The following is a 55,947-nucleotide window of genomic DNA, read 5'->3' as shown; positions in this document are numbered from 1 at the left end:
GCGTCGGGCCCAGGCACGGCGTCCAGCCGACGCCGAAGAGGACGCCGAGCACCGGCGCGCCGGCCAGACCCATGGCGGGCTTCTTGTGGAAGCGCAGCTCGCGCTGGCCGAAGTTCTTCAGGACACCGGCGAAGGCCAGGCCGAGCAGGATCAGCAGGACGCCCAGGATCTTGTTGAGCAGGCTCAGGTGTTCCTGGAGCCGGCCGCCGAAGTAGCCGAAGAGGGCGCCGGTGGAGACGAAGACGGCGGTGAAGCCGAGGATGAAGAGGGAGGCGCCGGCCAGCATCCGGCCGCGCTTGGCCTCGGCGAGGTCCGCTCCGGTCACGCCCGTGACGTAGGACATGTAGCCGGGTACGAGCGGCAGCACGCAGGGCGAGAAGAAGGAGACCAGGCCGCCGAGGAGGGCGACGGGCACGGCGAGCAGCAGCGCGCCCGAGGTGATGGTGGCGGCGGGGCCGGTGGCGGCGGCGAGGGAGATCACGTGATCACTTCTCGTCGATCAGCGGCTGGAGCATCTTGCGCAGCTCGTCCTCGCTGAGCGGGCCGATGGACCGCGCCGCGATCTTCCCCTGCCGGTCCACGGCGATGGTGGAGGGGATCGCCTGCGGGTTGAGGCTGCCCTTGGGGAAGCGCAGCATCAGCTTGCCGGTCGGGTCGAACAGGCTCGGGTACGGCACCTTGTGCTGTTCCTCGAAGCTGACCGCCTGGGACTTCTGCGAGTCACGGGTGTTGATGCCGACGAACTGGACGCCCTTGTCCTTGGTCTCGTTCGCGACCTTGGCGAAGTTGGGGGCCTCGGCGATGCAGGGGGCGCACCACGATCCCCAGACGTTGAGGACGACGACCTTGCCCTTGTAGTCCGCGATGTCCAGCTTCGCGCTCTGGGTGGTCTCGCCGGAGATCTCGGGTACGGGCTTGCGGTCCGCCTTCGCGACCCGCTCGACGCCGTCCTTGCCCTCGACGAACTGGGTCTGCTCGGAGCCGCCCGAGCGGCCTTCGCCGCAGGCGGCCAGCGTCAGCGCCGCGAGCGCGGCGCCTGTGGCGAACAGGGCGGTGCGGCGATGACTGGCGAGTCGTCGGGGGACGCGGCAGGCACTCATGTGAAAAGTTTCGCATGGGGCGGTTACGGATCTTCCGCACCCCCCTCGCCGGGTCCGTGTCCGCGGTGTCCGGGCACGTCAGGGGGTTGACGCCGGGCGAGTTCTACGGATCGGAGCGCGCATACGGGCCGGACGAGTCGTACGGGCCGGGCGGGCCCTGCGGGCCGAAGCGCGCGTACGGGCCGGGCGAGCCCTGCGGGCCGAAGCGCGCATACGGGCCGGAGCGCGCCGCCCCGGCCCGTATCCGCACACCTCTCAGGCCCCCGACAGGAACGCCTTCCAGCCGCCGGCCGGCTTCTGGCCCACGCCCAGGCCCTGGAGCTTGGCCACGACCTTGGGGTCCTGCGCGTCCAGCCAGTCGGTGAACTGGCGGAACGAGACCAGCCGCACGTCCTTGCGCTTCTCGTCGGCGATGTGCTTCAGCGCTTCTTCGACGGCGTCCATGTAGATGCCGCCGTTCCACTGCTCGAAGTGGTTGCCGACGAACAGCGGCGCGCGGTTGGTCTCGTAGGCCCGCTCGAAGCCCTTGATGTAGGCGCCGGTGGCCTCCTTGCGCCAGCCCGGGTAGTTGGCGGGCGGGCCCTTGGTGGAGTTCTTCGACTGGTTGGCGAGGATGTTGTAGTCCATCGAGAGGACCTCGAAGCGGTGCCCCGGGAAAGGTATCTGCTGGAGCGGGTAGTCCCAGATGCCCATCTTCTTCTTCGGCCAGCGCTGCACGCCGCCCGGCGAGCTGGCGTCGTAGCGCCAGCCCAGCTTCTTGGCGGTGGGCAGCAGGTTGTCCTGGCCGAGCAGGCACGGCGTACGGCCGCCGACCAGCTCCTTCTCGTAGTCGAACGGCAGCGGCTCCAGGTCGGTGAAGCCGGTGTTGGTGCGCCACTTCTTGACGAAGTCCTTGGCCTGGTCGATCTCGGACTGCCACTGGGCCGGGGTCCAGTGCTTGACCGAGGTGCGGGCCTCGCCGCAGAAGTGCCCGTTGAAGTGGGTGCCGATCTCGTGGCCCTCCAGCCACGCCTCCCGCACGTTCTTCAGCGTCGCCTTGATGTGCTCGTCGGAGAGGTAGCCGATGTCGGAGGCGCCGACCTTGTTGTTCGGCGGGCGGTAGAGGTGCTTCTTGGACTCCGGGAGGCAGTACAGCCCGGAGAGGAAGAAGGTCATCGCCGCGTTGTGGTCCTTGGCCAGCTTGCGGAAGCGCGGGAAGAGGCCGTTGCCGACCTCTCCCGCCCCGTCCCACGAGAAGATCACGAACTGCGGCGGGGTCTCGCCCGGCTCCAGCCGGCGCGGCTTGTCCGGCTGGTTGGGCTGCGGGCCGGCGTCGGCCGTCGAGCCGTCGCCGATCGGCTTGGCCTTCGCCTGGACGCCGTTCTTGCCGTTGCCGGACCCGGAACCCGAGCCGGAGTCGGAGGAGCAGCCCGCGACGCCGAGCGCCGCGGCCGCCCCCACTCCCATGCCCAGCAGGTTCCGCCGACTGATCGCGCGCATACCGTCGTCCCCATCCGTACTCGTCACACTCAATATCCGTATAAACGGACATCGGGTAAGAGGTTCTGGCGAACACGGAGGTTCCGGGCTATTAGTGCAATTTTATTATTTTACTTTTTGTCGACCCTGCGTCACATTGCCAACACTGGTAACACCGGACCCTCGCGTCCCTCACGCAACAGGATGCGAGAAACCGGCCGGAGGTTACGCTCCGAACGCCTTGGATTTGCCCGCCTGCGGCTTGGCGCCCGCCCGCAGGTGCGCCGGCACCAGATCGAGCGCCGGCTCGCTGTAACCCACTGAAATGATCTTGTCGCCGCGGAACGTGAACGAGGTCAGTGAGGCGAGCGTGCACTGCCGCTTGCGCGGGTCGTGCCACAGCCGCCGCCGCTCCGCGAAGCTGCGCACGACCCAGATCGGCAGCTGGTGGCTGACCGCGACCGCCTCGTGCCCGCGGGCCACGTCGCGCGCCGCGCCGAGCGCCGCCATCATCCGTACGACCTGCTCCAGATACGGCTCGCCCCACGACGGCCGGAACGGGTTGGTCAGGTACTTCCAGTTCCCCGGCTTCTTCAGCGCGCCGTCGCCGACCCCGAAGGTCTTGCCCTCGAAGACGTTGGCCGCCTCGATCAGCCGTTCGTCGGTGGCCAGGTCGAGGCCGTGCGCCTTGGCGATCGGCGTCGCGGTCTCCTGCGCCCGCTCCAGCGGGGACGCCACGACGTGCGTGACGTCCCGTCCCGCCAGGTGCTCGGCGACCCGGTCGGCCATGGCCCGGCCCAGCTCGGAGAGGTGGTAGCCGGGCCGCCGCCCGTACAGCACGCCGTCGGGGTTGTGCACCTCGCCGTGCCGCATCAGGTGGACGACGGTGATGTCTTCGCTGTTCATGTCACCCATCTTCCGGTCCGTCCCGCCGTGCGCCCCGCTCACGCGGTCGCTTCGGCGGCGGCCCGCGCGGCCGACGGCAGCGCGGCGGCGATGCGCTCGATCGCCCGCTCGTCGTGCGCGGTCGAGACGAACCAGGACTCGAACGCGGACGGCGGCAGGTACACGCCCTGGGAGAGCATCGAGTGGAAGAAGGCGGTGAAGCGGAACGCCTCCTGCGCCTTGGACCCGTCGTAGTCGGTCACGTCCCGGTCGGTGAAGAAGACCGAGAACATGTTGCCCGCGACCTGGAGGCGGTGCGCCACGCCCGCCTTGGTGAGGGCGTCGGCGACCAGCGCGCGCACCTCGGCCGAGACCGCGTCGACCTTGTCGTACGCCGCCTGGTCCAGCAGCTTGAGCTGGGCGACGCCGGCGGCCGTGGCGACCGGGTTACCGGACAGGGTGCCCGCCTGGTAGACCGGGCCGGCCGGGGCGAGGTGGGCCATCACGTCGGCGCGGCCGCCGAAGGCCGCGGCCGGGAAGCCGCCGCCCATGACCTTGCCGAAGGTCATCAGGTCGGGCCGGACGCCGTCGATGCCGTACCAGCCGGTGCGGCTGACCCGGAAGCCGGTCATGACCTCGTCGGAGATGTAGAGCGCGCCGTTCGCGGCGCACAGCTCCTTCAGGCCCTGGTTGAAGCCGGGCAGCGGCGGGACGACGCCCATGTTGCCGGGCGACGCCTCGGTGATCACACAGGCGATCTCGCCGGGGTGCGCGGCGAAGGCGGCCCGTACGGCCTCGATGTCGTTGTACGGCAGCACGATCGTGTCCCCGGCCTGCGCGCCCGTGACGCCGGGGGTGTCCGGCAGCCCGAAGGTCGCGACGCCGGAGCCGGCCGCGGCCAGCAGCGCGTCCACGTGCCCGTGGTAGCAGCCGGCGAACTTCACGACCTTGGCGCGGCCGGTGTAACCGCGCGCCAGGCGGATGGCGGACATGGTCGCCTCGGTGCCGGAGGAGACCAGCCGCACCTGCTCGACCGGGTCGATCCGGTCCACGATCTGCTCGGCCAGCTCGACCTCGCCCTCGCCGGGCGTGCCGAAGGAGGTGCCGCGGGCGACGGCCTCCTGGACGGCGGCGGTGACCTCGGGGTGGGCGTGTCCGAGGATCATCGGGCCCCACGAGCACACGAGGTCGACGTACTCCCGGCCGTCGGCGTCGGTGAGGTACGGACCGGTACCGGACACCATGAACCGGGGCGAACCGCCCACCGCGCGGAACGCGCGCACGGGGGAGTTCACCCCGCCCGGCGTCACAACGGCCGCGCGGTCGAAGAGCGTCTGCGAAACTGGGGCTTCATAGGGAAAAGGCACTGTGATCCTGACCTGCACAAACGTAGGAAGGGGCGACGGCTTGCGGCGGCACCCGGACTGACAACGAAGCGGGATTCCCCTCGCTCTCGACCAGGTGTCAGACCCCGCGAGTCTGCAAAACTGGGACAACGTACGAGTAAGTCACGCAAGCAATGGTCTCAGAGGCGCACGGGGGCGCGCGGCGGGGCGTTTCACGCGCCGGTGACGGGGGAGGTCTCTGAGACGATGATCGGGTTGCGCGGCTGGGGCTGCGAGTGGTCGGGTGGAGATATGCATCGCGGTGGCGGACTGGGCGAGGGCACCGATGACCGGGGGCCTGAGCGCGACCAGCGGGGCCGCCACCGGCGCGAGGAGACCAAGGGCGGGGGAAACAGAGGCGGCCGCATGGGGGTGACGTACAAGTACTTCGGCGCGCCGAACGGTGCCACGGCGGCGCGGGTGCCGATCTCGATGCGGCCCGAGGAGCTGGGCGGCGACGAGCTCGGCATGGGCGGCATGTTCACGAAGATCAAACCGGAGACGATGGCCGCGATGGTCCTCACCGGTATAGAAGGCATACCGCTGCACAAGGTCCCCCCGCTGGAACTGGTCGTCCTCCACCCCGACTACGCCGTCGTCAAGCTCCCCATGACCGTCGTCGACCCGCTGCGCGGCGTCGGCGAGGAGTCGGTCGGCGCCGCGGCCTTCATCTGGTCCACGGTCCCCGACCGCGGCGGCCCCCGCGACGCCTTCACCGTCTACCAGCTGCTCCACGAGTGGCAGGACTTCTCCCACCGGCTGCACGAGGCGGGGCACCAGGCGTACTGCCTGGTGTGGCCGTGACGGGGCACCAGGCGTGCTGCTTGGTGTGGCCCCTGACGCGCGAGCCGCTGCCGGGGCGGCCGTGACGCGCACGATCCGCCGACGGAGTGGCGTGACGCGCGCGAGCCGCTGACCGGGCGGCGGGGATTGCGGTGGTCCCGGCCGCGTACGGTGCGCCCATGGCCTTACGACAGCGCACCCGCACCGCGGTCCTGACCCCCGCGGCCCCGCCCCGTCTGACCGGCGGACACCGTACGGACGCGTACGTGGAGATCGGCTCGCTGACCAAGGTGCTCACCGGAACGGCGCTGGACCGGCTGGCCGCGGACGGCGTGCTGACGCCGGACGACCCGGTCGAGCGCTGGCTCGACGCACCGCACGGCACCGGCATCACCCTGCGCCACCTGGCGGAGCACACCTCCGGCCTGCCGCGGCTGCCCCCGCTGCGCCGGCCGCGCCGCGACCCGTACGTCCACTTCGACGCGGCCGCGCTGCGCTCCCTCGTCGGCCGCCTCGACACGCTGGCCACCACGGCACCCGGCGCGGCCGAGGAGTACTCCAACTTCGGGTACGCCGTGCTGGGCGCCGCGCTGGCCGCTGCCGCCGAGGAGCCGTACGAGCAGGTCGTACGGCGCTGTGTGCTCGACCCCCTGGGCATCGCGGAGATGACCGCCCGGCCGCCCGCCGGCCGGCGGCTGACCGGCACCAACCGGTGGGGCCGGCCGCGCGCCCCGTGGACGATGGACGGCGCGGTCCTGCCCGCCGGGGGCTATTGGGCCACGCTGCCGGCGGTCGCCGCGCTGGTGCGCGGGCTGCTGGTCGAGCAGGTGCTGGGGCCGCCCGCACTGACCTGGCGTCAGGACGGGCCGTTGACATGGCACAACGGGGGCACCCGTGACGCGCAGGTTTTCGCCGGGCTGCACCGGGAGACCCGTGCCTGGGTGGTCGTGCACTGCCTCGACGCGGGGCCGGACGCGGCCGGCCGTACCGGGGTGCGGCTGCTGACGGACGGGAAAGCGGACGGCGGGCGGTAGATGACGGGGCGGGGGTGCGGTGCCGTCGGCGCTGCCGCGGCTGACGGGGCGTCACGCCGGTTCCGCAGCCGGTCCGTCGGCCGTCCGTGTCTTCCGGATCTCTTCCGGATCGGTCACGCACGCTGTTCGGGCCACGCGCCCCGGACTACTCTTGAGGGGCAGCCCGAGTCCCCGGCAGCGTGGCAGTCCCGTCCGCACCGAGGAGGCGCGTGGTGATGGCAGACCCTGGAACATCCCTCGACTCCCCGCGCACCGGCGCGGTGGGCAGGCGGATGCCGCCACCCCGGTCCCACGCCCGGTGCGGACCGCAGCGGACGCCCGCGGCGGACGGACGGCCGGAGCGCCGGCCGGACGCGGCGCCCCCGGCCGAAGGCGCGGACCCGGACTTCGCGGTCCTCATCGTGCGCGGGCGGATGGACCTGGCCACCCTGCCCACCCTGCGCGAGAGACTGCGGCGCCTGCCCCGTGCCCCGGGCAGCCTGTTGATCGTCGACCTGTCCGAGGTCACCGTCTGCTGCCCGCTCGCCCTCGGCCCGCTCGTCGCGGCGGCCCGGCGGGCCCGCTCGCAGGGCGGTGATCTGCGTCTGGTCCTGCCGAGTCCCGCCGCCCGCGCGGCGTTGCAGGCCAGTGGGCTGAACCGGCTGCTGCCGGTCTTCCCCGGCCTGGACACCGCGACCGGGACCACCGCCGTCGGCCCGCCCGGCCCGCCCGAGGGGGCCGCAGCCTAGGAAGCGATCAGGGCGGAGCGCTTCCGACCACCGAGCCGTTCGTGGAGGTGTGCGGTGCTTCCGCTCCTTCTCGTCTCCATAGTGATCACAGCAGCCGCCGGCTGGCTCGCCAACCCGGTGTGGTGGGTGGCCACCGTCGTCCTGGGCTACCTCGCCGTGCGCTACCGCCAGGGCTACTTGGGTTATGACGCGGAGTACCGCGCCTACCGGGAGCGCCGTATCCGCCAGGACCGCTGGGACAAGCGCTACCGCAGGGAACGCGGCGGCGCGGCGAAGAGCAAATAGCGCGAGGGGCGAGCAGGCCGCGCTCACCAGGTCGGCCGGGCCGACACCCCGCCGTCCACCACCAGGTCGTGCCCGGTCACCCACGCGGCCATCGGCGAGGCGAGGAAGACGCACGCGTCGCCGACGTCCTCGGGGCGGCCCAGCCGTCCGGCCGGGGCGGCCTGCCGGTAGCGGGCCACGCCGTCGGGCCAGGCCTCCGCCAGCCCCGCGCGGTCGATCAGGCCCGGCGAGACGCTGTTGACGCGGATGCCGTCGGGCCCGTACTCCAGCGCGGCCGAGCGGGCGTGCATCACGACGGCCGCCTTCGACGCGCAGTAGTGGGCGTGCGCCGGGGCGGGCTGGTGCGCCTGGACGGAGGCGATGTGGGTGATCGAGCCGCCGTCGCCGTCCCGCATCACCGCGGCCGCGGCCTGCGTGCAGGCGAAGGCGCTCAGGACGTTGGTGTCGTTGACGGCGCGCCAGTCGTCCACGGTCATGCCCGCCAGGTCCTGGTCGGGCTGCACACCCGCGTTGTTGACCAGGGCGGTGAGCCGGCCGCGCCAGTCCGCCGCCGTACGCACCAGGCGGTGGCACTCCTCCTCCGCCGAGAGGTCGGCGCGCACCGCCAGCGCGCTGCCGCCCTGTTCCTCGATACGGGCAACGAGCGCTTGGGCGGCGGAGGCGTTCGTACGGTAGTGGGCGACGACGGCGGCGCCCGCGGCGGCGAAGCGCAGCGCGATGCCGGTGCCGAGGCAGCCGCCCGCGCCGGTCACCAGGACGACCTGGCCCGCGAGGGACGGCAGCGCGGGGTCGCCGTGCGGCGCGCTCACGGGCGGCTCAGCGCGGTGATCCGCGCCGCCTCCCGGGGGTAGCGGGCGGCCAGTTCGGCGGCATCCCCGTGCTCGTAGTCCTCGAAGGTGAAGCCCGGCGCCATGGTGCAGCCGAAGAGCGACCAGGCGCCGCCGTCGGCGACCTCGGCGGCCATCCAGGTGCCGGCCGGCACCGTGAACTGGATGTGCTGGCCGCCCAGGACGTCCGGGCCGAGGACGGCCGTACGGGTGCTGCCGGACGGCTCCAGGAGGAGCAGCGTGAGCGGGTCGCCGAGGTAGAAGTGCCAGACCTCGTCGGTGGGCAGGCGGTGCAGGGCGCTGTAGTCGCCGGGTTCCGAGGTGAGCAGGACGATGATCGCGGAGCCCTCGGGGCGGCCGTCGGGACGCGTGGGGCCCGCCCAGGTGCGCCGGTAGCGCCCGCCTTCCCTGGGCAGCGGCTCCAGCCCGTAGAACTCGGCGAGCTGCTGTGGTGACGGCGGTGACTCGGGCGTGTGCCGGGCCATGCGTCTCCTTCCCGGTTCCCTCGGGTACGGCGGTACGGCTCGGCCACCACCGTAGACATGGCGGGGGCGCCGCGTCCGGAGATCGCGTGAGCCGGGGCGGCGGGTGGGGTCCAAGTGGCGGGTCCGGCGCCGTGCCCTACGGGTGCTCGCCGTGCCCTACGGGTGCTCGGCGGTCAGATAGCGCTGGAGGGTGGGCGCCAGCCAGGCGACGATCTCCTCGCGGGTGAGGTGGACCGCGGGCGGCAGGAACAGCACGTAGCGCAGCATGCCGATGCCCACCAGCTGGGAGCCGACCAGGGCCGCGCGGGCCGGGACCTCGTCCGGGACCGGGCAGACGGCCGCGAGCATCGGTCTGATCTGTTCCGTGAAGACGCCGCGCAGCCGCTCGGCGCCCGCCTCGTTGGTGACCGCGACGCGCACCATCCCGGTCAGCGTCTCGTCGTTCTCCCAGCGGTCGAGGAAGTGCCGGACCATCCGGGCGCCGAGTTCGTCGCGCGGTACGGCCGTCAGGTCCGGCAGCCGCAGGTCGATCTCGGAGGCCGCCGCGAACAGGCCCGCCTTGTTGCCGTAGTAGCGCATCACCATCGACGGGTCGATGCCCGCGTCCTTGGCGATGGCGCGGATGGTGGCGCGTTCGTAGCCGTCGGCGGCGAAGCGGTCGCGGGCGGCGGCGAGGATCGCGGCGCGGGTGGCGTCGGAGCGGCGGGGGCGGTCCTGGGCGGTGCGCTCCGCCGCGCGGCCGGGGGCCGGTGCGGCGGCTGGGGCGCCGGACGGCGCGGCGTGCGTGTCGGTGTCCGGCGCTGAGGGGACGGTATCGGCCATGCCAACGACTGTAGGCCAACGACTGTTGACGCGCCAGCACGGCGGGTCTACCGTTGCCAACAAGCGTTGACCAACAAGTGTTGGCATTTGGAGGCGGCCATGCGGCACCGCACACCCGGAACCACCGACGACCTGACCCCCGTACCCGCCGACCGGACCGCCGACGTCATCGTCGTCGGCGCCGGACCCACCGGACTGCTGCTCGCCGGAGACCTCGCCGTCGCCGGCCTGCGCGTCACCCTCCTGGAGCGCCGCGCTCCCGGCATCAGCAACCTCACCCGCGCGCTGGCCGTGCACGCCCGCAGCCTCGAACAGCTCGACGCCCGCGGCCTCGCCGACGAACTCGTCGCGGGCGGCCACGCGCTCCCCCGCGTCCAGCTCTTCTCCGGCGCGGTCCTGGAACCGGCCCGGCTGCCCACCCGCTTCCCGTTCGTGCTGATCACCCCGCAGTACGAGGTCGAACGGCTGCTGGAGCGGCGCGCGCAGAAGGCCGGCGTCACCTTCCGGTACGGGGCCCGCGTGACCGGACTGGACCAGGACGCCGACGGCGTGGACGTCCACGTACAGGAGGAAGGCGGCGCCACGACGTACCGCGCGGCCTACCTCGTCGGCACGGACGGCGTGCACAGCACCGTGCGCGAGGCCCTCGGCCTGCCGTTCCCCGGCCGGTCCGTGGTGCGTTCCGTCGTCCTCGCCGACGTACGGCTGGACCAGCAGCCCGCCGTCCCGCTGGTCGCCAACGCCAACGGCGACGCCTTCGCGCTGATCGGCGACTTCGGCGACGGCTGGTACCGCGTCATCGGCTGGGACCGCCACCGCCAGATCCCCGAGGACACGCCCGTCGAGGAGGACGAGATCCGCGCGTACATGCGTCTCGCCCTCGGCAGCGACTACGGCATGCACGACGTGCGGTGGACCTCCCGCTTCCACAGCGACGAACGCCAGGTGCCCCGCTACCGCGTCGGCCGCGCCTTCGTCGCCGGCGACGCCGCGCACGTCCACTCCCCGGCCGGCGGCCAGGGCATGAACACCGGGCTCCAGGACGCCGCCAACCTCAGCTGGAAGCTCGCCGCCGTCCTGCGCGGCGACGCGCCCGACAGCCTGCTGGACAGCTACCACACCGAACGCCACCCGGTGGGCCGGACGGTGCTGCGCAGCAGCGGCGCGCTCGTCCGGTCTGCGCAGCTGCGCACCCCGCCGCTGCGGGCGCTGCGCGCGGTGTCCGCCCAGGTGCTCAACCACGTGCCGCCGCTGGCCGACCGCGTGCTGGCAATGATCAGCGGCATCGGCATCTCGTACGCGGCCGGGCGCGGCGCCCACCCGCTCGCGGGCAAGCGCGCCCCCGACCTCCGGCTGGCGGGCGGCACCCGGCTGCACGAGGCGCTGCGGGACGGGGCGTTCGTGCTGGTCACGCCGGAGGGCGAGAAGGTGCCGGGGGATGTGGGGGAAACCGTGCCGACGGGCCGTACGGATGCCGCCGGCGCACCGGCCGACGGGTCCGCGCCCGGCCCCCGTCTCGTACGGGCCGCCTGGGACAGCGACCGGCGCACCGCGCTGCTCGTGCGCCCCGACGGCTATATCGCCTGGGCCACCGACGCCGCCGACCCGGAGGTGCGCGCCGAGTCCCTGCGCGGTGCCCTCGTCCGCTGGACCGGCGCCGGCCGGGCCGCGGCCCGCACCGCCGCCCGGCCGTGACCACCACGTCCCCGCGCACCCGGTGCGGCCGGCCGCGCGACCCGTCCCCCGGCCATGAACGGGGGACGGGTCCGCGCCGTCCGCCGCGCCCGGCCGTCCCCGGGCCGGGCACGCCGGACACTTGCCGGGCCTGGCGGCCGGACCGGATCCCGCAGCTGCCCGGTCGCGCCGCCCGCCACCGAAGTCCGGTGCGGATACCACGTGATGGTGGGTGAAACCGTGCCCCGGGGAACCGCGGGATGCGCCGGTGTTCCGGATACACCGCGGAATTCGAGGTGGGCCACCTGTTGTGCACCGATCGACGAAAGCCGCGTTTTCCCGCTGTGCCCGCCGCTCGCCGACCGGCGTTGCGCCCCCCGGTAGAAGGGGAATCTAAGGAGCCACATGTCCCGTGACAAGGGGCTCCGCCAGGGGATGTGACGCACCGTACGGTTTTTGGCCAGTGGTTCGCCCTTCACGTAGCGCCGGCTCGCGGAGTGCTTTCCCTTCCCGTCAACGCCCGCTTCCGGACATTCACCGGCGGCCGGCTCCGGCCATTTCGGAAACGCCGCGCCCGAACAGGCGGCGCCGATCAGCCGACGATGTGCCGCAGATATGCGCGCGGGTCGGTGAGATAGCGGCGCCAGTGGTCGACGAGACCCAGCTCCTCCCAGGCCACCGAGCGCATGCCGTGCTCACCGACCTCGACTATCTCCGCGCCGGGCAGGGCCGTCAGCACCGGCGAATGGGTGGCACAGATGATCTGGGCGCCGCCGCGGCCCAGCTCCGCCAGCACGCCGACCAGCTCCAGGCAGGACGTGAACGACAGGGCTGCCTCGGGCTCGTCCAGCACATACAGCCCCGGCTGCCGGAACTTCTCCCGGAACGCCATCAGGAAGCCCTCGCCGTGGCTCATCGTCTCGGGCACGCCCGACAACCGCTCGCGGGCCAGCGCCTCCCACGCGGTCTCGGCCCGCAGGAAGAAGCCGCGCCGGCGGGTGCGCGGGCCGCGGACCATGCGGCGGCCCGCCGTCGTCGCGTCGAAGCGGATGGCGCAGCCCAGCTCGGACGGCACGCGGGAACTGGCGTACTTGTGACCGGCCGAGCCGCCGTACGAATCGAGGCCGAAGCCCTCCGCCAGGGCCTCGGCCAGCGTCGACTTGCCGGAGCCGTTCTCGCCCACGAGGAAGGTGACCGGCGCGCGGAATTTCAGCCCGTCCTCGGCCAACCGGCGCACGCACGGAACCGTCCAGGGCCAGCGGTCCCCGGTCTCCGCCACCGCTTCCTCGGAGCGATCCACGTATGCGCGTTCGATGAGCATGTCTCGAAGCTCTCACACGCCACTGACAACGGCCCCGCACCGGCCGCCCACCGCGCTCCCCGGAGCCGGACCGCCCCCTGCCTACCCTGTGCTCATGCTGTTCGCCCGCTCCGCCGCCCTCTTCGCCCTCGCCGCCCTGTTCGAGATCGGCGGCGCCTGGCTCGTCTGGCAGGGCGTGCGCGAACACCGCGGCTGGCTGTGGATCGGCGCGGGCGTGCTCGCCCTCGGCGCGTACGGCTTCGTCGCCACGCTCCAGCCGGACGCCGACTTCGGCCGCATCCTGGCCGCGTACGGGGGCGTCTTCGTCGCCGGCTCGCTGGCCTGGGGCATGGTCGCGGACGGCTACCGCCCGGACCGCTGGGACGTGACCGGCGCGCTGGTCTGCCTGGCCGGGATGGCTTTGATCATGTACGCGCCGCGGGGGCGCTGACCGCGCCTATTCTGCGTACGTAGCACGAACGCCGCCGCCGCGCCCGAGGAGCCGCCGCATGACCGCCGTACCCGACGTGCCGCCCGCCGCCCGTACCCGTACCGCCGTCGTCACCGGAGCCAGCAGCGGCATCGGCGCCGCGACCGCCCGCCGGCTGGCCGCGGACGGCTACCGCGTCGTCCTCGCCGCCCGCCGCAAGGACCGCGTCGAGGCGCTGGCCGCCGAACTGCCGGACGCCGAGGCGTACCAGCTCGATGTCACCGACCGCGCCGCGGTGGACGCCTTCGCCGCCGACCTCGGCGCGCGCCACGACTCGGTGGACGTCCTGGTCAACAACGCCGGCGGCGCGCTGGGCGCGGACCCCGTCGCCACCGGCGACCCGGCCGACTGGCGCACGATGTACGAGGTCAACGTCATCGGCGTGCTGAACGTGACGCAGGCCCTGCTGCCCGCCCTGACCGCCTCCGGCGACGGCACGGTGGTCGTCGTCTCCTCGACCGCGGGCCACGGCACCTACGAGGGCGGCGGTGGCTATGTCGCCGCCAAGCACGGCGCGCACGTCATCGCCGAGACGCTCCGGCTGGAGCTGTGCGGCGAGCCCGTGCGCGTCATCGAGATCGCCCCCGGCATGGTGAAGACGGACGAGTTCGCCACCACCCGCTTCCGCGGCGACACCGCCAAGGCGGCCAAGGTGTACGAGGGCGTGGCCGAGCCGCTGACCGCCGACGACGTCGCCGACACCATCGGCTGGGCCGTCACCCGCCCCGCCCACGTCAACATCGACCTCCTCGTCGTGCGCCCGCGCGCCCAGGCGGCCAACCACAAGGTGCACCGGACGGCCTGAGGCCGTCGCGGGCGGGGGCGGCCGGGGCGCCGGAAAACCGGTGGCGCCACGGCCGCGCCCGCCCGTACCGTTTCCTGCGTCACCGCACGTGCGGGCGCTGAGCCACACGTGTCCCCTCACTCGGGCCTCGCCCTGGAAAGCAGTGTCTATGCCCCGGCCGGCGCTGAGCGCGCCTCACCACCGCGCGGACGCATTCCGCCGCTGACGTTCGCCGTCTCCGGCCGTCGTCCGCCCTGCCGGCACGGCCCCGGCCGCACCCGCCTCCGGGCGGTGCCGCCCGCTGCCCGTACGACCGAGGCCGCTCGGCCTGCTCCCACTGCCTTTTCCAGACACGTTCCGGCAAGGAGTCCCCGAGTGCTGTCCAACAGCTCCCACGGTTCCAGCAGTTCCCACCCGTCCCACAGTTCGCACGGTTCCCGTAACCCGGGCGCCCGGCGCGACGAGCGCACCGCGTCCCGTCCGCTGCCGCGCACCGACACCTTCACCTGCGTACGGTGCGGCCTGACCGTCACCACGCTCGGCCCCGACGGCAACCGCCGCAACCACTGCCCCAGCTGTCTGCACTCCCAGCATGTGCACGACGCCGTCGAGGGCGGCCCGTCCACCTGCCTGGGCCGTATGTCGCCCATCGCCATCGCCGTGCTGCGCACCGGCGACTGGATGGTCGTCCACCGCTGCACCCGCTGCGACGAGCTGACCTCCAACCCGGTCTCGCCGGACGACAACCAGCTGATCCTCATGCGGATGGCGGTCCGGCCGCTGGCCTCGCCGCCGTTCCCGCTCGAAGCGTTCGGCGACCTGTAGGGCGGGGGCGACGACATGCCACGACGCAGCAACTCCGCACAGCGGCGCCGCGCCCAGCGGCCCAAGGACGTCCTGCACGGCCCCGGCGGCGCGCCCGGAGACGCGTTCCGCTGCCTGGGCTGCCGCCTGGAAGTGCCCCTGGCCGCACCGGGCACCGCCCACCGCAACCACTGCCCGCACTGCCTGACCAGCCGCCACGTGGACCGCCGCGTCCCGGGCGACCGGTCCGCGGAGTGCGGCGGCCGGATGCGGGCGCTGTGCCTGACCACCCGGCAGAACGGCGAATGGCTGCTGGTCCACCAGTGCCTGGCCTGCGGTGAGCTGAGCACCAACCGCACGGCGGGCGACGACAACGCGCTGGCCCTCGTACGCCTGGCCGTCCGTCCTCTGGCGGACACCAGCAGGCCCGTACGAGCGCTGCTCACCCTGTGAAACACCGGGGCCCGGACCGGCGGAAACCGGCCCGGGGCCCCGGCCCGGGAGTGCGCGCGGTCAGCCCTTCACACACACCACCTGCTTGAGCCTGGCCACCACCTCGACCAGGTCCCGCTGCTGGTCGATGACCTTCTCGATCGGCTTGTACGCGCCCGGGATCTCGTCCACGACGCCGGAGTCCTTGCGGCACTCCACGCCCCGCGTCTGCTCCTCCAGGTCCCGCGTGGAGAAACGCTTCTTCGCGGCGTTGCGGCTCATCTTCCGGCCGGCGCCGTGCGAGGCGGAGTTGAAGGACGCCGGGTTGCCGAGGCCCTTGACGATGTAGGAGCCGGTGCCCATCGAGCCGGGGATGATGCCGTACTCGCCGCTGCCGGCGCGGATCGCGCCCTTGCGGGTGACCAGCAGGTCCATGCCGTCGTAGCGCTCCTCCGCCACATAGTTGTGGTGGCAGGAGATCACCGGCTCGAACGTCGGCTTCGCCTTCCTGAACTCCTTGCGGACGACGTCCTGGAACAGCGCCATCATGATCGCGCGGTTGTGCTTGGCGTACTCCTGCGCCCAGAAGAGGTCGTTGCGGTAGTCCGCCATCTGCGGGGTGTCCGCGATGAAGACGGCGAGGTCGCGGTCGACCAGGCCCTGGTTGTGCGGCAGGTCCCGGGCCCGGCCGATGTGGAAGTCGGCCAGCTCCTTGCCGATGTTGCGGGAGCCGGAGTGCAGCATCAGCCACACCGAGCCGGACTCGTCGAGACAGAACTCGATGAAGTGGTTGCCGCCGCCGAGCGAACCCATCTGCTTGACCGCCCGGTCCTGCCGGAACCTGACCGCTTCCGCGACCCCGTCGAAACGGCGCCAGAAGTCGTCCCAGCCGCTCGTCGCCAGGCCGTGCAGCCGGCCCGGGTCCACCGGGTCGTCGTGCATGGCCCGCCCGACCGGGATGGCCTCCTCGATCTTCGAGCGCAGCCGGGAGAGGTCGCCGGGGAGGTCGTTCGCGGTGAGGGAGGTCTTCACGGCGCTCATGCCGCAGCCGATGTCGACGCCGACGGCGGCCGGGCAGACCGCTCCGTGCATGGCGATCACCGACCCGACCGTCGCACCCTTGCCGTAATGCACGTCCGGCATCACGGCCAGGCCCTTGATCCATGGCAGGGTGGCCACGTTGCGCAGCTGCTGCATGGCCACGCCCTCGACCGTGGACGGGTCCGTCCACATGCGGATCGGAACCTTCGCTCCGGGCACTTCGGTGTACGACATAACTTCCCCATTCCCCCGAAAAACAATAAATAGCAAAAGCCGGACAAACAGTCTGATGAAGGACAGGGAACCGGCGTATGCGGCAGAACGTGCGGTAGACATTGTGTCCATCTGCCGTCGGGCCGAGGCAACCAGATTTCCTACGGAAGGAGCCGGTCAGGTGCAGCGAAGGTCGTTCGTACCGGGTGCCGCACTGGCGACCGCGGCAGCGCTGGCCGCCACGCTCACCTCCTGCACCGGCGGCTCCGGTTCCGGCAACGGCGCCACCGACACCAAGGGCGGCGACACGGCCGCCACCACCCAGTCCGCCGAACCGGGCAAATACCGCACGCTCCCCGAGCCCTGCGGCCTGCCCTCCAGGAACACGCTGCGCCGGCTGCTGCCGCCCGGCGGCGAGGAGAGCCCGCAGGACGCCGAGAAGGTCTACGCGGGCACCGCCGACATCACGTACGACACGGACCGGCGCGTCGGCTGCCGCTGGAAGCGCGAGGCCCCGGACGGCACCCGCCACCTCAGCCTGGACTTCGAGCGGGTGGTCTCCTACGACCCCGCGGTCAGCGACGACGACAAGGCGCAGAACGTCTACGCGAAGAAGGAGCTCGCCGCCGAGCTGCCGGCCGCCACGGGCAGCGCCAAGCCCACCCCCAGCGCCGGGGACAAGGGCGGGGACGGCAAGCCCGGCGCCGGCGGGGACGGCGAGGACGCCGGCAAGACCGCCGCCGGCGGCAAGGCGTCCCCCGCCCCCACGGGCTCCCCGTCCGGCTCGCCGAGCACGGACCCGAGCACGGACCCGAGCGCGTCGCCCGGCTCCCCCACCGCCCCGCGCGTCCTGGACGGCCTCGCCGACGCCGCCTTCCTCAACGACAAGCTGATCACCGCGGACAGCGGAGTGCACCGCGACGTGTCGATCGTCTTCCGCTCCTCGAACGTGATCGTGACCATCACCTACGACCGGTGGTCGGCCGACAAGACGGCGCTGCCGGACAGCAAGGACCTCCAGGACAAGGCCCAGGCGCTGGCGCAGGAGCTGGCGGACCGCTTCAACGATTAGGGCGGACCGCCGCACCGGCCGGCGCGGACCGCTTCAGCGAATAGTCCGGTTTGTCCGGCGAGTAACGTCACGAATCGCCCTCCGGCCGTCCTGTGCCGCGTACCGTGTGCCCCCGAGCCCCCGCGCGGCAACGCCGCCGCGCGCCCCGCAGGACGCACCGCACGCGGGCCGCGCCCGGACCGCGAGCGGTGCCCGACGGCGTCCCACCGACGCGCCGAACGACGACGAACAGCGAAGGAACCATGCACCGTTCAGCCAAGCGACTCGCCAGCCTCCTCGCCTGCGCAGCCGTACCGGTGATGCTCGTCGCCGGCTGCTCCTCCGACGACTCCGGCAAGAAGAAGGACGAGGGCGGCAGCGCGGCGCCGAAGAGCGCCTCGCCGAGCAAGGGCGGCAGCGCCTCGCCCAGCGTCACGCCCGCCAAGATGAAGAAGCTGCCCAACCCCTGCCAGGCCGTGTCCAAGGACACGCTCAAGAAGCTGGTGCCCAAGACCAAGAACGAGGACGGCGAGCAGGGCAAGTCCTCCGACGCCATGGCCCGGGGCTACTGCGCCTGGAAGAGCTCCGACGAGCAGGGCGTGGACGGCACCCAGTACCGCTGGCTGGACGTCGGCTTCCAGCGCTACGACTCCGACCCGACCCTGGGCAGCGGCGAGAAGCGCGCCACCGACTTCTACAAGAAGCAGGTCGACACCTCCAAGGCCACCCAGGGCGCCAAGAACGTCAAGACCGGCGCGGTCGAGGGCACCGGCGACGAGTCGGCGTGGATCACGTACGACCTGAAGAAGGAGGACGACGACTTCAAGAACCAGACGGTGATCGCCCGCACCGCGAACGTCGTGGTCACCGTCAACTACAACGGCGCGGGCCTGGCCGGCGCCGACGCCCCCGACCCCAGCGACCTCCTCAAGCTCGCCGAGAGCGCCACCCAGGAGGCCGTCGCCTCGGTCGCCAAGGCCAACCAGTAACCCGACGGTCCCTCCCCGGCCCCGGCCGGACGGGTGTGCCAGGCTGAGCCGCCACAGTCAGCCGACCGACCGGGGAGGGATCGCGGGTGCCCGCGACACACGCGACACGCTTGAGCCGTACCCACCGCATCCTGATCGGCGTGGTCGTCGCCGGCGCGGCCCTGATCGCCGCGATCGGCTTCACCGGCTCCTACGCGGCCGTCCGCGACCTGGCCGAACGCAAGGGGTTCGGCGCCTTCTCCGCCGTCTTCCCCATCGGGATCGACGCGGGGATCGTGGTGCTGCTGGCCCTGGACCTCCTGCTGACCTGGACCCGCATCCCCTTCCCGCTGCTGCGCCAGACCGCCTGGCTGCTGACCGCCGCCACCATCGCCTTCAACGGCGCGGCGGCCTGGCCGGACCCGCTCGGCGTCGGCATGCACGCGGTGATCCCGGTGCTCTTCGTGGTCGCCGTCGAGGCCGCCCGGCACGCCGTCGGCCGGATCGCGGACCTCACCGCCGACAAGCACATGGAGGGCGTCCGGCTCGCCCGCTGGCTGCTGGCGTTCCCGTCCACCTTCCGGCTCTGGCGCCGGATGAAGCTGTGGGAACTGCGCTCGTACGACGAGGTGATCAAGCTGGAGCGGGACCGGCTGGTCTACCGGACGCAGTTGCGGGCCCGGTACGGGCGGGCCTGGCGGCGGCGGGCACCGGTCGAGGCGCTGATGCCGCTGCGGCTGGCGCGCTACGGGGTGCCGCTGGCGGAGACGGGCGCGGCGGGGCTGGCGGCGGCGGGGATATCCGTGCCGGAGCCCGCCGCCGTACGGGAAGGGCGCGAGACGGGTACGGCGGCTTCCGCTGCCGTTACGGAAGCGCCCGCGCCCGCCCCGGGAACCCCGGCCGCGCCCGAGCCGCCCGTACTCGATCGGCCGCCGGTTCCGGAGTCCGTACAGGAGTCCGTACAGGAGTCCGTACAGGAGTCCGTACAGGAGTCCGTACAGGAGCCCGCGCCGGAACCGGAACCCGTACGCGCACCCGCACCCGCACCCGCACCGGAAGCGGGAGCGGAACCGGAAGCGGTCGGCGCCTCGGAACCGAACCCCGTCCCCACCCCCGCCGACACCCCCACCGAGCACCCGCCCCACGATTCCCGCCTCACCGTCCCCGTCGGCCCCGGCCGCAAGCGGGCGCTCGGCGGGACCGCGGGGCCGCTGCCCGTCCCCGAGCCGCGCAGCGCCCCGGCGGAGCCCGAGCCGGAGCCGGAACCGGCGGAACCCGCGCCCGCCGACCTCGGCCCCGGCCTCACCGCCCTCCCCGACGACATCCCCCGCGAAGAGGCGTATTACGGCGCCTTTCGCCGGTTCATCGCCGAGAAGAACGACTTCCCCGACGCCCGGCAGTTCGCCCGATACCTCCAGAACGTCTACGGCGTCACCGGGCGCGAGGGCGGGCCGCTCAGTGAGAACTACCTGCGGTCGTTCGTGCGCGAGTTCCGGCAGCGGTTCCGGGAGGAGATGGAGACTGCCGAGCACATCCCGTAGGAGCCCCGGTACGGCACCGGTTCAGTGGCGCCTCATCGGGCGGCGTCCCGGCGGCTGGGTGGGTTCCGGGCGGGCCGCCAGTTCGGGGATGTCGCGTTTCTGGGGGCTCTTGTCGGAGACGGTGAGCGGTTCGCCGTAGTGCCGTATTTCCAGCGGGGCGCCTTCGGCCATCGTGTACGTCGCGACCGAGTCGGTGATCTCCACGCGCAGCCGCCGCCCCAGCACCTGCACCGAGAACGCCAACCGGCTGAGCCGCTCGGGGAGGCGGGGCGCGAAGGACAGCGACTGGCCGGTGTGCCGCATGCCGCCGAATCCGGCGACGAGGGCGATCCACGTGCCCGCGAGCGACGCGGTGTGCAGGCCGTCGCGGGTGTTGTTCTCCAGGTCCTGGAGGTCCATCAGCGCCGCTTCGCCCAAGTAGTCGTAGGCCAGGCGCAGATGGCCCACCTCGGCGGCCACGACGGCCTGGCAGCAGGCGGACAGGGACGAGTCGCGGACGGTCAGCGGCTCGTAGTACGCGAAGTTGCGCGCCTTGTGCTCCGCGTCGAAGCAGTCGTCGCGCTTGTACATGGCGAGGACCAGGTCCGCCTGCTTGACCACCTGTTTGCGGTAGAGGTCGAAGTAGGGGAAGTGCAGCATGAGGGGGTACTGGTCGGGGCGCGTGCCGGCGAAGTCCCAGACCTGGTGGGCGGTGAAACCGGCCGACTGCTCGTGCACCCGCAGCGTGTCGTTGTACGGCACGGCCACCGCCTCCGCCGCGTCCCGCCACGCCGCGCTCTCCTCGTCGTCGACGCCCAGCGCTCGGGCCTCCCGGGGGTGGCGTTCGACCACGTCGGCGGCGGCCCGCAGGTTCGCCTGGGCCATCAGGTTGGTGTAGACGTTGTCGTCCGCCACGGCGCTGTACTCGTCCGGCCCGGTGACACCGTCGATGTGGAACGTGCCGTGGTGGTCATGCTGGCCGAGCGAGTGCCACAGCCGGGCCGTCTCCACCAGGATCGGTACGGCGGTCTCCCGCTCGAACTCCTCGTCGCCGGTGGCGCACACGTAACGCACGACCGCGTCCGCGATATCGGCGTTGACGTGGAACGCGGCCGTACCGGCCGGCCAGTAGGCGGAGCACTCCGAGCCGTCGATCGTCCGCCAGGGGAACGCCGCGCCGCGCAGGCCGAGTTGGGCCGCCCGCTCGCAGGCGGCGGGCAGGGTGTCCTGCCGCCAGCGCAGCGCCTCGGCGACGGCGGCCGGCGAGGTGTAGGTGAGCATCGGCAGGACGAAGGTCTCGCTGTCCCAGAAGGTGTGGCCGTCGTACCCGGAGCCGGTCAGGCCCTTCGCCGGGATGGCGCGCTGCTCGGCCCGCGCGCCCGCCTGGAGGACGTGGAAGAGCGCGAAGCGCACCGCCTGCTGGATCTCCGCGTCGCCGTCGACCTCGACGTCCGCGCGGCTCCAGAAGTCGTCCAGGTACGCGCGCTGCTCGTCGACCAGCCCCTGCCAGCCGGTGCTGCGGGCCCCGGCGAGCGCCGCATCCACCTGGTCGCGTACGGCGGGCAGCGACCGGGCGCCGGACCAGCCGTACGCCACCGTCTTCTCCACGCGCAGCCGCTGGCCCTCCCGCAGCCGCGAGGTGACCGTGAAGCGGGCCACGTCGTCGCCGCTCTCACCGTCGGTACGGGTGGCGTCCTCCGGCCCGTCCACGACATGGTCGGCGGCGGCGGCGACCCGCAGGCCGCTGCGGCGGGTGCGGTGCACCAGCCGCAGGCGCGCGTCACGGGCGAAGTGCTCCTCCGGCACCAGCGGGTTGTGCAGCGCCGAGGAGACCCGGGGGTCGCCGCCGGCCTCGGGCAGCTGCTCGTTGGTGACGAGTTCGGACTGCACCACGACCCGGACCTCGGAGTCCAGCGGCTCGACCTCGTAGGCGACGGCGGCGATGGCCCGCTGCGTGAAGGAGACCAGGCGGGTGGAGGTCACCCGTACGGTGCAGCCCGCCGGCGAGGTCCATTCGCAGGTGCGGCGCAGCACCCCGGCGCGCAGGTCCAGCACCCGCTCGTGGGAGCGCAGCCGCCCGTAGCGCAGGTCGAACGGCTCGTCGTTGACCAGCAGCCGGATCAGCTTGCCGTTGGTGACGTTGATGACCGTCTGCCCGGATTCCGGATAGCCGTAGCCGGCCTCGGCGTACGGCAGCGGGCGCAGCTCGTGGACGCCGTTGAGGTAGGTGCCGGGCAGGCCGTGCGGCTCGCCCTCGTCGAGGTTGCCGCGCCAGCCGATGTGCCCGTTGGACAGCGCGAAGACGGACTCGCTCTGCGGCAGCACGTCCAGGTTGAGGTCGGTCTCGCGCAGCAGCCAGGGTTCGCAGGAGTACGAGCGGTGGGTGATCATGCCTGACCGTCCTCCTTCAGCAGCTCGGCGAGGTCCTCGACGACGACGTCGGCTCCGTGCCGCCGCAGCGCCTCGGCCTGGCCGGCCCGGTCGACGCCGATGACGTACCCGAAGCGGCCGGCCCGCCCGGCGTCCATACCGGCCAGGGCGTCCTCGTAGACGGCCGCCTGCGCGGCGGGGACGCCCAGCTCCTTGGCCGCCTCCAGGAAGGTGTCCGGGTGCGGTTTGCCCGGCAGCTTGCGCTCGGCGGCCACGTTCCCGTCGATCCGTACGTCGAAGAGGTCCGCCATGTGCACCGACTCCAGGACCTCGCGGCAGTTCGCGCTGGAGGAGACGACGGCGGTGGCCAGGCCCCGGTCGCGTACGGCGTCGACGTAGCGGCGGGAGCCCTCGTACGCCTCGGCGCCCACCTCGCGGAGCTTCTTCAGCAGCAGGTTGTTCTTGCGGTTGCCCAGCCCGTGCACGGTCTCGCGGTCCGGCGGATCGTCGGGCGCGCCGTCCGGCAGCTCGATGCCACGGGAGGCCAGGAAGGTGCGGACGCCGTCGGCGCGCGGGCGGCCGTCCACGTACTCGTCGTAGTCGGCGACCGGGTCGAAGGGGGTGAATCCGGGGCCGTCGCGGTGGCGCAGGAAGTCGTCGAAGGTCTCCTTCCAGGCGGCCGTGTGCACGACGGCCGTCTTGGTCAGGACGCCGTCGAGGTCGAACAGACAGGCCCGGACCGTTTCCGGCAGGCCGAGAGGGGTCAGCGAATCCGTCATGGGAGACGAGTCCCCGCCCGATGTTCTCCGTATGTCTGTTCCGGTCATTTCCCCCCGGAACCCAGCCGGGGGCAGCCGGGGGCAGCCGTGACGGCGACGGGTCGGAACACCTAGGCGCCGGAGCCGGTCCGCTTCCGCCGCTTCTTGTCCGCCTCCTCCCACCAGATCAACGCGAGCCCGGCCACTGCTATGGCGATGTAGAGGGGCGTGGGCAGATCGAACCAGTGCGGCAGGATGCCCCAGCCCTGGCCGTCGGTGAAGGTGCGGCCCAGCGCGCCCATGGCGCCCTGGATCACGATGATGATGCCGATGATTCCTCGCATGGAACCACCATCACGCGTGCGGCCCCGGGGATCGTCGTCCCCGGGGCCGAACCGGTCCTCGTTCGAAAGTGGCAGCCGCGCGGGCCGGGCCTCATACCCGTACGCGCGCGCCGCCCGGCACCCGGGCGCGCACCGCGCCGGATGCCCGTACGCGCCGCTGCCGGGCGGTCACGCCCCCAGCAGCTTGCGCACCCGGTCCGCGCCGACCGCCAGCAGCAGCGTGGGCAGGCGGGGACCCGTGTCGCGCCCGACGAGGAGGTTGTACAGCAGCGCGAAGAACGCGCGCTGGGCGACCTTCAGCTCCGGCGTCGGCTTGGCCTCCGGCGTCAGACCGGCCTGGATCTTCGGGACGCCGTAGACGAGCGTGGTCAGGCCGTCCAGCGACCAGTGCTCGTCCAGGCCGTCCAGCAGCAGGCGCAGCGACTCGCGGCCCTGCTCGTCCAGCGAGCCGAGCAGCTCGGTGTCGGGCTCCTCGCGCACGATCGTGCGCTGGTCGGCCGGGACCTGGGTGTTGATCCAGTACTCCGCGCGGTCCAGCCGGGGGCGGGTCTCGTCCAGGGACGTGACCGGGTTCGCCGGGTCCAGCTCGCCGAGGATGCGCAGGGTCTGCTCGTCGTGCCCGCCGGTGATGTCGACCACCGAGGCGAGGGTGCGGTACGGCAGCGGGCGCGGGGTGCGGGGCAGCTCACCGGCGGCCGTGCGGACCGCGCGGGAGTGCGCGGCCGCGTCGGCGGGCAGCGCCGAGCCGTCGGCGACCTTGGCCTCCAGCTTGTCCCACTCGTCGTACAGCCGCTGGATCTCCTGGTCGAAGGCGATCTTGAAGGCCTGGTTGGGCTTGCGGCGGGCGTACAGCCAGCGCAGCAGCGGGGCCTCCATGATCTTCAGCGCGTCGCCCGGGGTGGGCACGCCGCCCTTGGAGGAGGACATCTTGGCCATGCCGCTGATGCCCACGAAGGCGTACATCGGGCCGATCGGCTGCGCGCCGCCGAAGACCTCGCGCACGATCTGCCCGCCGACCACGAACGACGAGCCCGGCGAGGAGTGGTCCACACCGGACGGCTCGAAGATCACGCCTTCGTACGCCCAGCGCATCGGCCAGTCGACCTTCCAGACCAGCTTGCCGTGGTCGAACTCCTTCAGGAGCACGGTCTCGGCGTGGCCGCACGCGGTGCAGGTGTAGGCCAGCTCGGTGGTCTCGTCGTCGTACGACGTGACCTGGGTGAGGTCCTTGTCGCAGGCGGTGCAGTACGGCTTGTACGGGAAGTACTCGGCGCCGGCGGCGCTGCCGTCGTCCTCACCGGCCGCGCCGGAGCCCTCCGCCGCCGCCAGCTCGGCCTCGTCGACCGGCTTCTGCTGCTTCTGGGGCTGCTTCTTCTTCGGCTCGCCGGTCGCCTTGTCCTTGGTGCGGTAGCGGTCCAGGACGGCGTCGATCTCGGTGCGGTGCTTCATCGCGTGCAGGATCTGCTCGCGGTACGCGCCGGAGGTGTACTGCTCGGTCTGGCTGATGCCGCGGTACTCCACGCCCAGCTCGGTGAGCGCCTCCTCCATGGCGGCCTTGAAGTGCGCGGCCCAGTTCGGGTACGCGGAGCCTTCCGGGGCCGGGACCGAGGTCAGCGGCTTGCCGATGTGCTCGGCCCAGGACTCGTCGATGCCCGGGACACCGGCCGGAACCTTGCGGTACCGGTCGTAGTCGTCCCAGGAGATGATGTGCACGCATTCGTGGCCGCGGCGGCGGATCTCGTCGGCGACCAGGTGGGGGGTCATCACCTCGCGGAGGTTGCCGAGGTGGATCGGGCCGGAAGGGCTGAGGCCCGAGGCGCAGACGATCGGTTTGCCGGGGGCGCGGCGCTCCGCCTCGGCAATGACCTCGTCCGCGTACCTGGAGACCCAGTCGGTCTCGGTGCTCTGCTGAGCCACGATCGGCCCTTCCTCTTCTCACCACTCGACAGCCTGACGGCCCCATTCTCCCAGACGGAGCCGGAGCCGGATTTTCCCTGTGGAAAACCGATGGAACCGCCATGGGATACTCGGTGGCAAACCCTTTCCACTTCAACGGAACGGCCTTCATTCCATGACTTCGGTCCCTTCCCTCGCAGCCACGGTCAACCAGTGCGTCGCGGACGCCCTCTCGGCAGCCCTGCCGGAGGCCGGCGCCGCCGACCCGCTGCTGCGACGAAGCGACCGGGCCGACTTCCAGGCCAACGCCATGCTCGCGCTGGCCAAGAAGCTGGGGGGCAACCCGCGCGAGCTGGCCTCGAAGGTCGTCGGGCAGCTCCCCACCGGTGACGTGATCAAGGAGATCGAGGTCTCCGGCCCCGGCTTCCTGAACATCACCCTCTCCGACGAGGCGATCGTGCGGACGCTGGCCGCCCGCGCCGCCGACGACCGCCTGGGCGTGCCGTACGCCGAGCACGCCGGCACCACGGTCATCGACTACGCCCAGCCGAACGTCGCCAAGGAGATGCACGTCGGCCATCTGCGCTCCGCCGTGATCGGCGCCGCGATGGTCGAGATCCTGGAGTTCACCGGCGAGAAGGTGGTCCGCCGCCACCACATCGGCGACTGGGGCACCCAGTTCGGCATGCTCATCCAGTACCTGATCGAGCACCCGCACGAGCTGGACCACAAGAGCGACGCCCAGTCCTCGGAAGCCTCCGGTGAAGAGGCCATGTCCAACCTCAACCGCCTCTACAAGGCCTCCCGCGCGCTGTTCGACTCCGATCCGGAGTTCAAGGAGCGCGCGCGCCGCCGGGTGGTGGACCTCCAGGCCGGCGACGAGCAGACGCTCGCCCTGTGGCAGCGCTTCGTCGACGAGTCGAAGGTCTACTTCTACTCGGTCTTCGACAAGCTGGACATGGAGATCCGGGACGCGGACGTGGTCGGCGAGTCCGGCTACAACGCCATGCTGGCGGAGACCTGCCGCCTGCTGGAGGAGTCCGGCGTCGCGGTCCGCTCCGACGGCGCGCTCTGCGTCTTCTTCGACGACATCAAGGGCCCGGACGGCAACCCGACCCCGCTGATCGTCCAGAAGGCCGACGGCGGCTACGGCTACGCGACCACCGACCTGTCCGCCATCCGCGACCGGGTCGGCAACCTCGGCGCGTCCACCCTGCTGTACGTGGTCGACGCCCGCCAGTCGCTGCACTTCAAGATGGTCTTCGAGACCGCCCGCCGGGCCGGCTGGCTGGGCGAGGACGTCCAGGCCGTACAGCTCGCCTTCGGCACCGTGCTCGGCAAGGACGGCAAGCCGTTCAAGACCCGCGAGGGCGAGACGGTCCGCCTGGTGGACCTGCTCGACGAGGCGGTGGAGCGGGCGACCGCCGTGGTGCGGGAGAAGGGCGAGAACATCGGCCTGACCGAGCGGGAGATCGTCGAGAACGGTCAGCAGGTCGGCATCGGCGCGGTGAAGTACGCGGACCTGTCCACCTCGGCCGCCCGCGACTACAAGTTCGACCTGGACCAGATGGTCTCGCTCAACGGCGACACCAGCGTCTACATCCAGTACGCGTACGCCCGTATCCGCTCCATCTTCCGCAACGCCGGGACCGCCGCGCCCAAGGCCCACCCGGAGCTGGCGCTGGCCCCCGCCGAGCGCGCGCTGGGCCTGCACCTGGACCAGTTCGCGGAGACCGTGCACGAGGCCGCGGCCGGCCACGAGCCCCACAAGCTGGCCGCGTACCTGTACCACCTCGCCTCCCTCTACACGACCTTCTACGACCAGTGCCCGGTCCTGAAGGCCGAGGGCGGCAGCGAGCAGGTCGAGAACCGCCTGTTCCTGTGCGAGCTGACGGCGCGCACGCTGCACCGCGGCATGGCGCTGCTGGGCATCCGCACGCCCGAGCGGCTCTGACGCCCGCCTGACGCGTACGGGAAAGGCCCCGCCGGAACGATGGGTTCCGGCGGGGCCTTCCCTTTGTCATTTGCCCTTGTCCGTGTCCTTGCGTCTTCTTTTCCCCGCCCGTCCTCAGTACTCGGCGGGCTCCCATACGCCCTGGTCGTGCCGATAGTGGTAGGCCGCCCGCCCCTCCATCGCGCTCGTACGGAACGGCCTGCCGTGGTCGTCCAGGCGCAGCGTGCCGCGCCGGCCCCCGCTGCTCCACTCCAGCTCCAGGTACCAGCTCACGTCGTTCGCCTCGGTGTGCGCGTCGACGTAGAGCATCTGCGGGTCGGACGCCGACACCTTGAACGGGAAGTCGGTCGCCGGGATCTTCCGGTCCCCCTGCTCCCCGGCCACCGGCCGCATCAGCGGCTGCGGCGCGTCCAGTGCGACGTCGAACGACGCCGGGGTGAGCCCGCCGCCGCAGCCGTTGCCCATGGAGAACGCCGAACCCGCCGGCGCGGGCGTCCGCGCGGCGGTCCGTACGTTCAGCGAGTGGAGGACGACGGCCTCGTCCCCCGTGCCCTGCACGGCCACCGAGATCCGCAGGTGCCCGCCGGGCACCGCGCCCAGCGCGTTCGCCCAGCCGCGCGCGTCCGGGCCGGAGGGCGGCGGAGGCACCTTGGCCGGCGGCTTGTCGAGCAGATACCAGCGGTCACAGGGGTTGCCCCAGTTGTTCATCCGGACATCGGCGGTAAGCGGGGTGCCGCTGCTCCGCTTGCTCCCGGCGGCCATGCCCTCGTCGCCGCCCGCACCGCCGCCGGGGGTGGAGGCGTTCGGGCTCGGGGTGGGCGAAAGGCTGCCCCGCGTCGGCTCGTCGCTCGTACCGGAGGAGGCGGTGGCGGAGGGCGAACCGGACGTGCCACCGCCGGTGGCCGGGCCGCGCCCGCCCTGGCCGGGGCGCTCGGCCACGCGCGCGTCGGCCGTACCCGTACCCCCACCGTCCGCGCCGGAGGAGGTCACGGCGACGGCTACGGGGACGGCCAGGGCCACCACGGCTGCGGCGGCCAGGGCCAGGCGGAGTTTGGGGGTGGGTTTGGGGGTGGGGGCCGGGGTGGGTTTTGAGGTGGGTTCTCGGGTGGTGGGGACCGGTGCGGGCGTCGGCTCCACGGGGTCCGCATCAGCGGGCTCCGGAACGGCGGCCTCCGGTTCCGGAGCGGCCTCTGCCGCCGGGCCGGTCTCCGCTACGGTGCCGGCCTCCGCCGTCCGCCTCCCCCGCGCCGCGTCCGCCAGGATCCACTGGCGGTGCAGCTCGACCAGTTCCTCCGGCTTCGCGCCGCACACCCGGGCCAGCCGCTCCACGGGTGCGTAATCCGTCGGCACCGCGTCGCCGTTGCAGTAGCGGTGCAGCGTGGACGTACTCATGTGCAGGCGTTTGGCCAGGGCCCCGTAACTGAGCCCTGACCTCGTCTTCAACGTGCGCAGCAGCGCCGCGAAGCCGTCCGTGCCGGATGCCGTTCCCACTGCTTCCCCCTCGTGCCCCATCCCACGACCGCGTTCCAGGGAACCCCCATTCCCCCAGGTCAGCGTACGCGTATTCGTTCCAGCGTCCCGTATGTCGGGGCGGCTGTTGTGGCCGGGACGGACCGTCGCACAGGCTGTGACCACCGCAGACGCCCCGACCGGGGCCCTACCGGGGAGCAGCCGTGCGGACCCGTTCCCGCTGTCGTCCCGATCGCCGTCTCGACCTTGCCGACTTCGCGGCACTGAGCGTTCTCGCCCTCTGTGTCGTCGTCATCGCAGCGGTACTGAACGGCACCTGACCCACCGCCCTCGTCCACGCCCTTCCGTTCCACGGGGAGAACCACCCATGCCCTCGCGCCTCTTCACCACCCGCACCGCCCGCACCACCCGCACCACCCGGATCGCCGCCTCCGCCGCGGCCGTCGCCGCCGCCTTCTCGCTGACCGCGTGCGGCGGCGGTGAGGACGGCAAAAAAGCGGCCGGGGCGGAGCAGCCCGCGGTCTCCGCCGGGCCCCACGCCTCCGCCGGTTCCGCTCCTTCGGACGGCGCGGGTGGCTCCGGCGGTACGGGCCCGTCGGCCAAGTCCCCCACGGGCGCGGGCCCACAGGGCGGCCACGGCTCGAACGCGACTCCCACCAAGGCCGGCGGCGGAGGCAAGCACGGCACCGCGACCGGCGGGAAGTCCACGGCCTGCACCGCGGCCAACACCAAGGTGACCGTCTCCAAGCTCAGCCGCCCCATCAATCACCTGCTGCTCACCCTCACCAACACCGGTTCGACCCGCTGCGACGCCTACCACTACCCGGCCCTGCGCTTCGACGACGCCCAGGCGCCCACCGCGGTGCGGCAGGACAGCAAGCCGCAGGCCGTGGTGTCCGTCGAGCCGGGCCGGTCCGCGTACGCGGCCGTTCGCACGTCGGACGCCAGCGGTGAGGCCGAAGGCGGGAAGACGGTGCGCAGCCTGGAGGTGTTCTTCGCGAACCGGGACGGCGGCTACGGTGACCGCTCGGCCCGTCCCGCGCTGCCGAAGGGCACGTACATCGACGACTCCGCCCAGGTCACGTACTGGCAGAGCGCACTGGACGACGCGCTCTAGACGCGACGGCATCGGCTCCAGACGCCCTCCAACAGCAGCCACGGCGCCGCCGGGCTTGCCGCAACCAACCCCTCCGCCCCAACGTCCCCACCAGCAACAGCCAACCGGGGGACTGGGGAAAGGACACACCATGCGCAAGCCCACGACGTCACTCACCCGGCGGTCCGTGCTCGGCGTCGGCCTCGGCCTCGGCGGCGCGCTCGCCCTCGGCTCCACGACGGCGAGCGCGGCATCGGCCGGAGCGGTCCCGTCCGGAACCACCCGGCCCGGAACCACCTCGTCCGGAAACCTCGCCGCCGTCCGCCGACTGCGCGCCCTGGAGCGGGAACACCAGGCCAGAGTGGGCGTCTTCGCCCTCAACCTCGCCACCGGCGCGACCCTGCTCCACCGCGCCCACGAACTGTTCCCGATCTGCTCCGTCTTCAAGACGCTCGCCGCCGCGGCGGTGCTGCGCGACCTCGACCACGACGGCACCCAGCTGTCCCGCGTCGTCCACTACACCGCTGCCGACGTGACGAAGTCCGGCCACGCGCCCGTCACCAAGGACCACATCGACACCGGCATGACCATACGTGCGCTGTGCGACGCGACGATCCGCTACAGCGACAACTGCGCCGGCAACCTCCTCCTGCGCGAGCTGGGCGGCCCGACCGCCATCACCCGCTTCTGCCGCTCCCTCGGCGACCCGGTGACCCGCCTCGACCGCTGGGAGCCGGAGCTGAACTCCGCCGAGCCGGACCGCCGTACGGACACCACCGCCCCGTACGCCATCGCCCGCACCTACCAGCGGCTCGTCCTCGGCAACGCCCTGGACCGCCCGGACCGCGCGCTGCTGACCGACTGGCTGCTGCGCAACACCACCAGCGTGGAGAGGTTCCGCAAGGGCCTGCCGAAGGACTGGAAGGTGGCCGACAAGTCCGGCGGCGGCAGCACGTACGGTACGAGCAACGACGTGGCCATCGCCTGGACCCCCGACGGCGCCCCGGTCGTCCTCGCCCTCTTCACCCACAAGCCGACGCAGCCCACCGCCTCGGGCGACACTCCCCTGGTCGTCAAGGCGGCCACCGTCATGTCCGAAGCGGTCACCACGGCCTGAGCCGGTCGCCCCACACCTCTCCCCCTCGCTGCCCCGGCCGTCACCTCCGGCCGGGGCAGTTTGCAGAGGCACACACCATCCCGTAAATTCCTCTCCTTCCGCCCAAGGACGGGCATTTACTCGCGCAGGAGAGTTACCGCCCCATGTCCCACATACCCGTCCCCCCGTACGACGGATTCCCGCCCACCGGCGGCCCGGCACTCCGCCCGACCAAGGGCCTGGCGACCGCCGTCTCCGTCCTGCTGTACGCGGTCATCGCCACCGACCTCTTCGCACTCGGCGCCGACCTGAACATGCGGGCGCTGCTGGGCGATCTGGCTACCGTGTCCAAGCAGGAGGCCGACCGGGCCGATGCCCTGTACGCGCTGGCCGCCGTCCTCCAGAGCAGCGTCCTGCTCGCCACCGCCGTCGTCTTCATCGTCTGGTTCCACCGCTCCCGGGTGAACGCCGAGCACTACACCCGCGATGTGTGCACCCTGGGGCGCGGCTGGGCCATCGGCTCCTGGTTCGTCCCCATCGGCAACCTGTGGCTGCCGTACCGCGTCGCCAAGGAGACCTGGCAGGCCAGCGCCCAGTCGGCGCCCGACGGTTCCTGGCGTACGGTCTCGCTCGCGCCGGTACGGGCCTGGTGGACGCTGTGGGTCGTGTCGCTGGTCGTCGGCCGGATCGGCAACACCCTCTACGACAAGGCGCAACTGCCGGACACCATCCGCCTGGCCGTGTCGGTGGTCGCGCTGTCCGACCTCCTGGACATCGCCGCGGCCGCCCTCGCCATCCTGTTCATTCGCAAACTGACCCGAATGCAGCAGCTCCCCGCCGCACCGTACGCAGCGCCCTACCCCAGCCCCCAGCCCTGAGGCCGGGCGCTCCCCACGGCCGCCGGTACGGCAACGACCCACCTCACCCGAGCCCGCTCCCACCCTCACCACTCCGCAACGGACACCCTTCCCCCAACTCGAACCACATCACCTTCCCCCCACCCGACCCCAACGCCCCCGCCCCGTAAGCGAAGCCGCCGAAGTTCTCGGCACACAACCTGACCAGCCCCAGCCCCCGCCCGGCCTCGGCCGCCGGTCCGGCCACCGCGGCCGCGTCGAAGATCGGCAGCTCCGGATTCCCGTCCCACACGCTGACGCGCAGACGCGCCCCGATCCGCTTCACCCGCACGTTGGCGGGGCCCTCCGCGTACCGGTACGAGTTGGCGATCAACTCCGACGCCAACAGCTCCGCCCCGTCGACCAGTTCCGCCTCCCCGTGCTCTTCCAGCACCAGCCGCACCACCCGCCGCGCGACGCGCGGAGCGAGCGGATTGTCGGACATCTCGAACGCGTACTCCCAGCCACCGGACATGCGAAGCCTCCGTTGCGGATGCGCTGTTGACCCACGCGGAGCGTGAGTGATGCGCGACACACGGTAGCGCCACTGGGGGTCGTCATGCACCAACTTTCGGCACATACTTGCTCCTCTGGACCATGACTGGCTGCACCGGCAGACTGTGCGCGACATGAGAGTGAGGGTCGATGCCGCCCAGGACCACACCGACAGTGCGCCAGCAACGTCTGGGCGCCGAGCTGCGCAAACTCCGCGAGAGCGCTGGTATGACCGCTTCGGCCGCCGGTTCCCTGCTAGGTGTCGATCAAGCGCGCATCAGCAACATCGAGCGCGGTCGTGCCGGGATCAGTGCCACCCGCGTGCGCACGTTGGCGTGCAACTACGCTTGCGGGAACCAGGCCCTCATCGAGGCGCTCGCGGCCATGGCCGGAGATCGCACCCGTCACTGGTGGGAGGAATACCGCGGGACCCTGCCCGCCGGGCAACTCGACATCGCCGAGATGGAATTCCACGCCACCGAGATCCGAACGGCACAGACCTCCACACTGCCCGGCCTCCTGCAAACCATCGACCACGCGCGCGTCGTCTTCAACCAGGGTGTACCACCCTTGCCGCCGCACGAGGTCGAGCACCGCACCTCATTCCGCATCAAGCGTCAGGCCGCCATTTACCGGGACGGTGCGGCCCCCTATACCGCGGTCATTCACGAGGCGGCCCTACGGATGCAGTTCGGCGGCCCCTCGGTCGCACGCAAGCAGCTTGAGCACATCATCGCGGCGAGTGAACGTGACAACGTCACCGTTCTGGTCATCCCGTTCTCCGCAGGTGAGTTTCCTGGCTCCGGGCAGACGATCATGTATGCCGCCGGACCGACGCCGGAGCTCGACACGGTGCAGCTCGATCAAATGGGCGGGCCCGTGTTTCACGACGCAGCTGCCCAACTGTCGCGATATCGAGCCGTCGTGGAGCTGCTGACTCGAAAGGCCCTCACCGCTGCCGCTTCCCGGGACTTCATTCACAGCATCGCCCACGAACTCTGAAAGGCGTGATCGTGCCGTCCACCCACTGGCAGAAGTCGTCCTACTGCGCGGACTCCAGCAACTGCTTGAGCCTATCCGCATCCCCCGACCACACCATACGAATCCGGGAGAGCGAGGCCCCCCACACGGTGCTCACCACCACTAAATCCCAGCTCGGCTCCCTCATAGACGCCATCAAGAACAGCGCCCTCGCCCCTCACCCCACCTCCTTGTAAAAAAACGTGCAATCCCGCAACTCCCCGCCCGGGTCCGCCGCATAGGCCGGAACCGTCCCGTACGGCGTCCAGCCCGCGCGCCGGTAGAGACAATCCGCCGCGCTGTCCGTCTCCGTGTCGAGGAGCAGGAGGCGGAAGCCGGAGCGGGCAGCGGCCTGTTCGGCGGTGGTGAGGAGGGCGCGGCCCAGGCCCTGGCCTCGGGCAGCCGGGTGGACGAGGAGTTTGACGATTTCGGCGCGGTGGCGGGCGTTGGGTTTGTGGGGGTGGGCGAGGCTGATGGTGCCCATGACGCCTTCGGGGGTTTCGGCCGCCCAGATGTCCAGGGTGCCGGACGCCACGGCGGGGCGCTGGGTCCGCCACCAGGCCGCCGCCGCTTCACGGTCGAAGGGAGCCGTGAAGCCCAGGGAGGAGCCGCCCGCGACGGTGTCGGCGAGGAGGGCGGCCAGGCCCGGGACGCTGCGGTCGAAGGCGGCGGGGGTGAGGCGGGTGAGGGTGGACGTCGTGGCGCTGCTCATGGCAGGACCACCAGCAGGGCGTAGCGCGCCGCAGTCGCCCCCGTACACCGGAAGCGCGTCGGCCCCCAAAGGCGGAAGCGGAGGCAGTCGCCCGTGCGGAGGGTGTGTGCCGTGTCGCCTGTGGTGATTTCCAGTTCGCCGGCCAGCAGCCAGATGTGCTGTTCCAGGCCGGGTACGGGTGGCGGGCTGTCGTAGGCGATGTCCGCGCCGGGACGGAGCGTGCCTTCGACGACCTCGCCCCGTAGGCCGGGGTGGGGCGGTGAGACCGACCGGCGGGTGAAGCCGGAGGGGGCGTCGTGCCAGACGGACTGCTCGCCGGCGCGCACCAGTTGAGGAGGCTCCGCCTCGACTTCGGCCAGCAGGCGGGACATCGGACGCTCGTACGCGGCGCACAGCCGGTTCAGCAGGGCCGCCGTGGGGCTGATCTCGGCGCGTTCCAGGCGCGAGAGGGTCGAGCGGCTCACGTCCGTACGCCGGGCCAGTTCGTCGAGCGACCAGCCGCGCTCCGTACGCAACTCGGCCAGCCGGGCGGCGAGTCGGGGCTCGATCGCAGGGGGTGGAACGACGCCAGGGGCGCCGGACCGCGCTTCGCTTCCCATATCCGGGACGATATCCCGGATGCGGGAAGCGGGGAAGAGGCAACGGCACGGCACGGGTGCCCGTCGGCCGACGGGCACCCGGACGCGTCGCTCAGCCCGCCAGCTTGTTGGCGGCCTTCTCGATCTGCGCGGAGAAGGCGCTCACCTTCGTGTAGACGCCGGGCTTGCCGGGCCGCGCGCAGCCCTCGCCCCAACTGGTGATGCCGACCTGGACCCAGTCGCCGTCCTCGTCGCGGCGGAACATCGGGCCGCCGGAGTCACCCTGGCAGGTGTCCACGCCGCCCTCCGCCATGAAGCCGGCGCAGATCTCGTCGCTCGGGGTCAGCTGGTCGCCGTACGCCTGCTTGCAGGTGGCCGTGTTCACGAACGGGACCTTGGCCTTGCGCAGGTAGCGCTGCTGGGTGCCGCCCTCGCGGCTGGCGCCCCAGCCCGCGATCGTGAACGTACCGCGGTCGAAGTTGTCGTCCTCGGCGAGATGCAGCGTCTCCTGGCCCTTGATCGGCGTGGCCAGCTTGATCAGGGCCCAGTCCTTGCCCTTGCCGTTGTAGCCGGGGGCCTGGGCGACCTCCTTGGACTTCACCTTGATCGCCTTGGGATTCTGGAGGTCCACGACGCCCGCGGTGACGGTGATGGACGTGTTGGGGCCGCTGCCGTCCACGCAGTGCGCGGCGGTGAGCACGACGTCCTCACGGATGAGGGAGCCGCCGCAGCCCATGGACAGCCGCACCATGAACGGGAACTCGCCCTGCTTGGCGGGCGGCCCGCCGATGATCTGCTGGCCGGGCGTCGGCGTGGGGGCGGGCGCGGCGCTGGCGCCGCCGGTCGACTGGAGTGCGACGGCCGCCGCCACGGCGGCGCCGACGGCTATGGATCTCTTGATACATCTCGCGGAGCGCTTCAAGGACTTCCCTCTCGCGTCGGAGGCATCGGTGTCCAACTCGTGCGCACAGCACACCGGGACACCACCGCAGCGCAGTACTGCGCCGGAAGTGCCACGACGTTGCTGGAGCGTTGTGATTATGTGGACGCGCACCAAAGACGCACAAGGTTCTGAAACCGGCCAACTTCCCGAGTACGGCGACGTATCCGCATTCGCGTGGTTCGGACCAATCGGACGTCCGTTGCGGGCGGGTGGCGGCGACACGGCCCGTCGGCCGGCCCGCCGCGGACACCCGCCCGCCCGGACGTCAGCGCGTCACAGCTGGTCCGCCGCCTTCGCGATGGCCTGCGAGAAGGCGCTCACCCGCGTGTAGACGCCCGGCTTGCCGGGCCGCGCGCAGCCCTCGCCCCAGCTCGTGATGCCGACCTGCACCCACGCGCCCGCGTCGTCCTTGCGGAACATCGGGCCACCGGAATCGCCCTGGCAGGTGTCCACGCCGCCGGTCCGCATGATCCCGGCGCAGATCTCCTCGCCGGGTATGTAGGCGCTGCCGTACGCCTGCTGACAGGTCGGGGTGTCGACGAACGGCACCGTCGCCTTGCGCAGGTACCGCTGCTGGCCGCCGCCCTCCCGGGTCGCGCCCCACCCGGCGACGGTGAACTCGCCCTGGTCGTAACGGCCGTCCGTGGCCGTACGCAGCGTGGGCAGGTTGATCGGACGGGCGAGCTTGATCAGTGCCCAGTCCTTGCCGGAGCCGTCGTAGCCGGGCGCCTGGAGCACCTTGGTGGACCTGACCTTGATCGCGCTGGAGCTCTGGAGGTCGACGACACCGGCCGTGGCGGTGATGGAGGTGTTGTTGCCGCTGCCGCTCACGCAGTGCGCGGCGGTGAGCACGACGTCCTGTCGGTAGAGCGCGCCGCCGCAGCCCATGGACAGCCGCACCATGAACGGGAACTCGCCCTGCGCGGCGGGCACACCGCCGACGATCCGCGTACCGGGGGTGCCGCCCGACGGTGTCGGTTCGGTGGCGGCGCTCGCGGCGCCGGGTTGCAGCGACAGGGCCGCCAGGGCGATGGCGCCGAGTGCGACGGATCTCTTCAGGAATCTCGCGGAACGGGTCAACGGACTTCCTCTCCGAGGGGGTGGTTCGGGCCCGGCCGGCGCCGGACCCCGCGTGACCTGCTCATGCCAAACGCATGCGTACGAGGTGCCATCGGAACGGGACGTGCGTGGGGGAAGCGGCGCCACGACGCGGCAGAGCGTTGCGATTATGTGGACACCACGAAGGGGGCACAAGTCACGGAACCGGCCAATCGCCTCGCGTGGTACGGGAGTTGGCGCCCGTATCGGCGGCCGTAGGCAGCACGACGGCGGCGCTCCGTGCGGAGCGCCGCCGTCCGGGCCGCGCGGAAACTACAGCTTCCGCGCGACCTCCGTCGCCCAGTACGTCAGGATCATGTCGGCCCCCGCCCGCTTGAACCCGGTCAGGGACTCCAGGATCGCCGGGTCGCGGTCGATCCAGCCCTTCTCGGCGGCGGCCTCGATCATCGCGTACTCGCCGGAGATCTGGTACGCGGCGACCGGCACGTCCACCGAGTCGGCGATCCTGGCGAGCACGTCCAGGTACGGCATGCCCGGCTTGACCATGACCATGTCGGCGCCCTCCTGGAGGTCGAGCGCCAGCTCGCGCAGCGACTCGCGGGAGTTGCCGTAGTCCTGCTGGTAGGTCTTGCGGTCGCCCTTGAGGGACGAGCCGACGGCCTCGCGGAACGGACCGTAGAAGGCGGAGGCGTACTTCGCGGTGTAGGCCAGGATCGAGACGTCCTCGTGGCCGGTCTGGTCCAGCGCGTCGCGGATGACGCCGACCTGGCCGTCCATCATGCCGCTCGGGCCCACCACGTGGACGCCCGCGTCGGCCTGGACCTGCGCCATCTCGGCGTAGCGCTCCAGCGTCGCGTCGTTGTCCACCCGGCCGTCGGCGTCCAGGACACCGCAGTGGCCGTGGTCGGTGAACTCGTCCAGGCACAGGTCCGACATGATCACCAGGTCGTCGCCGACCTCGGCGCGCACATCGCGGATCGCCTGCTGGAGGATGCCGTCCGGATCCGTGCCGGCCGAGCCGGCCGCGTCCTTCTTCGCGTCCTCCGGCACACCGAACAGCATGATCCCGGCGACGCCCGCCCCGACCGCCTCGACGGCGGCCTTCCGCAGCGTGTCACGGGTGTGCTGGACGACGCCCGGCATCGCCCCGATCGGCGCCGGTTCCGAGATCCCCTCCCGCACGAACGCGGGCAGGATCAGGTCCGCCGGGTGCAGGCGGTGTTCGGCGACCATCCGGCGCATGGCCGGCGTGGTGCGCAGCCGGCGCGGCCGGCCGCCGGGGAAGTTGCCGTACGTACTGCTGCTCAACTGCGAGCCCTCCTACGCGATCCGGGCCGGCGCTCGCTCGGGCGGGTGACCGGGTCCCCGGCCTCCAGCGCGGCATCGCGCCGCGCCGCCCCGAACTCCGCGAGCGCTTCGGCCAGCTTGTGCACCGACGGCTCGGGCGACATGACGTCCACGCGCAGCCCGTGCTCCTCGGCGGTCTTGGCGGTGGCCGGGCCGATACAGGCGATCACGGTCACGTTGTGCGGCTTGCCGGCGATGCCGACCAGGTTGCGCACCGTGGAGGACGAGGTGAACAGCACGGCGTCGAACCCGCCGCCCTTGATCGCCTCGCGGGTCTCCTGCGGCGGCGGCGAGGCCCGTACGGTCCGGTAGGCCGTGACGTCGTCGACCTCCCAGCCCAGCTCGATCAGGCCCGCCACCAGCGTCTCGGTGGCGATGTCGGCGCGCGGCAGGAACACCCGGTCGATCGGGTCGAAGACCGGGTCGTACGGCGGCCAGTCCTCCAGCAGCCCGGCCGCCGACTGCTCGCCGGACGGTACGAGGTCGGGCTTCACGCCGAAGGCGATCAGCGCCTTGGCGGTCTGCTCGCCCACCGCGGCGACCTTGATCCCGGCGAACGCGCGGGCGTCGAGGCCGTACTCCTCGAACTTCTCCCGGACCGCCTTGACGGCGTTGACCGAGGTGAAGGCGATCCACTCGTACCGGCCGGTGACCAGGCCCTTGACCGCGCGCTCCATCTGCTGCGGGGTGCGCGGCGGCTCCACGGCGATGGTCGGCACCTCGTGCGGCACCGCGCCGTACTCGACGAGCTGGTCGGAGAGCGAGGCGGCCTGCTCCTTGGTGCGCGGCACGAGGACCCGCCAGCCGAACAGCGGCTTGTTCTCGAACCACGAGAGCTGGTCGCGCCGGGCCGCGGCACCGCGCTCACCGACCACGGCTATGACCGGCTGCCCGCCGTCCGCCGACGGCAGCACCTTCGCGGCCTTCAGCACCTGGGCCACCGAGCCGAGCGTGGCGTTCCAGGTGCGCTGGCGCGTGGTCGTACCGGCGACGGTGACCGTCATCGGCGTGTCGGGCTTGCGGCCCGCGGAGACCAGCTCGGCGGCCGCGGCGGCCACCGCGTCCAGCGAGGTCGAGACCACGGCCGTGGCGTCGCTGCTGCCCACCTCCGACCAGCAGCGCTCGTCGGCGGTGCGGGCGTCGATGAACCGCACGTCCGTACCGTCCGCGTCGCGCAGCGGCACACCGGCGTACGCGGGCACGCCGACCGCGGCGGCGATGCCCGGCACGACCTCGAAGACGACGCCCTCGGCGGCGCACGCCAGCATCTCCTCGGCGACGTGCGCGTCCAGTCCGGGGTCGCCGGACACCGCACGCACCACCCGCTTGCCGGTGCGCACAGCCGACATGACAAGATTGGTGGTGTCCCGAAGAGCAGGGACACCGGCGGTGGTTGACGCCTCGTCAGCCGTCGGCTGCTGCGGCGTGTCCACATGCGCCCGCGCATGCGCGCGGACGACGTCGAGCACCTGCGGGTCGGCGATCAGCACATCGGCGCGCGCCAGTGCCTCGACGGCACGCAGCGTCAGCAGTCCCGGGTCTCCGGGACCGGCACCGATGAAGGTGACCTGACCGGCGGCAGGGTGGTTCGGGGCGGTGGGGTTCAAAGTGCTCGCTCCCCCATAAGACCGGCCGCACCCTTCGCGAGCATCTCGGCGGCGAGTTCGCGCCCCATGTTCACAGGGGTCGCCGCGTCGCCGAGAGAGGCGGGTACGTGTCCGGTGGTGGACAGCTGCACCAGCGTCGAGCCGTCGGTCGTGCCGACGACGCCACGCAGGCGCAATTCGGTGACAGCCTGCCCGTCGGCCTGCAGGTCGGCCAGCGCACCCACAGGTGCGGAGCAGCCGGCCTCCAGGGCGGCGAGCAGGGAACGCTCGGCCGTCACGGCGGCCCGGGTGAACGGGTCGTCGAGCTCGGCGAGCTGGGCGGCGAGCTGCGCGTTGTGCGCGGCGCACTCCACCGCCAGGGCCCCCTGGCCGGGGGCGGGCAAAACCATGTCGGGCGACAGGTGGTCGGTCGCCTCGTCGATCCGGCCGATCCGGGTCAGCCCGGCCGCGGCCAGCACGACCGCGTCCAGCTCGCCCTTCTCGACGTAGCCGATACGGGTGTCGATGTTCCCGCGGATCGGGACGGTCTCCACCCGCCGGCCCAGCGCACGCGCCCAGGCGTTCAGCTGCGCCATGCGGCGCGGCGACCCCGTACCCACGCGGGCGCCGTCCGGCAGCTCCTCGAAGGTCAGGCCGTCGCGCGCCACCAGCACGTCGCGCGGGTCCTCGCGCTTCGGCACGGCGGCCAGCGCCAGCTCGGCGGGCTGCGCGGTGGGCAGGTCCTTCAGCGAGTGCACGGCGAAGTCGATCGTCCCGTCGAGCAGCGCGTCGCGCAGCGCCGAGACGAACACACCGGTCCCGCCGATCTGCGCCAGGTGCTCACGCGACGTGTCGCCGTACGTGGTGATCTCCACCAGCTCTACGGGACGGCCGGTGACCTCGCGCACCGCGTCGGCCACCATCCCGGACTGGGCCATGGCGAGCTTGCTGCGCCGCGTCCCCAGTCGCAGGGCCCGTGGATTGCTGTCAGTCATGCCCGCTCCCGTGCTGTGTGCGGGCCGTTGCCCGCGTGTCGGCCCGGCTGACGGCGGCCACCGTCTGCGGGTCGAGGTCGAAGAGTTCGCGCAGCGCGTCCGCGTAACCGGCGCCGCCGGGTTCGCTGGCCAGCTGCTTGACCCGCACGGTGGGCGCGTGCAGGAGTTTGTCGACGACCCGGCGCACGGTCTGGGTGATCTCCGCGCGCTGCTTGTCGTCCAGGCCGGGCAGCCGGCCGTCCAGCCGGGCGATCTCGCTCGCCACCACGTCCGCCGCCATGGTGCGCAGCGCGACCACGGTCGGCGTGATGTGCGCCGCCCGCTGCGCCGCGCCGAACGCGGCCACCTCGTCGGAGACGATGCCGCGCACCCGGTCCACGTCGGCCGCCATCGGCGCGTCCGCGGACGCGTCCGCCAGGGTCTCGATGTCGACGAGGCGCACGCCCTCGGTCCGGTGGGCGGCGGCGTCGATGTCCCGCGGCATGGCGAGGTCGAGCAGCGCCAGCTCGGCGGCGGGCGCGACGGTGCTGCCGGCGCCCCCGGCGGTGCCGGTGAGGCCGTCGGCGGCCGCGGTCCGGGCGGCACGCGTCCCGGCGGCCGCCGCGATCGCCTCGCCGGTCAGGACCAGGCCGGTGGCGCCCGTGCAGGAGACCACGACATCGGCCAGGGCCAGCTCGGACTGTACGGCGGTCATCGCGACGGCGCGGGCGGTCAGCCCGTTCAGCGCGCCCGCCGAGCCCGGCTCGGTCAGGATCTGCGTCAGCCGCTCGGCGCGCTCCACCGTCCGGTTGGCCACCGCCAGTTCGCCGATCCCCGCCCGTACGAGCGTGGTGGCGGCCAGCGAGGACATCGAGCCGGCGCCGATGACCAGGGCGCGCTTGCCCCGGGCCCACTCGGCGACGTCGGTGCCGCCCGCCAGCTGCTCCAGGCCGAAGGTGACCAGGGACTGGCCCGCCTTGTCGATGCCCGTCTCGCTGTGGGCGCGCTTGCCGACCCGCAGCGCCTGCTGGAAGAGGTCGTTGAGCAGGCGGCCCGCGGTGTGCTGTTCCTGCGCGACCGCGAGCGCGTCCTTGATCTGGCCGAGGATCTGGCCCTCGCCCACGACCATCGAGTCCAGGCCGCAGGCCACCGAGAAGAGGTGGTGGACGGCCCGGTCCTCGTAGTGCACGTACAGGTACGGAGTCAGCTCGTCCAGGCCCGCGCCGCTGTGCCGGGCCAGCAGGGTGGACAGCTCGGCGACACCGGCGTGGAACTTGTCCACGTCGGCGTACAGCTCGATGCGGTTGCAGGTCGAGAGCACCGCGGCCTCGGCGGCCGGCTCGGCCGACACCGTGTCCTGGAGCAGCTTGCCGCGCGCCTCGGGGGCGATGGCGGCGTGTTCCAGGACGCTTACGGGGGCACTGCGGTGACTGAGCCCAACAACGAGGAGGCTCATGCCGGCATCACGGCGGGCACATCCCCGTCGGGTCCCTTGCGGTCGGACGCGCCGGCGGGGGCGTCCGCGGCCGGGGCCGCCTTGGCCGCGGCCTCGCGGACCTCGCGCACGGCCCGGCGGGCCTCGCGCGCGGCGACGGCGCGGGCGTCGTCGGAGTCCTCGTCGTCGTGGCCCGCGTCCTCGCCCGCCTTGCGCTGCTCGTGGAAGGCCAGGATCTGCAGTTCTATCGACAGGTCGACCTTGCGCACGTCCACGCCGTCCGGAACGGTCAGCACGGTCGGCGCGAAGTTCAGGATGGACGTGACGCCGGCCGCGACCAGCCGGTCGCAGACCTGCTGCGCCGCGCCCGCCGGGGTCGCGATGACGCCGATCGAGACGCCGTTGTCCGTGATGATCTTTTCCAGCTCGTCGGTGTGCTGGACGGCGATGCCCGCCACCGGCCTGCCCGCCATCGCCGGGTCGGCGTCTATCAGCGCGGCGACCCGGAACCCGCGGGAGGCGAAGCCGCCGTAGTTGGCCAGGGCGGCGCCGAGGTTGCCGATACCGACGATCACGACCGGCCAGTCCTGCGTCAGGCCCAGCTCGCGGGAGATCTGGTAGACGAGGTACTCCACGTCGTAGCCGACGCCCCGGGTGCCGTACGAGCCGAGGTAGGAGAAGTCCTTGCGCAGCTTCGCGGAGTTGACCCCCGCGGCGGCGGCGAGTTCCTCGGACGAGACCGTGGGGACCGAGCGCTCGGAGAGCGCGGTCAATGCGCGCAGATACAGCGGAAGCCGGGCGACGGTGGCCTCGGGAATCCCTCGGCTTCGGGTCGCCGGTCGGTGAGTTCGGCCAGTTGCCACGGTGCTCCTGCGGGTAGAGCGGGGCTGTGGACGGCCGTAGATGTCCCGACCGCCCCGTCGACAGCAGGCTATGTCTTTGTGAACGCGTGCACAAAGATGGTGTCCGCTTTGTCCGGCCAAAGTGACCGGGGTCACGCGGCTTTTGCACCGCTTCGCGGAACCAACTCCCCCGGCACACCGTTCACACGTTTCGCGCCGGTAACAACGGAGCGCCGACGGCAGCACGCGTCCTCACTCCTCACCGCTATGCCCCGGAAACCTACAAATCGCCCATCGATGGTAGTCGACTCAGGCTACTTTCCGACCCGCTTTCCGGCGGCCCGCTCGCGGCCGGGGCCCGCCTTCCGGCCGCCCGGCCAGGGCCGGGGTGACGGCACGAGGCGGCCCGGCCGGAGGCACAATTGCGGGCATGGCCTCCCTCTTCAGCCGCAACGCCCGCAAGAACCCGGCCGACAGCACGGTGACGCTCATCGGCAAGCCCGGCTGCCACCTGTGTGATGTCGCACAGGAAGTGATCGAGCGCGTCTGCGCCGAGACCGGCGCCTCCTGGGAGAAGAAGGACATCACCCAGGACCAGGAGCTGTACCGCAAATACTGGGAACAGATTCCGGTCGTCCTCGTGGACGGCGCGCAGCACGATTTCTGGCGGGTCGACCCCCAGCGGCTGCGCAAGGCCCTGGGCGCCTGACCGCACGAGCACCGGCCCGCGCACCGGTACGAGCGCCCCTACGCCCGGCGTGCCCCGGCGCGTACGGCACCGGAACCGCCCGGCGTACGCCCCCGCGGCGGAGGACGATCTCACCGCCCGGCGCCGTCACCGGGATGGCCGTAACGCAACCTTCGGCCGAGCCCTGGCCGGTGGACATCCGCCCGTAACCAGGCGCACCGAACAACCTGGCTACGCTAGCTACATGGCCCACCCGTCGCCCGCCCGTCGCCCCCGCAGGAAGCCCTACGGCGTGCACCTCCCCACGGGGTGGTTCACCCGCCGTAGGCGACCCGCCACCGCGCGCAGCGTGCTGGCCGGCGAGGCCGCGGCCGAAGCCGCGCGCAAGTCCTCGCTGGAGGCCGAGGCGCAGGAGGCGGCAGCCCAGGACCAGCGCGCCGAGGAGCCGGAGTTCCCGGTCGTCGGCGACACCTCCGCCGCCGCCTTCTTCGACCTCGACAACACCGTGATGCAGGGCGCGTCGCTCTTCCACTTCGGGCGCGGCCTGTACAAGCGCCGCTTCTTCCACAAGCGCGACCTGGCCCGCTTCGTCTGGCAGCAGATCTACTTCCGCTTCATCGGCTCGGAGAACCCCGAGCACATGGCGGACGCCCGCAACAGCGCGCTGTCCATCGTCCAGGGCCACCGCGTCTCCGAGCTGATGACCATCGGCGAGGAGATCTACGACGAGTACATGGCCGAGCGGATCTGGCCCGGCACCCGCGCCCTCGCCCAGGCCCACCTGGACGCGGGCCAGAAGGTGTGGCTGGTGACCGCGGCGCCCGTCGAGACCGCGACGATCATCGCCCGCCGCCTCGGCCTGACCGGCGCCCTCGGCACCGTCGCCGAGTCCGTCGGCGGCGTCTACACGGGCAAGCTGGTCGGCGAACCGCTGCACGGCCCCGCCAAGGCCGAGGCCGTACGGGCCCTGGCCGCCGCCGAGGGCCTGGACCTGGAGCGCTGCGCCGCCTACAGCGACTCGGCCAACGACATCCCGATGTTGTCCCTGGTCGGCCACCCGTACGCGGTCAACCCCGACGGACGGCTGCGCAAGCACGCGCGCGAGCAGGGCTGGCGGCTGCGCGACTACCGGACCGGCCGCAAGGCGGTCAAGATCGGCATCCCGGCGGCGGCCGGGGTCGGGGCGCTCGCGGGGGGCGCGGCCGCGGCGGTGGCGTTGCAGCGGAGGCGGCGCTGAGGGGGTTCTTCCATCCGGTGGCAGCGGACACCGGTGGTCCGGCGTCCTGGGACCCGGCCGCGGTCCGCACCCGCGTGGCGGAGCTGGCGCGTCTGGACCCCCAGTACGCACGCTTCGGCGCCGGCCAGCACCGCTACCGGCTCGCCCCGCCGCTGCCCGCCGCGGAGCTGCACGCGTTCGAGGCGCTGCACGGCGTGGAGCTGCCCGCTTCGTACCGCGACTTCGTCCTCCGCGTCGCCGACGGCGGCGCCGGTCCGCGGCACGGCCTGTTTCCCCTGACGGGGCCCGGCGCCTACCCCGGCCCGCCGGACGGCTGGGCGGCGGAGGACGTCCGCGAATCCGACCGCAGGCCCGGCGCGCTCGCGACGCCTTTCCCCTTCACCGAGGCGTGGCGCCCGCGGCCCGGCGAGCGGTTCGACCCGGAAGCGATGACCGCCGGGACGCTCGCCATAGCCGAAGCGGGCTGCGGTGAATTCATACGACTTGTCGTCACCGGCGCGCAGCGCGGCCGGGTCTGGTCCGCCGACCTGGAGGTCTGGCCCAGCCTGACGCCCGGCCCGGATTTCGGGGACTGGTACGCCGCATGGCTGGCGGACACGCCGGGCCACGGCTGATCCGGGCGGCGGCCGGCGGCCGCTCACAGGCTGTGCACGACGCTCCCCCGGCGCCCGGCCCGGCCAATCCCCATTGCATACCCCCGTCTCTTCCCCGGCAGTCCCATTGCCATCGGTCCGCCACAACACGGCCCGCAACCAGGCAGATCACGTTCCTTTCTGATCAATATCTGCTCAGGAATCGATACTTGATCGGGCATGAACTCGTAACGGACCAGAAGTAATCGATGATTTGAGCAACTGGGTGTAGCGCCGCCTGTACGAAGCGTTATTCTCCTCAGACGCAAACCGGTACCCACGCGTCCCTACGACGGGTGAACGGTCCCGCTCTGCACGTGATGGAAGCTCTGCCTCTGGGAGTCCCGTGTACCCACACGTCGGGGTTGACGCCTCGGGCCTGGCTACGCTGCGTACGACGCTCGTCGACCACCTGCGCAGTTTTGTCCCCACCGCGATCGCCGTCCCCGCATTCGCCACAGCCGTCCCCGCCGGACCCTGCTACGCCCTGGCCGACGGAAGCACCACCACGGTCGGCAAGACCGGCGGCAGAACCCGCCGGGGTGCCGGCACGCCCACCGCCCGGCGCCCCGCCGACAGCGACAGCCGGCGCATGATGGACCTCGTCGAGCGCGCCCAGGCCGGCGAGGCCGAGGCCTTCGGCCGGCTCTACGACCAGTACGCCGACACGGTCTACCGCTACATCTACTACCGGGTGGGCGGACGGGCCACGGCCGAGGACCTGACCAGCGAGACGTTCCTGCGCGCCCTGCGCCGTATCGGCACCTTCACCTGGCAGGGCCGCGACTTCGGCGCCTGGCTGGTCACGATCGCCCGCAACCTGGTCGCCGACCACTTCAAGTCGTCGCGCTTCCGGCTGGAGGTGACCACCGGGGAGATGCTCGACGCCAACGAGGTCGAGCGCAGCCCCGAGGACTCGGTCCTGGAATCGCTGTCCAACGCGGCACTGCTGGAAGCGGTCCGCAAACTCAACCCGCAGCAGCAGGAGTGCGTGACGCTGCGCTTCCTCCAGGGCCTGTCGGTCGCCGAGACCGCGCGCGTCATGGGGAAGAACGAGGGCGCCATCAAGACGCTCCAGTACCGCGCCGTACGGACCCTGGCGCGGCTCCTCCCGGACGACGCCCGCTGACCGCCGTCCCGCCGCCCCGAGCCACCGCACGCGCCACGGGCCACGCCCCGGTCCCGTCTCCCCGTTCCTGCTCCCATCTGCGTCTTCGCCTGCCTCGTCGTCCCGGGCCGTCCGCTCCGTCCCACGCCAGGACTAACGCGTGGGGCGCCGCTCCGATCGCCTGAATCTCCTGGACAGATGTTGACGCCCGGCCTTCTTCCGTGGCCCCTGTCCCGCCCGCCGACGCGCCCGGCGCCGGTCACCGCGGCACTGACTGCTGGTGATCGTTCGTGACCGTTCCGTCAGATCATCGTGAGTGCGTAACCCAAGTGCCGCGGCGCTCGTTGTGCGGAATGCAGACTCTCTGCGGTGCACGCCATGCCCGCGCCCTCTCACTCGATCGGGTGGACGCGAGCCTGTCGTGCAACCTTCCGGCCAGTCTGGATAGTCAAGCCAGTCCGGGGAGTCGAGCGGGATGACGAGAGGAGGTGCCGCCCGTGATCGCGAACGTATCGGTGCACCGGCGGGCCAACGCCTTCGCCCAAGCCCTGGAGGAGCAGGTCCTCCCGGGCGCGGCGGCCGAGGACGAGGCCGGGACACCGGCGGAAGCGTGCGGAGAAGCAAGGCTGTTGGCGGTCGCCGGCACGCTCGGCGAACTCCCCAGGCCCGAGTTGGACCCCGAGGTCAAGACCGTCCACCGGGCCCAGCTCATCGCGGCCATGGAGGCCGCCTTCGCCGAGGACGACAGCCGGGTGCCCCAGCAGCGCGGCGCCCGCGGCGCACACCGCGCCGCCAAGTCCCTGGGCCGGCTGCGCCCGCGCTCCCGGCTCTCCAAGGGGCTCGCGGCGGGCGGCCTGACGGTGGGCGTCGCCGCCGGCGCCTTCAGCGGCGTCGCCGCCGCCAGTTCCGACGCCCTCCCGGGTGACTCCCTCTACGGCCTCAAGCGCGGCATGGAAGACCTCAAGCTGGGTCTGGCGGACGACGAGTCCGAGCGCGGCCGCCTCTTCCTCGACCAGGCGTCCACCCGCATGTTCGAGGCCCACCGCCTCATGGAACGCGGCCGCTCCGGCGATCTCGACCACGAGATCCTGGCCGAGGTCCGCAAGGCCCTCTCGGGCGTCACCGAGGACGCCGGCGAGGGCCACCGCCTGCTCCACCAGGCGTACGAACGCGACGGCTCCCTCGGCCCCATCCAGACCCTCAACTCCTTCACCAAGTCGCACCGCGACAGCTGGAGCAGGCTGCGCGACCGCCTCCCGGCCCAGCTGATGGACGTGCGCGACGAGGTCAGCTCGGTCTTCGACGCCATAGACGAAGAGGTCGGACCGCTGCGCTCGCTGCTGCCCAAGCACCCGGGCGGCGAGAGCCACCGCGAGAGCGCCCCCCCAGGCTCCCGCGCCCGGCGACGCCCCCCGGGACCGTACGGACCGCCCGGCCCCGTCCGGGGAGAGCGCCTCCTCGTCCGGCCGGGCCGACGGCTCCCAGGCGCCCCGGCACCGGCCGTCCTCCTCGCCGTCCCGCAAGGACGACGGACTGCTCGGCGGCAGCACGGGCGGCCTGCTCGACCCGCCCGCCGACACCGACACCCCCTCCCCGGACGGCAAGGGCGACGGCAAGGAGACGCCGCACGAGCCCGACGTCACGATCCCGCCCCTGCTCCCCGGCCTGCTGCCGGACATCGGCCTGGACGGCAAGAACCCGCTGGGCTGACCCCGCCGACGCCCCGGTGCCACCGCACGGCATCGGGGCATCGTGCTGCGTGGCGTCAGGGCGTCGTGCCCGCATCGGGGCGTCGCGCGCGTCCGCAGGAGCGCCCCCGTACGGCCGGGTCCTCAGCGGAACACCGTCAGGAGCCCGTCGATCCCGGGAAAGCCCGGTCTCTCAGAAGAACACCGACCGCCGCTGCACCAACAGCTTGTACAGCGTGTGCTGGATCGTTTCGCGCACCTGGTCCGTCAGGTTGAACATCAGCATCGGGTCGTCCGCCGCCTCCGCCGGATACCCGTCCGTCGGGATCGGCTCCCCGAACTGGATCGTCCACTTCGTCGGCAGCGGCACCAGCCCCAGCGGCCCGAACCACGGGAAGGTCGGCGTCAGCGGGAAGTACGGGAAGCCCAGCAGCCGCGCCACCGTCTTGGCGTCCCCGATCTTCGGGTAGATCTCCTCGGCGCCCACGATCGAGCACGGCACGATCGGCACCCCGGCCCGCAGCGCGGTGGACACGAACCCGCCGCGCCCGAACCGCTGGAGCTTGTAGCGGTCCGCGAACGGCTTGCCGATGCCCTTGAAGCCCTCCGGCATCACCCCGACGACCTCACCGCGCTCCAGCAGCCGCTGCGCGTCCTCCGCGCAGGCGAGGGTGTGCCCGGCCTTGCGCGCCAGCTCGTTGATCACCGGCAGGACGAAGACCAGGTCGGCCGCGAGCAGCCGCAGATGCCGCTCGGCCGGGTGGTGGTCGTGCACCGCGACCTGGAGCATCAGCCCGTCCAGCGGCAGCGTCCCGGAGTGGTTGGCGACGATCAGCGCGCCGCCGTCCGCCGGGATGTTCTCGATCCCTTTGACCTCGACCCGGAAGTACTTCTCGAACAGCGGCCGCAGCACCGACATCAGCACCTGGTCGGTGAGCTCCTCGTCGTACCCGAAGTCGTCGACCTCGTACTCGCCGGTGAGGCGCCGGCGCAGGAAGCGCAGCCCCCCGGCGATGCGCTGCTCCAGGGACGCCCCCGCCGCCCCGGCCGGCTGTTCCGGCCCGTCCTGCCGCCGCGGTTCCGGTACGGGCGCCAGCGCCGTACGACGGCCTCCACGGCCCGGCCGCTTGACCTTCCTGCGCGACCGGGGCTCCTCGCCGAAGGGAATGACCTTGGCGTCCGCCATCGTGGGTGAACTCCTCACTGGGTCGGGCCGCTGCGTGCGGGCAGCACGGCGGCGAGCCGGTCGACGGTACGGGCGAGGACCTCGGGCGGCAGCAGCCCGGGTCCACGACTGCGGGCGAATTCCGCGAAGGTCTCCGCCGTCGTGTATTTCGGGTGAAACCCCAGTGTCTCGCGCATCTGGGTCGTCTGGACGACCCGGCCGTGCGTGAGCATCCGGATCTGTTCCGGCGAGAAGTCGGTGATGCCGAGGGAGCGCAGCACGGTGCCGGCCCAGGTGACGGTCGGCAGGAACAGCGGCAGCGTGGGGCGGCCGAGCCGCCGGGAGCACTGGGAGAGCAGCAGCGCGCCGTCTCCCGCGATGTTGAACGTGCCGCTGTTGATCGTGCCGCGGCGCGGCTTGCCGGACGCCATGCACAGTGCCTCGATCGCGTCGTCCTCGTGGACGAACTGGAGCCGCGGGTCATAGCCGAGGACGGTGGGGAGCACCGGCAGCGAGAAGTACTCGGCGAGCGGCGAGTCGGCGCACGCGCCGAGGATGTTGGCGAAGCGCAGCACGCACACCGCGACGTCCGGGCGGCGCCGGGCGAAGCCGCGTACGTACCCCTCGACCTCGACGGCGTCCTTGGCGAAGCCGCCGCTGGGCAGCGACTTCGGCGGCGTGGTCTCGGTGAAGACGGCCGGGTCGCGGGGCGCGGAGCCGTACACGCTGCTGCTGGACTTCACCACCAGCCGTTTGACGTGCGGCGCCTTCTGGCAGGCGCCGAGCAGCTGCATGGTGCCGATGACATTGGTCTCCTTGACCGTCGCCCGGCTTCCGCGGCCGCCGCGCCCGCCGAGCGGCGTGCCGTTGATATCCATGTGAACCACAGTGTCCACATTGGTCTCGGCCAGCACTTTGGCAATGGCCGGATGCCTGATGTCGGCCTTGAGGAAATCCGCCCCGCCCAATTGGTGCTCGGGCGCCACGGCATCGACTCCGATCACCCGGTCGACATCGGGGTCGCGCTGAATGCGTCGTACGAACCGGCCCCCCAGCTGCCGTGCGACTCCAGTGACGAGCACGACCTTTCCCAAGATCAGCCCTTCCTTCCCACCCTTGTCCCTCGCGTGAGCCGAGCTGTGACGCCACGCTATCGGGTCGTTGTTGCGCTGTGATGACCGCGGGTTGCCGCTGGCTCCATTTCAAGCCTTGGCCCGAGCTTTGCCCGTCCCGTCGGCCGGTTTTCCGCCCCGGCCGGGCCCTTGTGCCCGCACGCTCCGCCACTCGGTGCGCACCGCCGCTCCGCGCGCTTTTCCGGGCCCCTCGTAACGCCCGTACGGCTATCCGCGCGACGGCCGGCAATCCGCACCCCTCCGAGTGCGCCGCGAAACCGCCGCCAAACGCACCGCAGCCCCCCACCGCGTGGTGCGGTGGGGGGCTGCGGAATCGCGATCAGCGTCGCTTACTTCTTGTTGCGGCGCTGAACACGGGTGCGCTTGAGCAGCTTGCGGTGCTTCTTCTTGGCCATCCGCTTGCGCCGCTTCTTGATAACAGAGCCCACGACTACCCTCGCTCACTTCGTATCACTCGGTGCGGGGCGTCCGAGCCCACACTACCTACATCGGGCCAGCCTACCCGGCGTCGAGCCTACGGCGTAATCCGAGGGTCCTCTTGAGCCCCTCAGGCCGATTCCACCCCCACATAGGACTCACGGAGGTAGTCGTGGACCGCTTGCTCCGGGACCCGGAACGACCTCCCCACTCGGATCGCGGGCAGATGACCGCTGTGCACCAAGCGGTACACGGTCATCTTCGACACTCGCATCACCGTGGCGACTTCCGCCACGGTCAGGAACACGACCTCATTGAGAGGCCTTTGGTCTGCAGCCATGACACACCTGAACCTTCCGCACATGACGGGCACCGGCTTCCCCTCCGGTGACTCCCCGTCGCTGTGCGCTCACTCCCCAGGTTAGGGGCGGGTGATGCGAGTGGGGAAGAGGAGCAGCGATCGGCCGCCTACTGTGACAGACACGCTCGATTGAGTACATAGCGAGTAAGCGGTCGGTAGTAATCAGACCGCACAGCGTCATCAAGTGGAACTACGGCGGACACCCGCCCCTCCGCCTGTCCGACGAACAGCGCGGGATCGTCCGTATCCGCCAGTCCGATGGCCTCAAAGCCCAGCTGACCTGCTCCGCAGACCCATCCGTGGTCACCGATCACCAGCTCGGGAAGCGGCCCGCCGGCGTCTGCCAGGGCGTCGAGGGCGGTACGAACCGGGAGGGGGGAGTGGGTGTGCACGCCCGGCTCACCGAGCCCGCGCCGCACGCCCGGTTCGCGCATCAGCGCGACTCCCCGTACGTAGTCAAGGTTGTACGTGCGTACCCCGAATCGGGTCGCTATGTCGACACAGTGGCCATACGCCGGGGTGAGAACGGTGCATCCCGCCGCCGAGAGGGCGTCTGCCAACCCGCCGTAGAAGCCCAGCAGCCGGTGCGGGTGGCCGGTGCCGATCAGTACCGCAGCGTGCCGGGCGGCCGCCGCGCCGAGCCGGTCCGCGAAGGCATCCAGTCCCGCGACCGTACAGTCCGGATCGATCGAATCGAGGCCGGAAGTATGCCGAGGATCGGCCGAAACTCCACAGTGCTCAGCCATCACTCGAAGCACTTCACGCACGGACCAGTCATTCGCGGGCTCCAGACCGATCAGCGCGCGCGGGTCGCCAGCCGCGAAGAGGCGGTAGCGCGTCAGGCTCTTCTCCCGGGATGTCGCGATCGTCCCCGCGAGCCGCACCCTGACCACATACGCCTTCAGCGCGTCGGCGTCCGCCGCCGCGTCCGCGTCCGTACCGGAGGCCCACACGAGAGACCATGCTGACGCCCCGGCCCTCGCTCCATGCCCGAACCGCCCAGTAGTCACACATCCGGGCGCATCGTCCCGAAGTGACGCCCCTTCGGGACGCGCCCGTCCCCGGTGTTCCCGCCCTTATGGCTGCGGCCCGTGGGCAGGGACGGCGTTGTTCGCTACGGCAGCAGCCCGTGCGCGGGGAACACCGCGCGCCGCGTCGCCAGCACCGCCTGGTCCAGGCGGTCGGCCGGGTCGTATCCCTCGCCGTGGAAGTCGCGCCAGCCGGTGCCGCGCCCGTCCGTCATCCGCACCGGCGCCCCTTGCCGGGTGCGCCGGTAGACCTCGTGCCGCCACTCCTCCGGCACCGGGGCGGTGGGCTCGATCGGACGCCCCGCCGCGATCGCCACCAGGTGCGTCCAACTGCGCGGTACGACGTCCACCACCGCGTAACCGCCGCCGCCCAGCGCGACCCAGCGCCCCTCCGCCGTCTCGTGCGCGAGATCGTGGCAGGCGGCCGCCACCGCGCGCTGCGCGTCCAGGCTCACCGCCAGGTGGGCGAGCGGGTCCTCGAAGTGGGTGTCCGCGCCGTGCTGCGTCACCAGGACGTCGGGCCGGAACGCGGCCAGCAGCTCCGGCACCACCGCGTGGAACGCGCGCAGCCAGCCCTCGTCGCCGGTGCCGGCCGGCAGTGCCACGTTCACCGCGCTGCCCTCGGCCGCCGGGCCGCCGGTCTCCTCGGGCCAACCGGTCTGCGGGAACAGCGTCCTGGGGTGTTCGTGCAGCGAGATCGTCAGGACCCGGGGGTCGTCCCAGAAGGCGGCCTGGACGCCGTCCCCGTGGTGCACGTCCACGTCCACGTAGGCGACGCGCTCGGCCCCCAGCTCCAGCAGGCGGGCGACGGCGAGCGCCGCGTCGTTGTAGACGCAGAAGCCCGCGGCGCCGCCCGGCATCGCGTGGTGCAGGCCGCCCGCGAAGTTCACCGCGTGCAGGGCCTCGCCGCGCCACACCGCCTCCGCGGCGCCCACCGATTGTCCGGCGATCAAGGCCGAGGCCTCGTGCATCCCGGTGAACGCCGGGTCGTCCTCGGTGCCGATGCCGTACGCGGGGTCGGCGGCCTTCGGGTCGGCCGAGGCCTGCCGTACGGCGTCGATGTAGTCCTCGCGGTGCACGAGCCGCAGCGTGGAGGTTCCGGCGGCCCTGGCGGCCACCACCCGCACCGCGTCGGGCCCGCGGTCGAGTCCGTACGCCTCCACCAGGCGCATGGTCAGCGCGAGCCGGACCGGGTCCATCGGGTGCCCGGGCCCGAAGTCGTAGCCCGTTACTGCCTCGTCCCACATCAGCTGTGCACGGCCGCTCATGCCCGTCACCGTATCGGTAGGGCCGTAGGGTCCATACGGGGTGTGCGGTTGGGGGCCCGGGGCGCCGGACGGCTAGGTGAGCAGGCCCGGGAGTTCTTCCATGCGGGCGAAGAGCCCGGTCACCGGGCCCGCCGCGGTCAGCTTCGCGGCCGGGGTCATGGCGGTGAAGCCGTATACGTCCATACCGGCGGCGACGGCGGCCCGGACGCCGAGCGGGCTGTCCTCGACCACCGCGCACCGCTCCGGCGCCACGCCCATCTCGCGCGCCGCGTGGAGGAAGAGGTCCGGGGCCGGCTTGCCCTTGCCGACGTCCTGCGCGCTGAAGATCCGTGCGTCGTCGAACCACTGGTCGAGCCCGGTCCTGCGGTGTCCGACCCGGATCCGCTCGTGGGTCCCGGAGGAGGCCACGCAGTACGAGGTTCCGTCGGCCGCCAGCTTTCCGAGCACCTCGGGTACGCCGGCGACGGGCTCCAGCTCCCGCTCGAAGGCTTCGAAGACGCGCGCGTGCAGTGTCGTCTCGAAGTCCTCGGGGAGGGACCGCCCGGTCCGCTCCTTGATCAGGTCGTGCACCCGGTGTACCGCGGCACCCATGTAGTCGTGGATCGATTGCTCGTACGTGGTGGGGTGGCCGAGTTCGGTGAGGTAAGCGGCGAGGATCGTATTGGAGATCGGCTCGCTGTCGACGAGCACACCGTCGTTGTCAAAAATGATCAGGTCATAGCGCATGGCACCGACCCTAAACGCGGAAAAGCCCCGCACCATACGGTGCGGGGCTTCCCACAAAAACTGTTCGGCGGCGTCCTACTCTCCCACAGGGTCCCCCCTGCAGTACCATCGGCGCTGAAAGGCTTAGCTTCCGGGTTCGGAATGTAACCGGGCGTTTCCCTAACGCTATGACCACCGAAACACTATGAAGATAACAACTACAGCCAGCAAGGCGAGTTCGTTACTTCAGAACAAACACAGTGGACGCGAACAACTGAGGACAAGCCCTCGGCCTATTAGTACCAGTCAACTCCAACCGTTACCGGTCTTCCATATCTGGCCTATCAACCCAGTCGTCTACTGGGAGCCTTACCCCATCAAGTGGGAGGGAGCCCTCATCTCGAAGCAGGCTTCCCGCTTAGATGCTTTCAGCGGTTATCCTTTCCGAACGTAGCCAACCAGCCATGCCCTTGGCAGAACAACTGGCACACCAGAGGTTCGTCCGTCCCGGTCCTCTCGTACTAGGGACAGCCCTTCTCAAGACTCCTACGCGCACAGCGGATAGGGACCGAACTGTCTCACGACGTTCTAAACCCAGCTCGCGTACCGCTTTAATGGGCGAACAGCCCAACCCTTGGGACCGACTCCAGCCCCAGGATGCGACGAGCCGACATCGAGGTGCCAAACCATCCCGTCGATATGGACTCTTGGGGAAGATCAGCCTGTTATCCCCGGGGTACCTTTTATCCGTTGAGCGACGGCGCTTCCACAAGCCACCGCCGGATCACTAGTCCCTACTTTCGTACCTGCTCGACCCGTCAGTCTCACAGTCAAGCTCCCTTGTGCACTTACACTCAACACCTGATTGCCAACCAGGCTGAGGGAACCTTTGGGCGCCTCCGTTACCCTTTAGGAGGCAACCGCCCCAGTTAAACTACCCACCAGACACTGTCCCTGATCCGGATCACGGACCCAGGTTAGACATCCAGCACGACCAGAGTGGTATTTCAACAACGACTCCACAACCACTGGCGTGGCCGCTTCACAGTCTCCCACCTATCCTACACAAGCCGAACCAAACACCAATATCAAGCTATAGTAAAGGTCCCGGGGTCTTTCCGTCCTGCTGCGCGAAACGAGCATCTTTACTCGTAGTGCAATTTCACCGGGCCTATGGTTGAGACAGTCGAGAAGTCGTTACGCCATTCGTGCAGGTCGGAACTTACCCGACAAGGAATTTCGCTACCTTAGGATGGTTATAGTTACCACCGCCGTTTACTGGCGCTTAAGTTCTCAGCTTCGCCCCACCGAAATGGAGCTAACCGGTCCCCTTAACGTTCCAGCACCGGGCAGGCGTCAGTCCGTATACATCGCCTTACGGCTTCGCACGGACCTGTGTTTTTAGTAAACAGTCGCTTCTCGCTGGTCTCTGCGGCCACCACCAGCTCACACCGCAAGGGTGATCACCAGCAATGGCCCCCCTTCTCCCGAAGTTACGGGGGCATTTTGCCGAGTTCCTTAACCATAGTTCACCCGAACGCCTCGGTATTCTCTACCTGACCACCTGAGTCGGTTTA

Annotated in this window: 54 protein-coding genes, 2 rRNA genes and 1 pseudogene (2 of these 57 running past the window's edge); 23 read left to right on the top strand and 34 right to left on the bottom strand. The window is 71.6% G+C overall.

Annotated elements, in window-relative coordinates:
• The 5 genes from CP973_RS02870 to hemL form a co-directional block, all read right to left on the bottom strand.
• On the bottom strand, positions 1 to 481 hold the 5' portion of the coding sequence (locus tag CP973_RS02870) for a cytochrome c biogenesis CcdA family protein (RefSeq protein WP_150237291.1). It extends 284 nt beyond the left edge of the window; only the first 481 of its 765 coding nucleotides appear in the window; it begins with the start codon at positions 479 to 481; the stop codon falls past the left edge of the window.
• A 4-nt stretch (positions 482 to 485) separates the two neighbouring features.
• The gene (locus tag CP973_RS02865; RefSeq protein ID WP_150237289.1) at positions 486 to 1,100 is read right to left on the bottom strand and encodes a TlpA family protein disulfide reductase; all 615 of its coding nucleotides are present in this window, start codon (positions 1,098 to 1,100) and stop codon (positions 486 to 488) included.
• A gap of 255 nt (positions 1,101 to 1,355) precedes the next feature.
• Positions 1,356 to 2,579 carry a polysaccharide deacetylase family protein gene (locus CP973_RS02860; protein ID WP_150237287.1) on the bottom strand — a complete coding sequence of 408 codons (1,224 nt, stop codon included), beginning with the start codon at positions 2,577 to 2,579 and terminating at the stop codon, positions 1,356 to 1,358.
• 204 nt (positions 2,580 to 2,783) lie between these two features.
• Entirely contained in the window at positions 2,784 to 3,464 is a 681-nt protein-coding gene (locus CP973_RS02855) for a histidine phosphatase family protein (protein WP_150237285.1), read from the bottom strand.
• A 38-nt stretch (positions 3,465 to 3,502) separates the two neighbouring features.
• Positions 3,503 to 4,810: a glutamate-1-semialdehyde 2,1-aminomutase gene (gene hemL / locus CP973_RS02850; protein ID WP_150237283.1), complete on the bottom strand. Its 1,308-nt coding sequence runs from the start codon at positions 4,808 to 4,810 to the stop codon at positions 3,503 to 3,505.
• Between the two features lie 270 nt (positions 4,811 to 5,080).
• Between hemL and CP973_RS02845 the strand changes: the two genes are divergently transcribed.
• From CP973_RS02845 to CP973_RS02830, 4 genes are all read left to right on the top strand, one after another.
• On the top strand, positions 5,081 to 5,632 hold the full coding sequence (locus CP973_RS02845) for a hypothetical protein (RefSeq protein ID WP_073769157.1): 552 nt from the start codon (positions 5,081 to 5,083) through the stop codon (positions 5,630 to 5,632).
• Positions 5,633 to 5,790: 158 nt separating this feature from the next.
• Entirely contained in the window at positions 5,791 to 6,645 is an 855-nt protein-coding gene (locus CP973_RS02840; RefSeq protein ID WP_150237281.1) for a serine hydrolase domain-containing protein, read from the top strand.
• Positions 6,646 to 6,860: 215 nt separating this feature from the next.
• Positions 6,861 to 7,373, top strand: a complete 513-nt coding sequence (locus CP973_RS02835; protein WP_150237278.1) for an STAS domain-containing protein — start codon at positions 6,861 to 6,863, stop codon at positions 7,371 to 7,373.
• 54 nt (positions 7,374 to 7,427) lie between these two features.
• Entirely contained in the window at positions 7,428 to 7,658 is a 231-nt protein-coding gene (locus CP973_RS02830) for a hypothetical protein (RefSeq protein WP_150237276.1), read from the top strand.
• Between the two features lie 23 nt (positions 7,659 to 7,681).
• Here CP973_RS02830 and CP973_RS02825 read toward each other — a convergent pair whose 3' ends face one another.
• The 3 genes from CP973_RS02825 to CP973_RS02815 form a co-directional block, all read right to left on the bottom strand.
• On the bottom strand, positions 7,682 to 8,467 hold the full coding sequence (locus CP973_RS02825) for an SDR family NAD(P)-dependent oxidoreductase (RefSeq protein ID WP_150237274.1): 786 nt from the start codon (positions 8,465 to 8,467) through the stop codon (positions 7,682 to 7,684).
• Entirely contained in the window at positions 8,464 to 8,970 is a 507-nt protein-coding gene (locus tag CP973_RS02820; RefSeq protein WP_150237272.1) for a cupin domain-containing protein, read from the bottom strand. Before CP973_RS02820 ends, CP973_RS02825 begins: the two co-directional genes overlap by 4 nt.
• A gap of 156 nt (positions 8,971 to 9,126) precedes the next feature.
• Entirely contained in the window at positions 9,127 to 9,792 is a 666-nt protein-coding gene (locus CP973_RS02815) for a TetR/AcrR family transcriptional regulator (RefSeq protein ID WP_208853124.1), read from the bottom strand.
• Between the two features lie 99 nt (positions 9,793 to 9,891).
• Here CP973_RS02815 and CP973_RS02810 point away from each other — a divergent pair, with 99 nt between their 5' ends.
• Positions 9,892 to 11,487 (top strand): FAD-dependent monooxygenase, encoded by a 1,596-nt coding sequence (locus CP973_RS02810; protein WP_150237270.1) that lies wholly within the window; start codon positions 9,892 to 9,894, stop codon positions 11,485 to 11,487.
• A 571-nt stretch (positions 11,488 to 12,058) separates the two neighbouring features.
• Here CP973_RS02810 and CP973_RS02805 read toward each other — a convergent pair.
• Entirely contained in the window at positions 12,059 to 12,787 is a 729-nt protein-coding gene (locus CP973_RS02805) for an AAA family ATPase (protein ID WP_150237268.1), read from the bottom strand.
• Between the two features lie 94 nt (positions 12,788 to 12,881).
• On the opposite strand from CP973_RS02805, the gene CP973_RS02800 reads away from it, so the two are divergent.
• The 4 genes from CP973_RS02800 (at position 12,882) to CP973_RS02785 (ending at position 15,297) form a co-directional block, all read left to right on the top strand.
• Positions 12,882 to 13,217 (top strand): YnfA family protein, encoded by a 336-nt coding sequence (locus CP973_RS02800; RefSeq protein WP_150237266.1) that lies wholly within the window; start codon positions 12,882 to 12,884, stop codon positions 13,215 to 13,217.
• Between the two features lie 58 nt (positions 13,218 to 13,275).
• Complete coding sequence (locus tag CP973_RS02795) at positions 13,276 to 14,061, top strand: SDR family NAD(P)-dependent oxidoreductase (RefSeq protein WP_150237264.1); 786 nt, start codon at positions 13,276 to 13,278, stop codon at positions 14,059 to 14,061.
• Between the two features lie 462 nt (positions 14,062 to 14,523).
• The gene (locus tag CP973_RS02790; protein ID WP_150243046.1) at positions 14,524 to 14,865 is read left to right on the top strand and encodes an RNHCP domain-containing protein; all 342 of its coding nucleotides are present in this window, start codon (positions 14,524 to 14,526) and stop codon (positions 14,863 to 14,865) included.
• Between the two features lie 15 nt (positions 14,866 to 14,880).
• Positions 14,881 to 15,297, top strand: coding sequence for an RNHCP domain-containing protein (locus CP973_RS02785; protein ID WP_150237262.1), 417 nt, complete (start codon positions 14,881 to 14,883; stop codon positions 15,295 to 15,297).
• A 60-nt stretch (positions 15,298 to 15,357) separates the two neighbouring features.
• Here the strand turns inward: CP973_RS02785 and CP973_RS02780 are convergent, their stop codons facing one another.
• The gene (locus tag CP973_RS02780; RefSeq protein ID WP_150237260.1) at positions 15,358 to 16,551 is read right to left on the bottom strand and encodes an RtcB family protein; all 1,194 of its coding nucleotides are present in this window, start codon (positions 16,549 to 16,551) and stop codon (positions 15,358 to 15,360) included.
• Positions 16,552 to 16,711: 160 nt separating this feature from the next.
• Between CP973_RS02780 and CP973_RS02775 the strand changes: the two genes are divergently transcribed.
• The 3 genes from CP973_RS02775 (at position 16,712) to CP973_RS02765 (ending at position 20,090) form a co-directional block, all read left to right on the top strand.
• Complete coding sequence (locus CP973_RS02775) at positions 16,712 to 17,602, top strand: hypothetical protein (RefSeq protein WP_150237258.1); 891 nt, start codon at positions 16,712 to 16,714, stop codon at positions 17,600 to 17,602.
• Between the two features lie 242 nt (positions 17,603 to 17,844).
• Positions 17,845 to 18,570 (top strand): DUF3558 family protein, encoded by a 726-nt coding sequence (locus tag CP973_RS02770; RefSeq protein ID WP_150237256.1) that lies wholly within the window; start codon positions 17,845 to 17,847, stop codon positions 18,568 to 18,570.
• 110 nt (positions 18,571 to 18,680) lie between these two features.
• Entirely contained in the window at positions 18,681 to 20,090 is a 1,410-nt protein-coding gene (locus CP973_RS02765; RefSeq protein ID WP_150237254.1) for a DUF2637 domain-containing protein, read from the top strand.
• Positions 20,091 to 20,111: 21 nt separating this feature from the next.
• On the opposite strand, the gene CP973_RS02760 is transcribed toward CP973_RS02765, so the two are convergent.
• The 4 genes from CP973_RS02760 to lysS form a co-directional block, all read right to left on the bottom strand.
• Entirely contained in the window at positions 20,112 to 22,460 is a 2,349-nt protein-coding gene (locus CP973_RS02760) for a glycoside hydrolase family 65 protein (protein WP_150237252.1), read from the bottom strand.
• Complete coding sequence (locus CP973_RS02755; RefSeq protein WP_150237251.1) at positions 22,457 to 23,218, bottom strand: HAD family hydrolase; 762 nt, start codon at positions 23,216 to 23,218, stop codon at positions 22,457 to 22,459. The genes CP973_RS02760 and CP973_RS02755 overlap by 4 nt, the downstream gene beginning before the upstream one ends.
• Before the next feature lie 110 nt (positions 23,219 to 23,328).
• Positions 23,329 to 23,541 (bottom strand): hypothetical protein, encoded by a 213-nt coding sequence (locus CP973_RS02750; RefSeq protein ID WP_150237248.1) that lies wholly within the window; start codon positions 23,539 to 23,541, stop codon positions 23,329 to 23,331.
• 168 nt (positions 23,542 to 23,709) lie between these two features.
• A complete protein-coding gene (gene lysS, locus CP973_RS02745; RefSeq protein WP_150237246.1) occupies positions 23,710 to 25,458 on the bottom strand; it encodes a lysine--tRNA ligase in 1,749 nt (582 codons plus the stop codon).
• Positions 25,459 to 25,612: 154 nt separating this feature from the next.
• Between lysS and argS the strand changes: the two genes are divergently transcribed.
• Positions 25,613 to 27,391 carry an arginine--tRNA ligase gene (gene argS, locus CP973_RS02740; protein ID WP_150237244.1) on the top strand — a complete coding sequence of 593 codons (1,779 nt, stop codon included), beginning with the start codon at positions 25,613 to 25,615 and terminating at the stop codon, positions 27,389 to 27,391.
• Positions 27,392 to 27,505: 114 nt separating this feature from the next.
• On the opposite strand, the gene CP973_RS02735 is transcribed toward argS, so the two are convergent.
• The gene (locus CP973_RS02735; RefSeq protein ID WP_150237242.1) at positions 27,506 to 28,903 is read right to left on the bottom strand and encodes a helix-turn-helix domain-containing protein; all 1,398 of its coding nucleotides are present in this window, start codon (positions 28,901 to 28,903) and stop codon (positions 27,506 to 27,508) included.
• Between the two features lie 325 nt (positions 28,904 to 29,228).
• Between CP973_RS02735 and CP973_RS02730 the strand changes: the two genes are divergently transcribed.
• From CP973_RS02730 to CP973_RS02720, 3 genes are all read left to right on the top strand, one after another.
• Positions 29,229 to 29,978 carry a DUF4232 domain-containing protein gene (locus CP973_RS02730; RefSeq protein ID WP_150237240.1) on the top strand — a complete coding sequence of 250 codons (750 nt, stop codon included), beginning with the start codon at positions 29,229 to 29,231 and terminating at the stop codon, positions 29,976 to 29,978.
• A 130-nt stretch (positions 29,979 to 30,108) separates the two neighbouring features.
• Positions 30,109 to 31,074: a class A beta-lactamase gene (bla, locus tag CP973_RS02725; protein WP_150237238.1), complete on the top strand. Its 966-nt coding sequence runs from the start codon at positions 30,109 to 30,111 to the stop codon at positions 31,072 to 31,074.
• A 143-nt stretch (positions 31,075 to 31,217) separates the two neighbouring features.
• A complete protein-coding gene (locus CP973_RS02720) occupies positions 31,218 to 31,931 on the top strand; it encodes a DUF4328 domain-containing protein (RefSeq protein ID WP_150237236.1) in 714 nt (237 codons plus the stop codon).
• Positions 31,932 to 31,974: 43 nt separating this feature from the next.
• Here the strand turns inward: CP973_RS02720 and CP973_RS02715 are convergent, their stop codons facing one another.
• Positions 31,975 to 32,424: an ATP-binding protein gene (locus CP973_RS02715; RefSeq protein ID WP_150237235.1), complete on the bottom strand. Its 450-nt coding sequence runs from the start codon at positions 32,422 to 32,424 to the stop codon at positions 31,975 to 31,977.
• Between the two features lie 170 nt (positions 32,425 to 32,594).
• Between CP973_RS02715 and CP973_RS02710 the strand changes: the two genes are divergently transcribed.
• On the top strand, positions 32,595 to 33,446 hold the full coding sequence (locus tag CP973_RS02710; protein WP_150237233.1) for a helix-turn-helix domain-containing protein: 852 nt from the start codon (positions 32,595 to 32,597) through the stop codon (positions 33,444 to 33,446).
• Positions 33,447 to 33,451: 5 nt separating this feature from the next.
• A complete protein-coding gene (locus CP973_RS02705; RefSeq protein ID WP_341874787.1) occupies positions 33,452 to 33,661 on the top strand; it encodes a DUF397 domain-containing protein in 210 nt (69 codons plus the stop codon).
• Here CP973_RS02705 and CP973_RS02700 read toward each other — a convergent pair.
• The 9 genes from CP973_RS02700 to CP973_RS02660 form a co-directional block, all read right to left on the bottom strand.
• Positions 33,643 to 34,176: a GNAT family N-acetyltransferase gene (locus tag CP973_RS02700; protein ID WP_150237231.1), complete on the bottom strand. Its 534-nt coding sequence runs from the start codon at positions 34,174 to 34,176 to the stop codon at positions 33,643 to 33,645. The two genes, CP973_RS02705 and CP973_RS02700, sit on opposite strands and share 19 nt — an antisense overlap.
• The gene (locus CP973_RS02695; protein ID WP_150237229.1) at positions 34,173 to 34,775 is read right to left on the bottom strand and encodes a helix-turn-helix domain-containing protein; all 603 of its coding nucleotides are present in this window, start codon (positions 34,773 to 34,775) and stop codon (positions 34,173 to 34,175) included. The genes CP973_RS02700 and CP973_RS02695 overlap by 4 nt, the downstream gene beginning before the upstream one ends.
• Positions 34,776 to 34,866: 91 nt before the next feature.
• Complete coding sequence (locus CP973_RS02690) at positions 34,867 to 35,676, bottom strand: S1 family peptidase (protein WP_150237227.1); 810 nt, start codon at positions 35,674 to 35,676, stop codon at positions 34,867 to 34,869.
• 294 nt (positions 35,677 to 35,970) lie between these two features.
• Complete coding sequence (locus tag CP973_RS02685; protein WP_150237225.1) at positions 35,971 to 36,777, bottom strand: serine protease; 807 nt, start codon at positions 36,775 to 36,777, stop codon at positions 35,971 to 35,973.
• 291 nt (positions 36,778 to 37,068) lie between these two features.
• Positions 37,069 to 38,064 carry a porphobilinogen synthase gene (gene hemB / locus CP973_RS02680; RefSeq protein ID WP_150237223.1) on the bottom strand — a complete coding sequence of 332 codons (996 nt, stop codon included), beginning with the start codon at positions 38,062 to 38,064 and terminating at the stop codon, positions 37,069 to 37,071.
• Positions 38,061 to 39,710 (bottom strand): bifunctional uroporphyrinogen-III C-methyltransferase/uroporphyrinogen-III synthase, encoded by a 1,650-nt coding sequence (locus CP973_RS02675; RefSeq protein WP_150237220.1) that lies wholly within the window; start codon positions 39,708 to 39,710, stop codon positions 38,061 to 38,063. The genes hemB and CP973_RS02675 overlap by 4 nt, the downstream gene beginning before the upstream one ends.
• Entirely contained in the window at positions 39,707 to 40,684 is a 978-nt protein-coding gene (gene hemC, locus CP973_RS02670; RefSeq protein WP_150237218.1) for a hydroxymethylbilane synthase, read from the bottom strand. The genes CP973_RS02675 and hemC overlap by 4 nt, the downstream gene beginning before the upstream one ends.
• Entirely contained in the window at positions 40,677 to 42,119 is a 1,443-nt protein-coding gene (locus tag CP973_RS02665) for a glutamyl-tRNA reductase (RefSeq protein WP_150237216.1), read from the bottom strand. Before CP973_RS02665 ends, hemC begins: the two co-directional genes overlap by 8 nt.
• Positions 42,116 to 42,961 carry a redox-sensing transcriptional repressor Rex gene (locus CP973_RS02660; RefSeq protein WP_150237214.1) on the bottom strand — a complete coding sequence of 282 codons (846 nt, stop codon included), beginning with the start codon at positions 42,959 to 42,961 and terminating at the stop codon, positions 42,116 to 42,118. Before CP973_RS02660 ends, CP973_RS02665 begins: the two co-directional genes overlap by 4 nt.
• 409 nt (positions 42,962 to 43,370) lie before the next feature.
• On the opposite strand from CP973_RS02660, the gene CP973_RS02655 reads away from it, so the two are divergent.
• The 5 genes and pseudogenes from CP973_RS02655 (at position 43,371) to CP973_RS40675 (ending at position 48,315) form a co-directional block, all read left to right on the top strand.
• Complete coding sequence (locus CP973_RS02655; protein WP_150237212.1) at positions 43,371 to 43,649, top strand: glutaredoxin family protein; 279 nt, start codon at positions 43,371 to 43,373, stop codon at positions 43,647 to 43,649.
• A gap of 328 nt (positions 43,650 to 43,977) precedes the next feature.
• Positions 43,978 to 44,865 carry an HAD family hydrolase gene (locus tag CP973_RS02650; RefSeq protein ID WP_244409702.1) on the top strand — a complete coding sequence of 296 codons (888 nt, stop codon included), beginning with the start codon at positions 43,978 to 43,980 and terminating at the stop codon, positions 44,863 to 44,865.
• Positions 44,866 to 44,882: 17 nt separating this feature from the next.
• Positions 44,883 to 45,479 (top strand): SMI1/KNR4 family protein, encoded by a 597-nt coding sequence (locus CP973_RS02645; RefSeq protein WP_150237210.1) that lies wholly within the window; start codon positions 44,883 to 44,885, stop codon positions 45,477 to 45,479.
• Between the two features lie 364 nt (positions 45,480 to 45,843).
• Positions 45,844 to 46,626 (top strand): ECF subfamily RNA polymerase sigma factor, BldN family, encoded by a 783-nt coding sequence (locus tag CP973_RS02640; protein ID WP_150237208.1) that lies wholly within the window; start codon positions 45,844 to 45,846, stop codon positions 46,624 to 46,626.
• 476 nt (positions 46,627 to 47,102) lie between these two features.
• Positions 47,103 to 48,315, top strand: a pseudogene (locus CP973_RS40675) (DUF5667 domain-containing protein).
• 171 nt (positions 48,316 to 48,486) lie between these two features.
• Here CP973_RS40675 and CP973_RS02630 read toward each other — a convergent pair.
• The 9 genes from CP973_RS02630 to CP973_RS02590 form a co-directional block, all read right to left on the bottom strand.
• Positions 48,487 to 49,479, bottom strand: a complete 993-nt coding sequence (locus CP973_RS02630; protein ID WP_150237206.1) for a lysophospholipid acyltransferase family protein — start codon at positions 49,477 to 49,479, stop codon at positions 48,487 to 48,489.
• A 14-nt stretch (positions 49,480 to 49,493) separates the two neighbouring features.
• Complete coding sequence (locus tag CP973_RS02625; RefSeq protein ID WP_150237204.1) at positions 49,494 to 50,552, bottom strand: NAD-dependent epimerase/dehydratase family protein; 1,059 nt, start codon at positions 50,550 to 50,552, stop codon at positions 49,494 to 49,496.
• Between the two features lie 368 nt (positions 50,553 to 50,920).
• Positions 50,921 to 51,019: a 30S ribosomal protein bS22 gene (locus CP973_RS02620; protein WP_003948845.1), complete on the bottom strand. Its 99-nt coding sequence runs from the start codon at positions 51,017 to 51,019 to the stop codon at positions 50,921 to 50,923.
• A gap of 119 nt (positions 51,020 to 51,138) precedes the next feature.
• Positions 51,139 to 51,348, bottom strand: a complete 210-nt coding sequence (locus tag CP973_RS02615; protein ID WP_014144137.1) for a helix-turn-helix domain-containing protein — start codon at positions 51,346 to 51,348, stop codon at positions 51,139 to 51,141.
• Between the two features lie 128 nt (positions 51,349 to 51,476).
• The gene (locus tag CP973_RS02610) at positions 51,477 to 52,274 is read right to left on the bottom strand and encodes a phosphatase (RefSeq protein ID WP_425281984.1); all 798 of its coding nucleotides are present in this window, start codon (positions 52,272 to 52,274) and stop codon (positions 51,477 to 51,479) included.
• A gap of 209 nt (positions 52,275 to 52,483) precedes the next feature.
• Entirely contained in the window at positions 52,484 to 53,665 is a 1,182-nt protein-coding gene (locus CP973_RS02605) for an acetoin utilization protein AcuC (protein ID WP_150237199.1), read from the bottom strand.
• Between the two features lie 72 nt (positions 53,666 to 53,737).
• Positions 53,738 to 54,391 (bottom strand): HAD family hydrolase, encoded by a 654-nt coding sequence (locus CP973_RS02600; RefSeq protein WP_150237197.1) that lies wholly within the window; start codon positions 54,389 to 54,391, stop codon positions 53,738 to 53,740.
• A 62-nt stretch (positions 54,392 to 54,453) separates the two neighbouring features.
• Positions 54,454 to 54,570 (bottom strand): 5S ribosomal RNA (rrf, locus tag CP973_RS02595).
• A 76-nt stretch (positions 54,571 to 54,646) separates the two neighbouring features.
• Positions 54,647 to 55,947 (bottom strand): 23S ribosomal RNA (locus tag CP973_RS02590); it runs 1,822 nt beyond the window's last position.

This window comes from Streptomyces albofaciens JCM 4342 (genome assembly GCF_008634025.1).
GTDB classification, from domain to species: domain Bacteria; phylum Actinomycetota; class Actinomycetes; order Streptomycetales; family Streptomycetaceae; genus Streptomyces; species Streptomyces albofaciens.
This window is presented reverse-complemented; position numbering and strand designations above follow the sequence as displayed.

What these genes read in the sequence shown, in the direction of transcription:
- CP973_RS02700 (WP_150237231.1), bottom strand. Translation starts at nt 34,176, where the DNA reads ATGAGCAGCGCCACGACGTCCACCCTCACCCGCCTCACCCCCGCCGCC.
- CP973_RS02755 (WP_150237251.1), bottom strand. Translation starts at nt 23,218, where the DNA reads ATGACGGATTCGCTGACCCCTCTCGGCCTGCCGGAAACGGTCCGGGCC.
- CP973_RS02735 (WP_150237242.1), bottom strand. Translation starts at nt 28,903, where the DNA reads ATGGGGCACGAGGGGGAAGCAGTGGGAACGGCATCCGGCACGGACGGC.
- CP973_RS02815 (WP_208853124.1), bottom strand. Translation starts at nt 9,792, where the DNA reads ATGGCCGATACCGTCCCCTCAGCGCCGGACACCGACACGCACGCCGCG.
- CP973_RS02865 (WP_150237289.1), bottom strand. Translation starts at nt 1,100, where the DNA reads ATGAGTGCCTGCCGCGTCCCCCGACGACTCGCCAGTCATCGCCGCACC.
- CP973_RS02770 (WP_150237256.1), top strand. Translation starts at nt 17,845, where the DNA reads ATGCACCGTTCAGCCAAGCGACTCGCCAGCCTCCTCGCCTGCGCAGCC.
- CP973_RS02630 (WP_150237206.1), bottom strand. Translation starts at nt 49,479, where the DNA reads ATGGCGGACGCCAAGGTCATTCCCTTCGGCGAGGAGCCCCGGTCGCGC.
- CP973_RS02845 (WP_073769157.1), top strand. Translation starts at nt 5,081, where the DNA reads ATGCATCGCGGTGGCGGACTGGGCGAGGGCACCGATGACCGGGGGCCT.
- CP973_RS02795 (WP_150237264.1), top strand. Translation starts at nt 13,276, where the DNA reads ATGACCGCCGTACCCGACGTGCCGCCCGCCGCCCGTACCCGTACCGCC.
- bla (WP_150237238.1), top strand. Translation starts at nt 30,109, where the DNA reads ATGCGCAAGCCCACGACGTCACTCACCCGGCGGTCCGTGCTCGGCGTC.
- CP973_RS02655 (WP_150237212.1), top strand. Translation starts at nt 43,371, where the DNA reads ATGGCCTCCCTCTTCAGCCGCAACGCCCGCAAGAACCCGGCCGACAGC.
- CP973_RS02605 (WP_150237199.1), bottom strand. Translation starts at nt 53,665, where the DNA reads ATGAGCGGCCGTGCACAGCTGATGTGGGACGAGGCAGTAACGGGCTAC.
- CP973_RS02600 (WP_150237197.1), bottom strand. Translation starts at nt 54,391, where the DNA reads ATGCGCTATGACCTGATCATTTTTGACAACGACGGTGTGCTCGTCGAC.
- CP973_RS02835 (WP_150237278.1), top strand. Translation starts at nt 6,861, where the DNA reads ATGGCAGACCCTGGAACATCCCTCGACTCCCCGCGCACCGGCGCGGTG.
- CP973_RS02860 (WP_150237287.1), bottom strand. Translation starts at nt 2,579, where the DNA reads ATGCGCGCGATCAGTCGGCGGAACCTGCTGGGCATGGGAGTGGGGGCG.
- CP973_RS02720 (WP_150237236.1), top strand. Translation starts at nt 31,218, where the DNA reads ATGTCCCACATACCCGTCCCCCCGTACGACGGATTCCCGCCCACCGGC.
- CP973_RS02840 (WP_150237281.1), top strand. Translation starts at nt 5,791, where the DNA reads ATGGCCTTACGACAGCGCACCCGCACCGCGGTCCTGACCCCCGCGGCC.
- CP973_RS02730 (WP_150237240.1), top strand. Translation starts at nt 29,229, where the DNA reads ATGCCCTCGCGCCTCTTCACCACCCGCACCGCCCGCACCACCCGCACC.
- CP973_RS02780 (WP_150237260.1), bottom strand. Translation starts at nt 16,551, where the DNA reads ATGTCGTACACCGAAGTGCCCGGAGCGAAGGTTCCGATCCGCATGTGG.
- CP973_RS02855 (WP_150237285.1), bottom strand. Translation starts at nt 3,464, where the DNA reads ATGAACAGCGAAGACATCACCGTCGTCCACCTGATGCGGCACGGCGAG.
- argS (WP_150237244.1), top strand. Translation starts at nt 25,613, where the DNA reads ATGACTTCGGTCCCTTCCCTCGCAGCCACGGTCAACCAGTGCGTCGCG.
- CP973_RS02615 (WP_014144137.1), bottom strand. Translation starts at nt 51,348, where the DNA reads ATGGCTGCAGACCAAAGGCCTCTCAATGAGGTCGTGTTCCTGACCGTG.
- CP973_RS02800 (WP_150237266.1), top strand. Translation starts at nt 12,882, where the DNA reads ATGCTGTTCGCCCGCTCCGCCGCCCTCTTCGCCCTCGCCGCCCTGTTC.
- CP973_RS02695 (WP_150237229.1), bottom strand. Translation starts at nt 34,775, where the DNA reads ATGGGAAGCGAAGCGCGGTCCGGCGCCCCTGGCGTCGTTCCACCCCCT.
- CP973_RS02810 (WP_150237270.1), top strand. Translation starts at nt 9,892, where the DNA reads ATGCGGCACCGCACACCCGGAACCACCGACGACCTGACCCCCGTACCC.
- hemC (WP_150237218.1), bottom strand. Translation starts at nt 40,684, where the DNA reads ATGACTGACAGCAATCCACGGGCCCTGCGACTGGGGACGCGGCGCAGC.
- CP973_RS02710 (WP_150237233.1), top strand. Translation starts at nt 32,595, where the DNA reads ATGCCGCCCAGGACCACACCGACAGTGCGCCAGCAACGTCTGGGCGCC.
- CP973_RS02785 (WP_150237262.1), top strand. Translation starts at nt 14,881, where the DNA reads ATGCCACGACGCAGCAACTCCGCACAGCGGCGCCGCGCCCAGCGGCCC.
- CP973_RS02760 (WP_150237252.1), bottom strand. Translation starts at nt 22,460, where the DNA reads ATGATCACCCACCGCTCGTACTCCTGCGAACCCTGGCTGCTGCGCGAG.
- CP973_RS02665 (WP_150237216.1), bottom strand. Translation starts at nt 42,119, where the DNA reads ATGAGCCTCCTCGTTGTTGGGCTCAGTCACCGCAGTGCCCCCGTAAGC.
- CP973_RS02715 (WP_150237235.1), bottom strand. Translation starts at nt 32,424, where the DNA reads ATGTCCGGTGGCTGGGAGTACGCGTTCGAGATGTCCGACAATCCGCTC.
- CP973_RS02750 (WP_150237248.1), bottom strand. Translation starts at nt 23,541, where the DNA reads ATGCGAGGAATCATCGGCATCATCATCGTGATCCAGGGCGCCATGGGC.
- CP973_RS02820 (WP_150237272.1), bottom strand. Translation starts at nt 8,970, where the DNA reads ATGGCCCGGCACACGCCCGAGTCACCGCCGTCACCACAGCAGCTCGCC.
- CP973_RS02805 (WP_150237268.1), bottom strand. Translation starts at nt 12,787, where the DNA reads ATGCTCATCGAACGCGCATACGTGGATCGCTCCGAGGAAGCGGTGGCG.